Raw genomic sequence first — 53,482 nt, forward strand, 5'->3', positions numbered from 1 at the left:
GCGGCTCATCGGCCGCTCCCCCACCCCCATGTGGGACTCCGCCGCCACCCCGCCCGCGGCGATCCGCCCCGGGGACGCCGTGCGCTACCGCGCGGTACGCGAGTCCATCGCGGTCACGGGAGGCACAGAGACCGCCGGGTCCACCGCGCTCGCCGGGCCGAGCCTGCCCGCCCTGCGCGTGGAGGACGCCGGCCTGCTCAGCCTGGTGCAGGACCGGGGCCGGGGCGGCCACGGCGATATGGGCGTGACTGGCTCCGGAGCGGCGGACCGGGCCAGCGCCTACGCCGCCAACGAGGCCGTGGGCAACGCCCCCGGCGCCGCCCTGATAGAGAACATCGGTGGGCTTGAGGTCGCGGCGCTCATCGACGCCACCGTGGCCGTCACCGGGGCACTCGCCCCGGTCCGCATCAACGGGCGCGAGGTGCCCCTCGGCGGGGCGCGCCTGCTTCCTGCGGGCGGCACTCTGAGCATCGGCACCGCCCGGGCGGGGCAGCGCTCCTACCTGGCGGTGCGCGGCGGCGTTGCGGCGGGGCGGGTGCTCGGCTCCAGCTCCACCGATGTGCTCTCCGGGCTGGGCCCGGAACCCCTCCGGGCCGGGGACACCCTCCGCGTCCACCCGCCCCACGGGCTCGGCGCGGCCCGCGCAGCCGGGGCCAACCCCCTGCGGGTGTCCGCGGACGCCGTGACGGTGCTGCGGTGCGTGGCGGGCCCGCGCGACGCCTGGTTCCGCGAGGGCGTCGCCGCGCTCACCGGCCGTGAGTGGACGGTGACCCCGCGCTCCAACCGCGTGGGGCTGCGCCTGGACGGCGCCCCGCTGGAGCGGGAGCGGGACGGCGAGCTGCCCAGCGAGGGCGTGGTCGCGGGCTGCGTCCAGGTTCCCCCGCAGGGCACCCCCGTGGTGTTCCTGCGCGATCACCCGGTCACCGGCGGCTACCCCGTGATCGCCACCGTGATCCCGGAGGACCTCGACGTGGCCGCCCAGCTCCCCGCCGGATCGCGGGTGCGCTTTGAGGAATACCAGTGAGAGGAGAAACACCCATGAGCGAGATCACCCCCTTGTCCACCGTCCTGATCGCCAACCGCGGCGAGATCGCCGTGCGCATCGCCCGGGTGGCCGCCGACCTCGGCATGAGGTCCATCGCCGTGTACTCCGACGCCGACGCCGAGGCTCCCCACGCGCGCGCTGCGGACGAGGCCTACCGCCTGCCCGGGACCTCCCCGGCGGAGACGTACCTGAACGCCCCGGCGATCCTCGACGTGGCCGTGCGCGCGGGCGCGGACTGCATCCACCCCGGGTACGGCTTCCTCTCGGAGAACTCGGACTTTGCCCGGGACGTCCTCGCCGCCGGGCTGACCTGGATCGGCCCGGCCCCGGAGACCATCGACTCCCTGGGAGATAAGGTGGCCGCGCGGCGGATCGCGGAGTCCGTGGGCGCGCCCCTGGCCCCCGGAACCTCGGACCCCGTGGAGGGCTGGGAGCAGGCCCGCGACTTCGCCGAGCAGCACGGCCTGCCCATCGCCATCAAGGCGGCCTTCGGCGGCGGCGGGCGCGGGCTGAAGGTGGTATCCAGGGCCGAGGACATCGAGGACGCCTTCGCCTCCGCCGGGCGCGAGGCCCGCGAGGCCTTCGGCCGCCCCGAGTGCTTCGTGGAGAAGTTCCTCACCAAGCCCCGCCACGTGGAGGCCCAGGTGCTGGCGGACCGCCACGGCAACGTCTCGGTGCTGAGCACCCGCGACTGCTCCACGCAGCGGCGCTTTCAGAAGCTCGTGGAGGAGGCACCCGCGCCCTTCCTTGGCGATGCCCAGCGCCGCGCCATCGTCGAGGGCGCCCGCGAGGTCTGCCGCAAGGCGGGCTACGTGGGCGCGGGTACCGTGGAGTTCATCGTCTCCGAGGACGGCACCGTCTCCTTCTTGGAGGTCAACACCCGGGTGCAGGTGGAGCACCCGGTGACGGAGGCCGTGACCGGCATCGACATCATCGCGGAGCAGTTCCGCATCGCGGAGGGCCGCCCCCTGTCCTTCGAGGGTGATCCCGCCTCCCACGGCCACGCCTTCGAGTTCCGCATCAACGCCGAGGACGTGGCCCACGGCTTTGTCCCCTGCCCCGGCACCATCACCGCCTTCGAGCCGCCGCTGGGCCCGGGCATCCGGGTGGACGCCGGGGTGCGCGCGGGGTGGACCATCCCGGGGGTGTACGACTCCCTGCTGGCCAAGCTCATCGTCTGGGGCCCCACCCGCGAGGTGGCGCTGCGGCGCGCGCGCCGCGCCCTGCGCGAGTTCCGCATCGAGGGGGTGCGCACGGTGCTGCCGTTCCATCGCGACATCGTGGAGCACCCGGCGCTCGTGGGCGATAGCCTAAGCGTCTACACCGACTGGGTGGACAAGGAATACTCCCCGGCCCTGGGCGATACCCCGGAGGCCATCGAGGAGGCCTACGCCGAGCGCACCACCGTGAGCATCGAGATCGACGGCCGCCTGCACACCGTGGGCCTTCCGGCCTCCCTGTTTGCCGCCCCGGCCCCCGCCAACGCGGCTCCGAACGCCCCAAAGCCGGAACCGGGCGACGATGAGGGCGCGGTGCCCTGCCCCTACACCGGAACGCTGGTGGCGTGGAAGGTGGAGGAGGGCGATAAGGTCTCCGAGGGGCAGGCCATCGCCACCGTGGAGGCGATGAAGATGGAATCCAACGTCGCCGCGCCGCGCTCCGGTACGATCCACCTCATGACCTCCCCGGGGGACGCCGTGGAACGCGGCGCCGCCCTGGCCCAGATCGAGTAGGCGAGGAAGAACCATGAGAGCAGCGCAGGCGGCGGAGCGTCTGCGCCGCGCCATCGCCGCCGGGGACTTCCGCCCCGGCGATCGGCTCCGCGAGGTGGAGGCCGCGCGGCGGCTGGGGGTCTCCCGCAACACGCTGCGTGAGGCCTTTGCCATGCTCGCCGCCGAGGGGCTGGTGGCGCGCGAGCCGCACCGGGGCGTGTTCCTCGCCTCCCCCACCGCGGAGGACGTGCGCTCCCTGTACGCCGCGCGGATGGTGCTCGAGCCCGCCGCCCTGCGCTGGGGCGGGGCGGCCGACGCCGAGGCCCTGCTTGCGGCCGTGCGCCGCGCCGAGGACGCCCACTCCCGGGGCGACCTCGCGGAGGTGGCCCGGGCCAACCAGGCGTTCCACCAGCAGATCGTGGCCGGGGCGGGCTCGGACGCGCTCGCGCACACCATGCAGCAGCTCCTGGCGCGCATGCGGCTGGTGTTCCTCTCCGCCGAGCGCCGCGATCCGCGCTTTCACGGCGGATTCATCGAGGACAACCGGCGGGTGGCCGAGGCGCTGCGGGCGGGCGACCCGGCGCGCGCGGCGGAGCTGCTGCACGCCTCCCTGGCGCGCACCCGCGACCTCGTGGCGGGGATGATGGAGCGCTAGCTCCCTACGCGGCAGCTATCCCCACAGGGCCACCAGCCCGGACAGGGAGTTCCAGCCCAGGTAGATGGTCAGCAGCCACACGACCGTGCCCAGCGCCTTGAGCCACAGCGGGTAGCGGTAGCCGCGCAGGAGGTCGCGGCGCCGCCACGCCACCCACAGCACCACCGCGAAGCCCACCGGGAGGATCAGCCCGTTGAAGGCCCCGGCGAAGATGAGCAGCGTCTGTGGGGCGGAGTCCAGCAGCGCGTAGGCCACGGCGCACGCCGCGATGAACGCCACGGTGGCCCACGAGCGCACCCGGGGAGAGGTGGCCTGGGTGGTCACAAAACTGATCGAGGTGTAGGAGGCGCCGATCACGGAGGTCAGCCCGGCGGACCACAGCACCACGCCAAAAAGCCGCAGCCCGATCTCCCCGGCGGCGTGGTGGAAGGCGTCGGCGGCGGTGTTGTCCTTGGCCAGGGTCACCCCGGTTGCCACCACGCCCAGCACGGCGAGGAAGAGCAGCACCCGCATCACGCCGGTGACGATGATCCCCAGGACGGAGCCCCGGGTGATGTGGCCCAGGTTCTCCGGGCCGGTAAAGCCGCTGTCGATCATGCGGTGCGCGCCCGCGAAGGTGATGTACCCGCCCACGGTGCCGCCCACCAGCGTGGTCATCACCAGGAAGTCCACCTCCGCGGGGGCCACGGTGTTCTTCAGCGCCTCCCCCACCGGCGGGGCCGAGGCCACGGCCACGTACAGCATGAGCAGGATCATCAGCGCGCCCAGCCCGGCCACGATGCGGTCGAGCGCCATGCCCGCGCGCTTGGAGAGGAACACCAGCACCGCCACCAGCGCGGAGACCACCCCGCCCACGGCGGGATCGACGCCCAGCATGGCGTTGGCCCCCAGGCCGGAGCCGGCGATGTTGCCGATGTTGAACACCAGCCCGCCCGCGAACACGCAGGCGGCCATGGCCCAGCCCAGGCCGGGCAGGACGGTGTTGCCCAGCTCGTTGGCGCGCAGCCCGGTAATGCCCAGGACGCGCCACACGTTCATCTGGATGGCCACGTCCACGAGGATGGACACCAGGATGGCAAAGGCAAAGGCCGCGCCCATCTGCACGGTGAACACGCTGGTTTGGGTGAGAAATCCCGGACCGATGGCGCTGGTGGCCATCAGGAACATGGCTCCCAGGATCGCGGTGCGCCCCGCGCTGGCGCGCGCCCGGGACTGGGCCGAGGCCTCGTTCATAACGCTTCCCTTTCTGCCTGTGGGAGCCACCCGAACGCGCGGATGTGACCCATCGCATTGATTATTTGTTCAACAATCTACACAACACGGGCGCCGCCTTGCACCCCAGCCCTCGGCCCTGATAAAACTTAACCGTCCAGACGGTACAGTTTTAGGAGATGCCATGACCCCGCTGCGGCGATGGGGCAGCCTGGCGGTGCTGGTGAGCGCCGTGCTGCTGCTCGTGATCGACTCCACGGTGCTCTACCTCGCGGTCCCCGCGCTTACCCGGGACCTCGCCCCCACCGCCACCCAGGTGCTGTGGATCGGGGACATCTACTCGCTTACCCTCGCGGGCCTCCTGGTCACCATGGGCAACCTCGCGGATCGGATCGGGCGCAAGCGCCTGCTTCTGCTGGGCACCGGGGCCTTCGGCGCCGCCTCCCTCATGGCCGCGCTGGCCCCAACCCGGAGGTCCTCATCGCCGCGCGCCTCCTGCTCGGCATCGCCGGGGCCACCATCATGCCCTCCACCCTGTCCCTCATCCGCAGCATCTTCACCGACCCCGCCGAGCGCACGCGCGCCATCGCGGCGTGGTCCGCGGCGGCGGCCAGCGGCATCGCGCTCGGCCCCCTCATCGGCGGGGCCCTGCTGGAGCACTTGTGGTGGGGCTCGGTGTTCCTCATCAACCTCCCCGTCACGCTGGCGGTCCTGATCCTCGGCGGCTGGCTGCTGCCGGAATCGCGCAACCCCCATCCGGGCCCCTTCGACCTCGCCTCGAGCGCCCTGTCCATGCTGGCGATCGTCCCCCTCGTCTACGCCCTCAAGCAGGCCACCGGCGGCGCGCTCACCCCGGGCGTAGCCCTGGCGGTGGCGGTGGGCGCGCTCAGCGGCTACCTCTTTATGCGCAGACAGCGGCGCTTCGCCTACCCCATGATCGAGATAGCGCTCTTTGCCAATCCCGCGTTCAGCGGCGCGGTGCTGGTGAACCTCATCTCCGTGTTCGCGCTCAGCGGGGCGCTCTTTTTCTTCTCCCAGTACCTCCAGTTGGCGCGCGGGCTCAGTCCGTTCCAGGCGGGCCTCGCGGAGCTGCCGGTAGCCCTGGCCTCCATGGCCGCCGCGGCCGTGGTGGGCGTCCTGCTCGCCCGCCTCGGGCGCGGGCGCGCCATCGCCGCCTCCCTCCTCGCCGGGGCCCTCGGCCTCGCCCTCATCGCGGCGGTGGAGGGCAACGAGAACCTGGCCTGGGTGGTGCTGGCCACCGTCCCCCTGGGGCTGGGCGTGGGCGTGGCGGAAACGCTCAGCGTGGACGCCGTGGTCTCGGCGGTGCCCCAGGACAAGGCGGGGGCCGCCTCCTCCATCTCGGAAACGGCCTACGAGCTGGGCGTGGCCCTGGGCATCGCCGTCCTGGGCTCGCTCATCACGGTGCTCTACCGGCTGCGCCTCGATCTGCCGGAGGGCACCGACCCCGGCGCGGCGGAGCGCTCGCGGGATTCCCTCGCCTCGGCCGCCGCCGCGCTCGACCCCGCGGGCGGGGCGTGGGCCACCGCCCGGGAGGCCTTCGTCTCCGCCATGCAGTCCACTACGCTCGTCGCGGCCGCCGTCATGCTGGGCGCGGCGGCGGTGGCCTATAGACTCATCCCCAACCACAGGGACGCCGCCCCGGCGGCGCACTAGCCGCACCGATTCCCGCCGAACAACACCACAGAGCACCAAAGAGCACCGCAGCCACCGTCGATAAGCGAAAGGCACCGCCATGGCCCGTTCCACCCGCAACCCGGAGGAAACCCGCCGCCTCATCCTCGACGCCGCCGCCCGCCTGGTGCGCGCCCACGGGCCGGGCGTTTCCCTCTCCGCCATCGCCCGGGAGGCCCGGGTGTCCAAGGGCGGGCTGCTCTACCACTTTCCCAGCAAGGACGAGCTGCTGCACGGCCTGGTCACGGACGTGGTGCAGCGCTTCCGGGCGCAGGTGGAGCGGGCAGACCTCGACGCCGGGGACCGCTGCCCAGGCCACCTCGGCCGCGCCTACATCCGCACCGTCTTCGCGGACGTCCACGACCCCGGCGCGGCGCGCGAGGAGCTGGCCCTCGCCGCCCATCTCATGTCCGAGCCGAGCCTGCGCGAGGTCACGCAGGACGACGCCGCGCGCTGGCGACGCGAGCTCCACGCGGACGGCCTGGACCCCGCCACGGCGCGCCTGATCATCGCGGCCACCGACGGCTCCATCTCCGGACCGCTGTGGGGCGCGATCCTCACCCCCGAGGACCTCCGGCTCCTGGAGGCGGACCTGCTGGCCCTGACCTACCCCGAGACGACCCCGTAGAGCGTCCAGGCCCCCAGCAGGGTCAGAAAGCCCCCCACCGCGTACCCCGCGATGCGGATGGTGGGCAGGGGGTTGGCGCGCGCCCAGGCGAACAGCCGCCCCACCGCCGAGCCCGGGCGGCGGCGCACCCAGGCCACCGCGAGGGCGCTGAGCACCGGCAGGCTCAGCGCCACGGCGGCGTAGGCGATCATGCCCAGGTAGCGCTGGGCGGCGCTGAAGTCCCCGGCGGAGACCACCCCGATGCCCAGGTAAAACGGCACGGAGGTGGCGGACTGCACCACCCCGAGCACCAGCCCCACCACCGGGGTGAGCGGCGCCGGGCCGCGCAGCGGGGCCAGCACCCGGCGCACCAGCCCCACCGTGGACTCCCCCGTGCTGCGGGCGGTGCCGACCAGGGAGGCGAGCCCAAAGACGAGGAGCACCAGGGCGTACCAGGGGGATTCCAGGGCGGCCCTGATCGCGTCGCCCAGGCCGTCGAAGATGAGCATGACCAGCAGGGCGTAGAGGAGCACGCCCAGCCAGTCGCCCAGGATGAGCAGCCCGGCCCGGCGGCCAAAGCCCCCGGCGCGCGGCAGCAGCACCCCCAGCGCCACGAGCACCCCGATGAGCAGGACGTTCACGGAATCTGCGAGGGCCATGGAGGCGGCGTGAAGGATCAAGGATGCTCCTGGGGTACGGGGAGGCCGGGCGACGATGGGTACCCACTCTAGCGCCCGGCCGCCCCGGCAGCCCGATCGCCTGGGCCACCCCGGCAGGACCCAGCGGGCCCAGCCACGCGGCGTGCAGCCGAAACGAAAACTTGCACAAGTAATGCATTTTTACATACCATGCGCAAGAAAACGATCCCCACGCAGAAAGAAACCCCATGTCGCGCTTTCTCTACCGGCTGGGCAGCCTCGCCTACCGGAAAAAATGGCCCTTCCTCGCCTTCTGGCTGGTGCTCCTCGTCGCCCTCGGCGGCCTGGCCGGGGCCTTTGCCAAGTCCCCCTCCACCTCCTTTTCCATCCCCGGCCTGCGCGCCGTGGAGACCCAGGAGCGCATGCAGGAGCTCTTCCCCGACGCCGGGGACTCCCTCAGCGCCGCCAGCGGCACCGTGGTGCTCCACGCCAAGGACGGCGCCACCCTCGACGATCCCCGGGTGGCCGCCCAGGTGGACGCCCTGCTGGGCGAGCTGAAGGAGACCGGGGAGCTGACCGAGACGGACGCCCTGGTCAACCCCGCGCTCGCCGCCGAGGGCATGCGCGCCCAGCTCGCCCCGCAGCTTGAGGCCCAGGGTCTGCCCGCCGAGCAGGTCGCGGAGAACATCGCCGCGCTCAGCCCGCTGAGCCAGGACCGCAGCACCGGCACCGCCACCCTCACCTTCGACGCCCCCACCGCCCAGGACATCGACGCCGAGGCGCTGGGGCGCGTGACCGACATCCTCGACGGCGCCAACAGCGACGCGCTGAGCGTGACCTACAGCGGCAACGCCTTCAACGGCGCCGGGGAGATGGACATGACCTCCGAGCTGATCGGCCTGGCCGTGGCCGCGGTGGTGCTGCTCGTGACCTTCGGCTCCGTGCTGGCCGCCGGCATGCCCATCCTCTCCGCCATCATCGGGGTGGGCATCGGCATCCTCGGGGTGCAGCTTGCCACCCTCATCACCGACGACGTCAACGACATGACCCCCACCCTGGCCTCCATGATCGGCCTGGCGGTGGGCATCGACTACGCCCTGTTCATCGCCTCGCGCTTCCGCAACGAGATGATCGCGCTCATCAAGGCCAAGGACGGCCGGGGCGAGGACCACGACCCCAAGGACCTCGCCCGGCGCATCCGAGACCTCTCCCCCGCCGAGCGCGCGCACGCGATGGGCATGGCCACCGGCACCGCCGGGTCCTCGGTGGTCTTTGCCGGGCTGACCGTGCTCATCGCCCTGGCGGCGCTGTCCATCATCAACATCCCCTTCCTCACCTGGATGGCCCTCGCCGCCTCGCTCACCGTGGCCATCGCCGTGCTCGTCTCCCTGTCCTTCCTCCCCGCGCTGCTGAGCCTGCTGGGCACCCGGGTCTTTGCCGGGCGCGTCCCCGGCCCCACCGTGCCGGACCCGGACGGCACCACACCCACCCTCGGGCGCCGGTGGGCGCGCCGGGTGGGCCGCCACCCCTGGCTCTCCCTGGTCGGCGGCGTGCTCGCGCTGGGCCTGCTGGCGCTGCCCATGCTGAACATGCGCCTGGCCATGCCCACCGACGGCTCCTCGGCCCCCGGCACCCCGCAGCGCGAGGCCTACGACACGATGGCGGAGTCCTTCGGCCCCGGCCGCAACGCCCCGATGATCGCCCTGGTGGAGGCGGGCGACCTCCCCGAGCAGGACCGCCTGCCCGCCTTCGCCCGCGCGGTGGAGGACTTCTCCGCCACCGAGGGCGTGGTCAACGCGCAGATCGCGGGCACGAGCCCGGACGGCACCGCCGCGCAGGTGCTCATCACCCCCGAGGGCGGGGCCACCGACGAGTCCACCTCCCGGACGCTGGTGTCCCTGCGCGAGCACGCCGACGCCTTCCACGAGGAGACCGGGGCGAGCTACGGCATCACCGGCTCCACCCCCATCTTCGACGACATGTCCGACCGCCTCTCCGAGGTGCTGCTGCCGTACGTCGCCATCGTGCTCGCCCTGGCGTTCCTCGTGCTGATGGTGGTGTTCCGCTCCGTGTGGGTGCCGCTCATCGCGGCCCTGGGCTTCGGCCTGTCCGTGGCCGCCACCTTCGGCGTGACGGTGGCCCTGTTCCAGGAGGGCTGGCTGGGCCTGGTGGGCGACCCCCAGCCGCTGCTGAGCTTCCTGCCCATCATGCTCATCGGGCTCGTCTTTGGCCTCGCCATGGACTACCAGGTGTTCCTGGTCACCCGCATGCGCGAGGACTACCACCACGGGCTCGGCGCCGCGCGGGCCACGGAGAGCGGGTTTGCCCACGGCGCCCGCGTGGTCACCGCCGCCGCCCTCATCATGATGTCCGTGTTTGCGGCGTTCATCCTGCAGGACGCCCCCTTCATCAAGACGATGGGCTTTGCCCTGGCCACCGCGGTGTTCTTCGACGCCTTCGTGGTGCGCATGATGATCATCCCCGCCACCATGTACCTGCTGGGCGACCGAGCCTGGGCGATCCCCGGATGGTTGGACCGCATCCTGCCTAATGTGGACGTGGAGGGCACCGCCCTCGCGGAGATGTCCGCCGCCAACCACCAGCAGCACCACGACAAGTAGAAGGCATCGTCATGACCAACCTGCGGGAAACCAAGAAGGCCGCCACCCGCGCGGCCCTCGCCGAGGCCGCCACCCACATCGCCCTGACCCAGGGCGTGGAGGGGCTGACCGTCGCCGCCGTGGCGGAGGCCGCCGGGGTTTCCCCCCGCACCTTCCACAACTACTTCTCCTCCCGCGAGGAGGCGCTGTTTTACTCCATCACGCGGCGCGTGGAGTCCCTCCTCGAGGAGGTGCACAACGTCCCCGAGGGGCTCTCCCTGCTGAGCACCCTGGAGGAGGTGGTGGTGCGCGGGCTGCACCGCACCACCTCACACTCCGCCTCGCTGTACGTGCTCACCCGCCTGGGCGAGGTGGCCGAGGCCCTGGGTAAGAAGGACATCAAGCAGTCCCTGGACGAGCAGCTCCAGGGGCTCGTGGAGCAGATGCACGCCTGCTACCCGGAGATGAGCGTGTTCGAGGTCAAGATCACCCTGGGGGCCGCCACCCAGGCCGCCTCCGTGGCCCTGCTGGACTTCTACCGGCAGCCACACCAGCCCCTCGCAGAGGGGGAGCGGCTGCTGCGCCGCGCCTTCGACGTGCTGCGCCGCCTCGCCTGAGGCGCGGGCGGGCCGCCACGTATCATCGCGGGCATGAGTAACCTCATCGCCCGCGCCCAGGGGCTCGCCGCCCTCCACCGGCTCCCCGGCCCGCTCGAGTTCAGCGGCCCCTCCGCCGAGGACCCCACCCCGGACGCCCCGGTGGAGGTGCTCGCGGGCACGCGGCGGCTGCGCGGCACCCGCGTGGCCGAGATTCAGGGCAACGCCTGGCGGTGGCTCACCCTACGGCACCCCTCCGCAGACGAGGCCGAGCCCGCGCGCGAGGACCTCGTGGCCCTGGCCGGGGAGCTCTTCGACGCCTCCCCCGCCGTGCTCGCCCCGCGCGCGCAGGGCGGGGCGATGGTGGTGGCCCTCCACCTGGACGCCGCCGACGTTGCGCTGCGCGGCTGCCTCATCGAGGGCCTGCGGCAGGGCCCCTCGGACCCCCGGGCCCAACTCCGCGACTTCGCCGCCGCGCGCGGCCTGCCCCTGCGCGGGGAGGGCGACCGGCTCGTCCTGGGCGAGCAGCCCGTGCTCTTCGACGGCGAGGCCGCCCTCCAGGTGCCCGACCACGGCTCCCCCACCCTCGCGGACGTGTTCTCGGACGCCGCCTACCTCTCCATCGAACACCAGATGTTCTTCGAGTCCCAGCACCCCGCGCAGCAGGTGGTCCTCGACCTCGCCTCCGGCACCGCCGAGGGCATGGCGGCGCGCGTGGTAGGCACCTTCGACCGCCACGCCTTCACCTGGGGGTGGGCGGACGCCCGCCTCCCGCAGCCGGCGCAGGCGGCCAGCCGCCCCCTGTACGCCTTCGGGCTGCGCCACGGCCTCCTCCCGCTGATCTCCCCGCGCCTGCCGCTGGATCGGGCCACCCGGTGGGACGCCGCCGTGATCGCCAAGCCGCTGCTGGGCGCCTGGACGCACGCGGTGGCGGGCGTGGCGCCCGGCGTCACGGCGCTCGTGCTGCTAGACGCCCCGCACCTGCGCCTGCCGCCGCTGCGCCCCGAGGTGCGCGAGGCGGTGACCTCGCGGGCGCTGCCCGACTTTGCCGATCCCCGGCGCGCCCTGGCCGCCTACGAGCGGGCGCGAGGGCGCACCTCATGACGGAGATCTCCACGCGCGAGCTCCTCGCCCGCAGGCTCATCGCGCAGGGACTGGCAAGCTCAGCCGCGCGGCCCCGCTACCGCAGCGCCCTGGGGGTGGCCCGCGCACTGCTGGCCGTGCAGGGTCAGACCTACCCGGCGGGGATTCGCGCGCTGGCGCTGCGCAGCGGGCGCACCGACGAGGAGGTCCTGGGCGAGGTCGCCACCCTGAGCCTGGTGCGCTCCTGGCCGCAGCGCGGCACCCTGCACTTCCTGCCCGCCGAGGACGTGCGCTGGCTCAGCCGCCTGCTCTACCCCCGGGTGGCGGGCGGGCAGCGAGGGCACCGGCCCCGCCTGGGGCTCAGCGAGGCCGACGTAGAGGCGGCGCGGCGCGCCCTCCACGGGGTACTGCGGGAGCGTGGACCCCGGGGGCTCCCCCGGAAGGAGGCCTACGAGGTCTTTCGCCGCGCGGGCGTGGACCCAGAGCAGGGGCGCGGCTCGCACCTGTTGCGCGCCCTCGGCGGGGAGGGCGAGGTGGTGCAGGGCCCCGGCGCGGCGCGGACGAGACCTTCCTCCACGTGGAACACCTGCCCGTGGCCCAGCGCGAGCTCTCCGGGGCCGAGGCCCTGGCCGAGCTGGGCGCCCGCTACGCCGCGGGGCACGGGCCGGTGAGCGTGCCCGATCTCATGGCGTGGTCCAAGCTCCCCAAGACCCAGGCCGCCGCGGCGCTCGCCTCGGCGGGCGGCCTGCTGCCGGTGCGCTGCGGGGGCCAGGATTACTGGATGGCCCCGTGGCAGGAGGGGGTGACCCCGGCGGAGATCGAGGCGGCCCTGAGCCTGCGCCTGGAGCTTCCGGCCTTTGACGAATACCTCCTGGGCTACTCCGCCAAGGACCTCGTGCTCCCCGAGGCTCTGCGCGGGGACGTGCTCACCCGCAACGGCCTGAGCTGGCCCTGGGTGATGGAGGGCGGGGTGGCGGTGGCCAGCCTGCGCGCTAGGTGAGCAGCGCGGCGATGGCCTCCTCGTCCACGTCCTCGTAGCGCGCGGGGCTAAAGGCGGCGTCGTGGGTCTTGTCCACCAGGATCGCGCGCACGCCCTCGGCAAAGTTCGGGTCCTCGCGCAGGGCCTTGGCCAGGCGGGCCTCGTTGTCGATCCCCTCCTCCAGCCCCACGGAGGCGTTGGCGGCAAAGAGCGCGGCGGCGGCCACCACCGAGGAGGGGTTGGCCTCCGCCAGGGCCTTCTCCACGACCGCGCGCAGGTCCGCGTGCTCGTCCAGGGCGGCGGCGACGCGCGACCAGCGGGGCTCGGCAAAGGCGCGCTCGATGCCGGGCGCCAGGGCCAGCAGCCGGTTCTCCGCCTCCGGGGCGGCGTCGCAGCCGCGCAGCGCCGCCTCCACGCCGCCGTCGATGATCTCCCGGCGCAGCGCGCCGAGCCGATCGGAGGGCACGTAGTGGGTGGCCAGGCCCGTCCAGAGCATCTCGGCCGGGTTGAGGCGCCAGGCGGTGATCCCCAGGAAGGCCCCGAGCGCCTGGCCGCTACCGGGCAGGTGCTGGAGCACCCAGCTCATGCCCACGTCCGTGATGTAGCCGATCACCATCTCCGGCATGGAGGCAAAGGCCCTTTCCGTGACCACGCGGTGCGAGCCGTGGGCGCTGATCCCCAGTCCGCCGCCCATGACCACGCCGTCGATGAGCGCCACGTAGGGCTTGGGGTAGGCCGCCAGCGCCTTGTTCATGGCGTACTCCCGCGCAAAGAACTCGTCCACCTCCCCGGCGCGGCCCTCGAGGATGCGCTCGCGGGCGTAGCGCACGTCGCCGCCCGCGCAAAAGCCCTTCTCCCCGGCGGACTCGACGAGCACCTGGGTAATGGCGGGATCGTCGCGCCAGCGGTCGAGGGCCTCGGCGATGGCGCGCACCATCTCCGGGTTGAGGCTGTTGAGCGCGCGGGGGCGGTTCAGCCGGATGATTCCGGTAGTGTTTTCCACGAGGGTGAGCACGGGCGGCGTCGTTGTCGTCATGCCCCCAGTGTTCCATATCACTAGGGCCCGCGCGGGAGCGCACGGAAAGGACGCGATGAAGCACCGGCTGGTGGCGGCAGACATGGACGGCACGTTCCTGGACGGCCGGGGCGAGATCCCCGAGGGATTCTGGGATCTCTACCCCCGCCTCGTACAGGCCGGGATCGTGTTCGTCCCCGCCTCGGGCCGCCAGCTGGCCACGCTTCAGGATCTCTTCGGCCCCCTCGGGCGGGACCTCAACCTCATCGCGGAGAACGGCACGGTGGTGTACTCCGGGGGCGAGGTGGTCTCCACCACCCCCATGCGCGCCCGCTCCGCGCACGCCATTATCGACGCCGCCCAGGCCGCGCCCGGCCGCATGGAGATGGTGATCTGCACCCCCACCATGGGCTACGTGAACAGCCCCGACATCCTGGACGAGGTATCCAAGTACTACCACCGCGTGAGCACCGTGGCGGACCTGCACGAGGCGGTGGACGACTGCGTGATCAAGGTGGCCCTCTACTCCGCCGAGGACGCGGAGACGGTGGCCGCCCCGCTGCTGCGCGCCGCCGCCCCCGAGGAACGCGCGGTGGTCTCGGGCAAGCACTGGGTGGACGTGATGAGCCCGGAGGCCAACAAGGGCCGCGCCCTGACCCAGCTCGCCCGCGCCCTGGGCGTGGAGCAGCGAAACACCGTGGCGTTTGGCGATTACCTCAACGACCTCGAGATGCTGCGCTCAGCGGGCACCTCCTACGCCATGAGCAACGCCCACCCGCTGCTCAAGGAGGCCGCGGACCACATCGCCCCGCCCAACACCGAGGCCGGGGTGCTCACGGTGCTGGAGTCCATGCTGTCCTAGCGCACCCGGTAGAGCGCCTGCCCGCGCTCCACCTCCCCGGCGGCCAGCAGCTCGCCCATCTCTCCCGCCATGGCCACCACGGGGCAGGTCAGGTCGTAGCCCTCGGCGGCGATCGCGGGGGCGTCGATGGTCACCACCGGCTCCCCGGCGCGCACCTCGTCCCCCTTGGCCTTGTGCACCTCAAAGCCCTTGCCGCCCAGCTCCACGGTGTCGATGCCCACGTGGACCAGGATGCCCGCCCCGGCCTTATCCATCACGATGAAGGCGTGCGGCAGCACCTGCTTGAGGGTGCCGCCCAGCGGGGCCACCACCTCGATGCGGCCCGTGGCCTGGGGCACCACGGCCACGCCCTTGCCCACCATGCCGGAGGCAAAGACCTCGTCGTTGACCTCGCCCAGCGGGATCACCGCGCCCGCCAGCGGGGCACCCACCTCGCGTGCCTCTACCGACCCGGTCACAGCAGGTCCTCGATGTCCTCGGCGATCATCTCCGCCTGCGGCCCCACCACCACCTGCACCACGGTGCCCGCGGCGACCACGCCGATGGCCCCGGCGGCGCGCAGCGCGGCCTCGTCCACGGCGGAGGCGTCCCCCACCACCGTGCGCAGGCGGGTGATGCAGCCCTCGATCTCCTCGATGTTCTCCGCGCCGCCCAGGCCTGCGATAATGCCCTCGGTGTTGATCTGTGCCATGCCGCACACTCCTTTCCTCACGTCCCTAAGTAACGGGTACCAGCATATACACTGACCTTGTTTCTTTATTCCTTCCCTTTTCTCACACGAAGGAGCGGCGATGTCTGCCAAGAAAAAAGGAAAGAGCATGCAGGTGCTGCAGCGGCTGGGGCGCTCGCTCATGCTGCCCATCGCCACACTGCCGGTGGCCGCGCTCATGCTGCGCGCCGGGCAACCCGACCTGCTGGGCCGCTGGCCGGAGATCACCGCGCTCAACTGGCTAGCACACCTGCTCGCCGGGGCGGGCAACGCGATCATGACCAACCTCCCCATCCTGTTCGCGGTGGGCATCGCCGTGGGCTTCGTCAAGAAGACCGACGGCTCCACCGCCCTGGCCGCCGTGGTGGGCTACCTCATGCTCACCGGCACCTTCGAGGCGATGTCCCCGCTGGTGCTGGAGGGCGTCACGGACGCCAACGGGGAGCAGGCCGTGGTGAACTACAACGTCTTTGGCGGCGTGCTCATCGGGATCATCGCCGCCCTGGAGTGGCAGCGCTTTCACCGCACCCGGCTGCCGGACTGGCTGGGCTTCTTCAGCGGCAAGCGCCTGGTGCCCATGATCGTGGGCTTAAGCGCCGTGCTCGTTGCCATCCCCCTGCTGCTGGTCTACCCCTACTTCGACGCCGCCCTGACCTGGGCGGGCGAGTCCGTGCAGCGCAACGACGTGGTGGGCGGCCTCCTCTACGGGCTGGCCAACCGCTCGCTGATCCCCCTGGGCCTGCACCACCTGCTCAACTTCGTGCCCTGGTTCGTGCTCGGCTCCTACACCAATCAGGCCGGGGACGTGGTGCACGGGGACATCGCCCGATTCCTGGCGGGCGACCCCTCGGCGGGCAGCTTCATGACCGGCTTCTTCCCCATCATGATGTTCGCGCTGCCCGCCGCCTGCCTGGCCTTTTACCACACCGCGCGGCCCGCGCAGAAGAAGATCGTGGGCGGGGCGATGCTCTCCCTGGCGCTCACGGCCTTCCTCACCGGCATCACGGAGCCCATCGAGTTCTCCTTCATGTTCGTGGCCATGCCGCTGTACGCGGTCCACGCGGTGCTCACGGGCACCGCGCTGGCGCTGATGAACTTCCTGGACGTGCGGATGGGCTTCGGCTTCTCCGCCGGGGCCACCGACCTGCTGCTCAACTGGGGCATCGGGACCCGCCCCTGGCTGATCCTGGCGGCGGGGCTGGCCTACGGGGCGCTGTACTACCTGCTGTTCCGGTTCATCATCGTCCGGTTTGACCTGATGACGCCGGGGCGCAACCCCGAGGAGGACCCCGCCCCGGAGGCCCCCTCGGACGCGGCGGCTACTTCTTCTTAGTCTTCTTGCCCTTCTTCCCGGCCTTATCGCCGCCCTTGGCCCCGGCCTCCAGCCGGGCCGCCACGTCCGGTACATAGCGGAAGTCCTCGCGGGGCGGGCGCTGATAGTCACGGTCCGAGGTGGGGCGATCCGGTATCTCCGGCAGGGGGCGCTCGATCTTCTCGTAGGGCACCGTGGAGAGCAGGTGCGAGATCACGTTGATCCGCGAGCGCTTCTTGTCCTCCGACTCCACCGTGTACCAGGGCGCGGCGGGGATGTCCGTGTGCACGAACATCTCGTCCTTGGCCCGGGAGTACTCCTCCCAGCGGGTGATGGACTGCAGGTCCATCGGGGAGAGCTTCCAGCGGCGCAGGGGGTCGTTGCGGCGGGACTGGAAGCGCGCGATCTGCTCCTCGTCGGAGACGGAGAACCAGTACTTGCGCAGCATGATGCCGTCCTCCACGAGCAGCCGCTCGAAGATGGGCGCCTGGTGGAGGAAGCGCCGGTACTCCTGCGAGGTGCAAAAGCCCATGACCCGCTCCACCCCGGCGCGGTTGTACCAGGAGCGGTCGAAGATCACGATCTCCCCGGCGGTGGGCAGCTTTTCCACGTAGCGCTGGAAGTACCACTGGCCCTGCTCCCGGGAGTTCGGGGCGGGCAGCGCCTCGATCCGGCAGGTGCGCGGGTTGAGGTACTGGGTGATGCGCTTGATCGCGGAGCCCTTGCCCGCGGCGTCGCGCCCCTCCATCACGATCACCAGGCGGGCGCCGGTCTCCACCACCCACTGCTGCATGTCCACCAACTCCGCCTGAAGGCGCTTGAGTTCCTTCTCGTAGGCCTTCTTGTTCAGCTTGGGCGGGTTGGTGCTGTGCGGTTCCTCATGGCTCATGAGCAACCAGTCTACCGGGGGCTAGTCCACGGCAAACTCGGCCATGCGGTCCCACTCGGTCTTGCCCGGGATGGTGGTGTTGATGATCTTGGGCGTCTCCAGCAGCAGCTCGGGGAACAGCTCGCAGGCGTCCTTGAAGTGCTGGGAGTTCACATGGGCCTCGGCGGCGTCGTCCTGGAAGGCCTCCAGGAGCACGTACACGCCGGGGTCGTCCGTGCTGCGGTACCAGTCGAAGAAGATGTTGCCCTCCTCCGCGCGGGTGGCCTGGGTAAACTCCTCGACCTTCTCGCGGAAGTTCTCCACGTACTCGGGCTTGGGTCGGTACACCACGTTGATCAAAATCATGGCCGCCAGTGTACCGGCCCTACTCGAACCTCGCGTCCCCGCCGCCTGATGAAAGACGCCGCGCGGCAGCCACGAGGGCGCTTATCCCTCGAGTTCCTCGGCGGCCTCCAGCCAGGCGGCCTCGGCCTCCTCGTGCCGCTCGCGCAGGTCCCGCGCCCGGGCGTCCAGCTCCGCCAGGCGCTGGGTGTCCGGCGGGGTGGCCGCCGCCACCTCGGCCATCTCCGCCTCGCAGGCGGCGATCTTCTTCTCCAGGGCGGCCATCTCCTTGTCCAGCCTGTTCATCTTCTTGGAGAGCTGGCGGTACTCCTGGCTGCTCGGGCGCTCGGCCGCCGGGGCGGGGGTCTTGTCCCCGAGGTCCAGCGTGGCCGCCCCGGCCCCGGCGGCCTCCTCGGCGCGGCGGCGCAGGTACTGCTCTATGCCCCCGAGAAGGTTGGTCAGCCTCCCGTCGCCAAAGAGCGCCCAGGTGCTATCCGCGATGCGCTCGATGAGGTAGCGGTCGTGCGAGATCACCACGAGCGTGCCGGGCCAGCCGTCGAGCAGGGACTCCAGCTCCTGCAACGTGTCGATGTCGAGGTCGTTGGTGGGCTCGTCGAGTAGCAGCACGTTGGGCTCCGCCATGAGCACGCGTGTTAGTTGCAGGCGGCGGCGCTCCCCGCCGGAGAGGTCGCCCACGGGGGTGCGCTGCCGCTTGGCGGAAAAGCCCAGGCGCTCGGCGAGCTGGGAGGCGGAGAGCTCCTTGGTGCCCAGGGTGACGTAGGTGGCCACGTCCTCCACGGCGTCGAGCAGCCTGCGGGTGGGGTCGAGGTCGTCAAGCTCCTGGCGCAGCCAGCCCAGGCGCACCGTGCGGCCCTCCGCGCGGCGCCCCGCGGCCAGCGGGTGCTCGCCCGCCAGGGTGCGCAGGAGGGTGGTCTTGCCGGAGCCGTTGACCCCCACCAGGCCGATGCGCTCGCCGGGCGCGAGCCGCCAGGTCAGGCCGTCCACCAGGACGCGGCCGTCGGGGGTCTCCACGCGGGCGTCCTCCAGGTCGATCACCCGGTTGCCCAGGCGGCGCTTGGAAAAGGCCATGAGTTCCACGGAGTCGCGCGGGGCGGGCACGTCCGCGATGAGCGCCTCGGCGGCCTCGATGCGGTAGCGGGGCTTGGAGGTGCGGGCGGGCGCGCCCCGGCGCAGCCAGGCCAGCTCCTTGCGCGCGAGGTTGCGGCGGCGGGCCTCGGCGGCGTCGGCCTGGCGGGCGCGCTCGGCGCGGGCGAAGGTCCAGTCGTTGTACCCGCCCTCGTACACGTCCACCCGGCCGTCGTGCACCTCCCAGGTGCGGGTGGCCACCGTGTCGAGGAACCAGCGGTCGTGGGTGACCACCACCAGGGCGATCTTGCGGCCCAGCAGGTGGGAGGCCAGCCACTGCACCCCCTCCACGTCGAGGTGGTTGGTGGGCTCGTCGAGCACCACGAGGTCCAGCTCGCGCACCAGGGCGGCGGCGAGGTTGACGCGGCGGCGCTCCCCGCCGGAGAGTCTGCCCACCGGGGTGTCCAGCCCCAGGGCCGCCACCCCCAGGCCGCCGAGCACTGAGCGCACCTTGGCGTTGGAGGCCCACTCGAAGGTCTCCAGGCCCAGCGGGCCGAGCACCACCTGGGCCACGGTGGCCTCGGGGTCGAGGTCGGCGCGCTGCGTGACCACGGCCATGCGCAGGTCGTGGACGTGGGAGACGCGCCCGGAGTCCGGGGCGGCCAGGCCGGTGAGGACCTCGAGCAGGCTGGTCTTGCCGCCGCCGTTGAGTCCCACCACGCCGATGCGGTCGCCGCTTTGCACCCCCAGGGAGACGCCGTCGAGCAGGGTTTTCAGGCCGTAGGAGAGGGAAACGGCCTCCATGTTGATGAGGTTTGCCATAACGCTGGTCAATTCTATGCCACGCGCACCCCGCCCACACTATTGATAATGGTTTTCATTATCTGCTAGGCTTCGCCGCATGAAACGCACCGCGGCGTTCGCCGCCCTCCTCAGCACCGGCCTTACCCTCTGCGCCTGCACCAACCCCACCTCCCACACCGCCCGCACTGCCCACACCGGCCCCGCCGAACTCGCAGAACTCACCGAGCTCGCAGGGGTCTCCTCCCTCCACCCGCGCCTGACCTACACCCACGACGGCGGCATCACCACCCTCGACGCCGTCACCGGCGAGCCCCTGGCCACCACCGCGCGCGAGGGATTCCTACGCCTCAACCCCACCGGCGACGGTCGCACCCTGCTCGTCACCGCCGGGGACGAGTTCCTGCTCTACGACGCCGCCGCGCGTCGCGTGGATCACGGCGACCACTCCCACGCCTACTCCGGCGATCCGGTGCTCACCTCCACCGCCTTCGACGCCCCGCGCGCCGGGCACGTGGTGGCCCACGGCGGCACCACCGCGCTCTTCTCCGACGGGGAGGGCAGCGCCACGCTGCTGCCCACCGACTCCTTCACACAGGCCTCCCCCGCCCCGGCCCGCCGCGTGGCCACCGGCTCCGCCCACCACGGCGTGGCCGTGCCCCTCGGCGCGGGCCTGCTCGCCACCGCGGGCACCGAGGAGGAGCGCTCCACCGTGCGGCTCCTCGACGCCCAGGGGCACGCCTCGGCGGAGACCACCGACTGCCCCGGCGTGCATGGGGAGGCCGTGGCCGGGGAGCGCGTGGTGTTCGGCTGCGAGAACGGGCCGGTGGTCTTTGACGGCACCGGCTTTGCCAAGGTGCCCGTGGACACCGCCTACCAGCGCTCCGGCAACCTCGCCGGGCACCCGGACTCCCCCTACGTGCTGGGCGATCACAAGACCGACCCCCACGCCGAGCACGAGCGCCCCACCGCCGTGGCGATCATCGATGCCCGCGACGCCTCGCTGCGCACCGTGGACCTGGGCGCCTCCTACTGGTTCCGCTCCCTGGGCCGCGACGAGTCCGGGCGCGGGATCGTGCTGACCACCGACGGCGCGCTGAAGATCATCGACATGGAGCGCGGCGAGGTGCTGCGCAGCATACCGGTGATCGAGCCCTGGGAGGAAAAGGAGGACTGGCAGGAGCCCGGCCCGATCCTCAAGGTGGCGGGCTCCACCGCCTACGTCAGCGACGCCACAAGTGGGCTCGTTGTGGTGGACCTCGAGGCGGGCGAGGCGGTGGCGCGGCACGAGGTGGAGCACGCTCCGGTGGAGATGGAGGTGACTGGGGTGTAGGCCGGGGCGGCCGCGCGGCTATCCTCAGATATACAACGCCACCACGCCCCGCAGAGGAAGGGAGGACGTCCGTGCGGCCACCGAAGACAGCCCTGATCCGGATCGGTGGGGAGATACGCGCCGCCCGCGCACGCAACGGTCTCAGCCAGGCGGCGCTGGCGGAAAAAGCAGGGATTCCTCACGACGTCCTCTCGCGCGTCGAACGCGGGGAGGGGCAGGCGCCGATGAGCACGCTTGCCGCGCTTGCCCGGGTGGTTGGGCCCATCGCAAGCTTCGTCGAGGAGCCCTCGACTCCTCCCGACCTCGCCCAGGCGCACCTCTGGACGGATGCATAGCCGCCCCGTCGGCTATCCCACCGCCCGCGCCCCCGGCATCGGGCCGTGGGCCACCACCGCGCGGCTGGCCAGGTTCTGGCCCACCAACTCCTCCGCCACCGCGGCCGCCGATTCCTCGTCCCGGCACAGGAAGGCCAGGGTGGGCCCCGAGCCCGAGACCACGCAGCGCACCGCCCCCAGCTCCACCGCCGCGCCGTGCGCCACGCGCAGGCCCGGCATGAGGCTCAGGGCCGCCGCCTCCAGGTCGTTGTGCATGTGCACCCCCACCGCCAGGGGGTCGCCGGTGGCCAGGGCCGCGTTGATCGCGTCCACGTCCATGCGCGGGCGCCGCTCGGGGCGGGCGTAGCGCAGCTCGTCGAGCGCCTTGAACACCTCGGGGGTGGACAGCCCCCGGGGGGACAGCGCAAAGACCCAGTGGTAGCGCCCCTTGCTCAGCACCGGGGTGAGGTCCTCGCCGCGCCCGCGCCCCCAGGCGGTGCCGCCCATGAGCGTGAAGGGCACGTCCGAGCCCAGCTCGGCGGCGATCTCGTGCAGCTCCCACTCCGCCAGGGCCGGGTGCTCGGGGTACTCGGCGGCGAGGATCTCGGCGGTGGCGCGCAGCGCGGCGGCGGCGTCCGCCGAGCCCCCGGCCATGCCCCCGGCCGTGGGGATGCCCTTGTGCAGGTGCAGGTAGAAGGCCGGGGCCCAGCCCAGCCCGTGCCACCGCCGGTAACGGCCTACCGCCGCCTCCACGGCGCGCACCGCGAGGTTCGTGGAGTCCGTAGGCACCTTGTGGGCGTCCAGGCCCGTGACCCGCACGCCCCGCACGTGGGGGCCGCGCGCGACCCGGCGGGAGGGCACGGCCTCCACCGCGAGGTCGTCGTGCAGGCTCACCGCCTGGAACACCGTGGAGAGGTCGTGGAAGCCGTCCGCGCGGGCCTCCCCCACCCCGAGGAACACGTTGACCTTGCCGTGGGCGCGGGCGCGCACCACCCGCCGCGTCACTGCGCGCCTCCCAGGCGCACGAAGTCCGCCACGCTCAGGCGCTCGCCGCGCGTCTGGGGGTCGATCCCGGCGGCCCGCAGCCGCTCCTCCGCCGCCGCCCCGGAGCCGTACACCCCGGACAGCGCGGCGCGCAGGGTCTTGCGGCGCTGGGCAAAGGCGGCGTCCACGAGGGGGAACACGGCGCGGCGGGTCTCCTCCGTGAGCGGCCAGGGGGCCCGGTCCGGCGGGTAGCAGTCGATGCGCACCAGGCCGGAGTCGATGCGCGGGGCGGGCCAAAAGACGTTCTTGCCGATGGCCCCCGCGCGGCGCACCTGCCCGTACAAGCTCGCCTTGACCGAGGGCACCCCGTACACGCGGGAGCCGGGGTCCGCCGCGAGGCGGTCGGCCACCTCCGCCTGCACCATCACCAGCACCCGGCGCAGCGTGGGGAAGGTGGCCAGCAGGTGCAGCAGCACGGGCACGGAGACGTTGTAGGGGAGGTTGGCCACCAGGGCGGTGGGCGGCTGAGGCACGTCCCCCGTGCCCAGGCGCAGGGCGTCGCGGTTGACCACGGTGAGGCGGTCCGCGTAGTCCCCCGCGAACTCCCGCGCGGTGCTCGGCAGGCGGCGGGCCAGGCGGTCGTCGATCTCCACGGCGGTGACCTGCTCGGCGGTGTCGAGCAGCGCCAGGGTGAGCGAGCCGAGGCCCGGGCCCACCTCGATCACCCGATCCTGCGGGCTCAGCTCCGCGGCCGCGACGATGCGGCGCACGGTGTTGGGGTCGTGCACAAAGTTCTGCCCCAGCTTCTTGGTGGGGTTGACCCCAAGCTCCTCTGCAAGGCGACGGATCTCCACGGGCCCGAGCAGGCGGGCGGGCTGGCTTCCCATGCCCTAGCGGATGCCGAGCTTGGCGGTACAGGCGGGCCAGGCGCCCCAGCCCTGGGCGGCCTGCACCCTCTCCGCCACGGCGATCTGCTGCTCGCGGGTGGCCATGTGGGCCTCCGGGGCGTACTCGGTGCCGCCGAAGCCCGCCCAGGTGGAGGGGGTGAACTGCAGGCCGCCGGAGAAGCCGTTGCCGGTGTTGATGGACCAATCGCCCCCGGCCTCGCACTGGGCCAGGGAGTCCCACACCCCGCCCTGGGGCACCGCGGGAGCGGAGGCGCCGCCCTCCTCGGAGGACGTCTCGCCGCTCCCGGCGGCGCGGGAGGAGACGGTGACCGAGCGGGGGCCGGACTTGGTGCCGCGCGCGATCACGCGGGCGCGGGCCGGGGTCTTTTCCTCCTCGTGGACGACCTTGTTTTCCTTCTCCTCGCCGTTGACGCGGAGGATCTGCCGGATCACCTCGCGGACCCCGGCGGACCCCTCCTCCACCACGGACTCCTCGCCCTCCGGCAGGTCAGCGTCGTCCACGTACTCCACCGGGGGCTCGATCTCCTCGGTGCCCTTCTCCTCGACCTTCTCCACGCGGTCGATCACGATGCTGAGGTTCTTGCTCAGCGGGGTGTCCAGGCCGGGGCGCACCACGTCGTCCTCGCCCAGCTCGATCCCGCGCTGCTTCAGGGCGTCGCGCACGGTCTTGGCGGCCAGGGAGGTGTAGCTCACGTCCTTGCCGTCGTGGATGGCCACGATCTTGGGCGAGGTGATCTCCAGCTTCATGCCGTCGGTGATGCGGCTGGACCCCTCGGCGGTCACCTCGGAGCCCGGCTCGATCTCCGGGTGTTCGCTGAGCAGGTCCTCCACGGTCAGCGCCGTGGAGCGGATGCCCTGCTCCTCGCCGTCGATGACCAGGGCCACGGGCTTGGCGGTGCGCACGGTGATGGTCCCGGAGTCCGTCACTTTCTCGGAGGGGGCCGGGTACACCAGATCCCCAGTGCTCACCTCCACCCCGGCCTCCTCCAGGGCCCCGGCGATGTCCCTGGACATGGTGGTCAGCTCGGTGCGCTCCCCGTTGAGGTCCAGCACCACGGACTTCTGCCCCTGGGCCACCACCACGCCGCCCACCACCATGGTGGCCAGCACGCCGCCCGTGGCCACGCGCAGGGGCATGGAGTGGCTGCTGTTGATCCGGCGGATCGTTGAGGTGTGCTTGGGTGCCATTACAGAGTTCTCCAGGGAAGCGGGATCATGTCAACCCACATAACAGTACGGTAACGCGCCCCGCCGTGTCCAGCCTCGCGGCCCGCCGCCGCGCGCGAATCCCAGCAGGTCAGGCACAGGAATCACGGTGGTCACACCAGTCACGCCAGCCCGTAGACGGCGTCGAAGGTGCGCGAGACCTCCAGCGCCAGCTCCTCCGGTTCCTGCCCGCGCACCCGAGCCACGCACCGGGCCGTGTGCCCCACCAAAAACGGCTCGTTCCGCGCGCCCCGGTAGGGCTCCGGGGTCATGTAGGGGGCGTCCGTCTCCACCAGAAGCTGCCCCGGGGGCACCAGGGCCGCCGCCTGGCGCAGCTCCTCGTTGCGCTTGAAGGTGACGTTGCCCGCGAAGCTCAGCACCCACCCCCGCTCGATGGCCTCCCGCGCCGTGGCAACCGGGGAGGAGAAGCAGTGCAGGATCACCGCCGGCGGGGCGGGAACCTCGTCCAGGATGCGCAGCAGGTGCTCGTCGCCCTCCCGGTTGTGGATCATCAGGGCCTTGCCCGAGCGCGCCGCCAGGTCCGCGTGCCAGCGCAGGGCCTCCTCCTGGACCTCCAGGGGGGCGGTAGACTCGGGGTCGTGCCGCAACCAGTAGGTGTCGACCCCCGTCTCACCGATCGCCACGCAGCGCGGATCGGCGGCCATCTCCGCCAGCCGCGCCCGGGCGGCCTCGTCTAGCTCCGCGGCGCGGGTGGGGTGAATCGCGCAGGCCGCGTACACGCGCTGATGGTGCCGCGCCGCCGCGAGCGCCTGCTCCGCCTCCTCCAGGCCGTCGCCCACCGTGCAGATCCGCTCCACGCCCGCGTCCACCGCGCGCGCCACCACGGCGTCGATCTCCTCGGGGGTGCGCGCCCCGCAGGAGGCCAGGTGGGTGTGCGCGTCCACGAGGTGCGGGAGGAAGTCGGCGGGTTCGGGCGTGGGCCTGGGTTTCTTCTTAGCCATGCCCCCGTATTACCAGAATCGCTGCACGCCGTAGGTGCCCTTGCCCTTCTCGTAGCTCCACCCGGCGCCCATATACTCGGCCTCCCGGTTCAGCATGTTGTTGCGGTGCCCCGGGGAGTCTATCCACGCCCGCACCAGCCGATCCGGCTGCGCCTCAGCCCCGATCCAGGCGACGTTCTCCGCGTAATACCCGGACTGGTGTTCCAGTTTGCCCTTTCGACGCATCGCGTCGGCCCAGGCCTGCGCCCCCTCCACCAGGTCATCATCGCACTTCAGCGACGCCAGCCCGTTCTCCTGCCGGTACTCGTTGGTAAGGCGGACAATGGTTGCCACGTGATAATCCGCGCAATTATAGGCAAAGGCCGCCGCAGAGGAAGAAACAACGATGCCCGCCGCTATGGCAGAACTGGCCACGATTACCCCCATAACGGGACGAAAAGAAAACACGACCGCCGCACCTTTCCGGTTTTTATTTTTATTTTCCTTACGCCACTCATAATACCGCCGGAAACCACCCCCGAAGAGGTATATCTAATGGTCCGCAGGCCCCCGGGACGCGCCGCATAGGGATACCGTATAAAACCCCAAATGACCCATTGGCGGCCCCGCCCCGGGACCCCCACCGCGCCAGCGGAAACACAACCGCCGCCCCCACCCCCGGATACGAAAGTATCTTTTTATAACGTTGCGCACAGCGCGCCCCCGCAGAAAACAAAGGACCTTTTATCCCCCGCCGCGCCTGACCCGACGCCCCACGGGCCGGGCTCCCCCGCTACTGCACCGGCGCCCAGGCGGGGCCGGTCTCCGCCAGCTCGGGGTCCAGCTTGTTGATCAGCGGCGTGGGCTTGGCCAGCGCCGTGCCCGGCACCACGTCCACGCGCTCCCACCGCGCCTGCTGGGCGGCGTAGTCCCCGGAGATGATCGGGTACCGCTGGCCCTCCTCCGGCAAGCCGGTGCCCACCAGCTCCACGGGGGCGTCGTCCGTCACCTCGCTCACCTCGGGCTGGGCGGCCCAGATCCCCTCGCGCCCCAGGGTCTCGTGCACGCGCTGGGCCGTGGCGGGCAGGTACGGGGTGAGCATGACGTTGCAGTCGCTGACCACCTGCAGGGCCGTCCACAGCACGGTGGCCAGGCGCTCGCGCTGGGCCTCGTCCTTGGCCAGCTTCCACGGCTCCTGGGCCGCGATGTAGGCGTTGGCCTCCCCCACCACGTGCATCGCGGCGGTAATGCCCGCCTTGAACTTGGACTGCTCCAGGCACTCGCCCACCGCGTCCAGGGACTCCCGGGCGAGGGTGAGGATCTCCTCGTCCTCGGGACGCAGGGCACCGGGGACGGGCACCTCCCCGAAGTTCTTGTGCGCCATGGACACCGTGCGGTTGACCAGGTTGCCCCAGCCGTTGGCCAGCTCGTTGTTGATGCGCCGCACGAACTCGTCCCAGGTGAAGTCCGTGTCCGTGTTCTCCGGGCCCGCCACGGCGATGAAGTAGCGCAGGGGGTCCGGGCCGAACTCCTCGAGGAAGTCTTTGACGTAGATCACCACCCCCTTGGAGGAGGAGAACTTGGAGCCGGACATGGTGAGGAACTCCGAGGAGACCACCTCGGTGGGCAGGTTCAGCTCGCCGTAGGCGTGCAGGTCGCCGCCCTTGGCGCCCTTGCCCGCGTACCCCAGCAGCTCGGCGGGCCAGATCTGGGAGTGGAACGTGATGTTGTCCTTGCCCATGAAGTAATAGGCCTCGGCCTCGGGGTTGCGCCAGAACTTCTGCCAGGCGTCCGGGTCTCCCGAGCGCCAGGCCCACTCGATGGAGGCGGAGAGGTAGCCCACCACCGCGTCGAACCACACGTAGAGCTTCTTGGCGTTGTTGTCCTGCCAGCCCTCCACCGGCACCGGGATGCCCCAGTCGATGTCCCGGGTCATGGCGCGGGGATGGAGGTCGCGCAGCAGGTTCAGGGAGAACTTGAGCACGTTGGGCCGCCAGGATTCCCGGGTGCTCAGCCACTCCTCCAGGGCCTGCGCGAGGGAGGGCAGATCCAGCAGGAAGTGCTCCGTCTCCACGAACTCCGGGGTCTCCCCGTCGATCTTGGACACCGGCTTGATAAGGTCCACCGGGTCGAGCTGGTTGCCGCAGTTATCGCACTGGTCGCCGCGCGCGCCGTCGGCACCGCAGATGGGGCAGGTGCCCTCGATGTAGCGGTCCGGCAGGGTGCGCCCGGTGCGCGGCGAGACCGCGCCCATGGTGGTCTGCTTAATCATGTAGCCGTTCTCGTAGAGGCCCTTGAACAGCTCCTGCACCACCGCGTAGTGGTTGCGGGTGGTGGTGCGGGTAAAGAGGTCGTAGGACAGCCCCAGGCCCGCAAGGTCCTGCACGATCTGCCGGTTGTAGCGATCCGCCAGCTCCTTGACGGACACCCCCTCCTTGTCTGCCTGCACCAGCAGCGGGGTTCCGTGCTCGTCCGTGCCGGAGACCATGAGCACCTCGGCGCCGCGCATTCGCTGATAGCGGGCAAAGACGTCCGAGGGAACGCCGAACCCCGCCACATGGCCGATGTGGCGGGGACCGTTGGCGTAAGGCCAGGCAACAGAAACGAGCACGGTTTTGGTCATGCGCTCTAGCCTAATTTATCTGTCTGCCGCGTGCCCACCCCCGGCCCGCTCGTGCCGCTTGGCCCGGCGCGCCAGGCGACGCGCGCGCTGCTGCTCGCGCTGCAGGTACTCGCGGTGAATGCGCCGCTCGCGGGCCAGGCTGCGGGCAAAGCGCTGCTGCTCGCGGTAGTCCAGGTAGATCACGTCGTTGCGCAGGTCCTTGACCAGCGCGAACATCAGGGCGATCACGATGACCAGGAAGGGCGCGGCGGCCACGATGGTGACGTTCTGGAGGTTGCTCAGCACGTCGTCCCCGCCGGAGACCAGCAGCGTGAGCCCGATGAGCGCGGTCAGCAGGCCCCAGGACGCGGAGACCAGCGGGTGGGCGTCCGTGCGGCCGTACTGGGACATGGAGCCCATGACGGTGGAGGCGGAGTCCGCCGAGGTGATGAAGAAGGTGCCCAGCAAGAGCACCGCCACGATGCCCATGACCTGGCCGCCGGGCAGGTTGTGCAGGAGGTTAAAGAGCTGGTTCTCCGCCGAGCCGTCGCCCCACACGGACTGCCCCTCGCGCTCCATGGTGATCGCCGTGCCGCCGAAGATGGCGAACCACACGGTGGACACGCCCGCCGGGATGAGCAGCACGCCCACGCAGAACTCGCGGATGGAGCGCCCGCGCGAGATGCGCGCGAGGAACATGCCCACGAAGGGCGACCAGGAGATCCACCAGGCCCAGTAGAAGATGGTCCAGCTCGAGAGCCACTCGCCGTCGGAGTTGGTGGCGGTGCGCGAGGCCATGGAGAAGAACTCCGAGAGGTAGCCGCCGATGGAGCCCGGGATGAGGTTGAGCACGGCCACGGTAGGGCCGAGCACAAAGACCACGATGGCCAGGATGGCCGCCAGGACCATGTTGGCGTTGGAGAGATACTGAATGCCCTTGCCCACGCCCGAGACGGCGGAGAGCAGGAAGGCCAGGGTGAGCACCGAGACGATGCCGATGATGGTCCACATCCCGGGGGACTCCACGATGCCCGCCGCGGACAGGCCCGCGCCGATCTGGATGGCGCCCACGCCCAGGGAGCAGGCGGTGCCGAACACGGTGGCGAAGATCGCCAGGGTGTCGATGAGCTGCCCCAGCCACCCCTTGGCGCGCCGCTCCCCGATCAGCGGGGTAAACGCGGAGGAGATGAGCTGCCTGCGCCCGATCCTGAAGGTGGAGTACGCGATGGCCAGGCCCACGATGGCGTAGATCGCCCAGGGGTGCAGCGTCCAGTGGAACATCGCGGAGGCCATGGCGGAGTTGACGTCCTCCTCCGCGTGCCCGGGCACCCCCTGCCGGTAGAAGGTCAGCGGCTCCGACGCCCCGTAGAACATCAGGCCGATGCCCATGCCGGCGGCGAACATCATGGCGATCCAGGACACGGAGCTAAACTCCGGCTCCTCGTTGACCCGGCCCAGCCGGATGGAGCCGAACTTGCTCAGCGCGATCACCGCGACGAAGGCCACGAACACAGTGCCAAAAAGGACAAAGGCCCAGCCAAAGTTGGTCACCACGAAGTTCAGGGCGCTCTGCGCGAAGGAGGCGAAGGACTCGGAGCCCACGAGTCCCCAGACCACCATGGCCAGGGCCACGGCGCCGGCGGCGGAGACCACCGGCCAGTTCACCCCCTTGCCCTCATCCTCGGATTCCAGGGTGATATCCGCTTCGGTATATTGATCCAATCCGGCGCTAATGGCGGATTGCCCTTGGAGCATGGCCGCCAACTGCTCGGTGGCAGAGGCCTGCTCCCCCTCTCTCTCATACTCATGCGGATGTGTCATACACTCCACCATTAAGCAGCCCCCGCGATATATCAAACCTACCGCGGCGATAGGAGCGCCGGAATAAACGCCGCCGCCAGGATCGTTACCCTCCCGTAATCACACATAAGCCCAGCGCACGGCGCACACCGCGGGCAAAAAGGTCACGGAAAGGTCACATCTTGCTGAGAGTTTGTGTGAGGAGCCTGACTTAGCCGCGCGCGGCCAGGGCGGCGTCGTACAGCTCCCTGGTGCGCACCCCGCTGGCGGCGGCGATCTCCTTGCACACAGCCTTAAGCCGCTCCCCCTCCGCCACCCGCGCCAGGACCTCCGGCACCAGCGAGGCCGCGTCCCGCTCCTCCTTCGCCGCCGCGTCGAGCACCACGGTCACCTCGCCGCGCACGCCCTCGGCCGCCCAGCGGGCCACCTCCCCCAGGGGTCCCCGGCGCACCTCCTCGTAGGTCTTGGTCAGCTCCCGGCACACCGCCACCCGGCGCCGCTCCCCCAGCACCTCGGCGGCCAGGGCCAGGGTCTCCGCCACCCGGTGCGGGGATTCGAAGAAGCACACCGCGCGCTGTTCCCCCCGCAGCGACTCCAACCAGGTGCGCCGGGCGCCGTCGCGGCGGGGGGCGAAGCCGTCGAAGATGAACCGCCCCACCTCCAGGCCGGACAGCGCCAGGGCGGTGGGCACCGCCGAGGGGCCGGGGGCGCAGCTCACCGGAACGCCCGCCTCGAGCGCCGCGTTGACCAGGCGCAGCCCCGGGTCGGAGACCACGGGCATCCCGGCGTCGGTGACCACCGCCACCGTGCCGGAGCGCGCGGCCGCCAGCAGCGCCTCCACGCGCTGCTCCTCGTTGTGGTCGAAGTTGGAGACCACCCGGCCGGTGATCTCCACGCCGAGGGCCTGGGCCAGCGCCCGGGTGCGGCGGGTATCCTCCGCGGCGATCACGTCCGCCTCCGCGAGCAGGCGGCACAGCCGGGGGGTGGCGTCTCCGACGTTGCCCAGGGGCGTGGCGGCGAGCACCACCCCGGTGGGCAGCGGGGCGCTCAGGGCGGCGTCGAGATGCGAGGAGTTCATGGGTACAGCATGGCACATTTACCCGCAGCACCCCGAGGCCCCTAAAATCTGACGGGTGAGCACGCCGAGCACCCTCCCCCGCTTTCGCAGGCCCGATCCCCCCGCCCCGCTGCGCTCCCCCTGGGGCCGCCCCGAGGCCTACTCTTTCGCCGTGATCGGCGTGCTGGCCCTGCTCACGCGCTTCATCGGGCTCGGCTCCACCGCCGCCAAGGGCACGCCCGTGTTCGACGAGAAGCACTACGTGCCCCAGGCGTGGGACATGGTGCGCAGCACCATCAACCCGCTGATCGGGGGGATCGAGAACAATCCGGCCTACGGGCTGGTGGTCCACCCCCCGCTGGGCAAGCAGATCATCGCCCTGGGCGAGCGGCTGTTCGGCTACACGCCCCTGGGGTGGCGGTTCATGGCGGCGCTCTTCGGCTGCCTCGTGGTGCTGGCCCTCATGGGATTCGTGCGCTCGCTGAGCAACTCCTGGCAGATCGCCGCCTTCGCGGGCCTGCTGGCCACCTTCGACGGCGTGCTCCTGGTGACCTCCCGCTACGGAATGCTGGACATCTTCCAGGTGCTCTTCGTCCTGCTCGCCGCCTGGGCCCTGGTGGCCGACCGCCAGCAGATCCACCGACGCCTCCACCGCGCCTGGGCCGAGGGGAACCTGGGCAACTCCCCCTACGGCCCCCGCCTGGGGTACCGCTGGTGGCGCTTTGCCGCCGGGGTGTGCCTGGGCCTGGCGCTGGGGGTGAAGTGGTCCGGGCTGTACTACATCGCGTTCTTTGGGCTGCTCAGCGTGTTTGGCGACCTCGCCCTGCGCCGCCGCTACGGGGCCACCCGCCCCGTGCTCGGGGCGCTGCTGCGCGACACCCTCCCCGCCCTGACCTCCCTCGTGCTCCTGCCCGCCGCGCTGTACCTGTGGTCGTGGCGGGCCTGGTTCTCCTCGGAGACCTCGGTGTACCGCCATGCGGCGGCCGACGGCACCATCGCCTCCTCGGACCACTCCTGGCTCAGCGCGCTGCCCGATACCGCCGCGAGCTGGCTGTACTACCACCTCTCCGTCCTGGACTTTCACGCCCAGCTCACCTCCTCGGGCGGCCACCACCACCCCTGGGACTCCAAGCCCTGGGCCTGGCTCGTCTCCGGACGGCCCATCCTGTACTACTCGTCCACCGGCATCGAGTGCGGGGCGGGCACCTGCCGCCGCATGGTGTACCTCTTTGGCACCCCCGCGATCTGGTGGCTCACCATCCCCGTGCTGCTCTGGGCGCTGTGGAGTCTGTTCGTGCGCCGCGATCGCCGCTTCCTCGTGCCGCTGGTGGCCTTCAGCGCGGGCTTTATCCCCTGGCTGGCCTCCTTTGACCGGCAGATGTACTTCTTCTACGCCTCCCCGCTCGTGCCGTTTAGCATCGCCATGATCGCGCTGACCCTGGGCCAGCTCTGCGGGCGCGGCGGGCAGGTCAACCGGGGAATACTGCGCGACCTCGCGGGGGGCACGCTGCACCGGGGCACCCTGACCGTGGCCGCGTACCTGGCGGCGGTGGTGGCCATGTTCCTGTACTTCTCCCCGCTGTTCTACGGCTACGCCATCCCCGACGGCTACTTCGACTCCATGATGTGGATGCCGAGCTGGCGCTAGGGGCGCGCCCTCAGTCCCGCCGGACGGCGGCCCTAGTCGGCGGCCTAGTTCAACAGCGCCCTAGCTCAGCAGCCCGGCGCGCCAGCGCGACCACCCGCCGCTGCTCACCCACGCCCAGGCGGCGGCCCCCGTGGTCAGCGCCAGCACCGCCAGCTCCATCGCCTGCCCCCGGCTGGTGCCGCCGAGCAGGAAGTCCCTCATGCCAAAGCCCAGGCTGAACATCGTCCACGCGCCCAGCAGCGGCAGCAGCCCCAGCAGCAGGCGCGGCAGCCACGCCCCCAGAAGCAGGGCGGCGGCCAGCGCGAGACGCACCGCGGCCCCCTGCGCCAGCAGGCGCGCCAGGGCGGGGTCGGCGGCGGGGCTGAGCACCCGGCCGCCGTCCACCGTCTCCAGCAGCCCGCCGGTATCGGCCAGCATCCGCACCGCCACCACCGCGTGCAGCACCGCCAGCAGCGCGAGGCTCAGGCGCGCGACGGTCAGGGAGGCCAGGCGGGCACCGGAGTGGCGCCGCCACTCCGGCTCCACCTCGGTGAGGATGGCCCTGGTCAGCTCCTCCCCCGGCTCCCGGCCCGCGGGGGCGGGCAGAGGCTGGAGGCGCGCCGCCCGGCGATAGAACGCCTGGCACTGCTCGCACTGGTCCAGGTGGGTCTCCACCACGTCGTCGTCCAGGCGGCCCGCCTCGCCGTCGAGCCGGGCGGAAAGCTCCGCCTGGATCACCTCGTGCGCGATCATCGGGTGAGCACCCCGTCCACGCTGGCGCGCCCGGAGCCGAACACCACGATCATCAGCAGGGATACCAGCATCACCACGGGGTATTCCAGGGTCTCCACGCTGGGGGTGAGGTGCACGAAGTAGATGGCGGCCACCATGAGCAGGGCCAGGGCCCCGGCCACCACGGTGGTGAGCAGGCCGATCACCAGCAGCGCGCCCCCGGCGAGCTGCGCGATGCCCGCGATCCACGCGGACAGGGCGGGCTGCGGGACCCCCCAGGCGCTGAATTGCCCGGTGGTCTCCGTGATGCCGTCCACCATGAGGATCTTCCACCCGTGGGCCACAAAGATCAGCCCCAGCACCGCCCGGAAAATCAGCAGCGCACCATCCCGTATCACCGGCCTGTCCATGGCCTCTAGGCTACCTTGCCTGCCGGGCCAACTGCGCGTCCACGTTGCCCTCGCGCCCGGCGAACCAGCCCACTACTCCCATCAGCACGCTGCTGAGCAGCAGCACCCACAGGATCGGCCCCCAGCTCCCCAGCGCCTGGTGGGCCGCGCCCACCAGCAGCGGCCCACCGGCGGCCAGGAGGTAGCCGACGGACTGGACGAAGGCCGAGAGCCTGGCCGTGACCTCCGGGGCGCTGGTGCGCGCCGGCATGAGCGCGAGCGCCATGAGGAAGCAGAAGCCGCCGATGCCCAGCAGCGCGGACCACAGGTAGGGCGCGCTCATCGGGGCGTAGATCAGCCCCAGGTATCCGGCCGCCGTCGAGGCGGCGAAGCCCACGATCACCCAGTGCGCGTGCGCACTGCGGGCCGCGATGCGCGGGACGATCAGCCCGCCGACGATCCCGAGGCCGCCCACCAGCGCCAGGCCCACCGAGGCCACCCGGGGGCTGGCCCCCGCCTCCGCCAGGACGGTGGGTAGCCAGCCCATCTGGATGTAGGCGTTCATGGACTGCAGGCCGAAGAAGGCGGTGATGGCCACCGCCAGCGGCGAGCGCCACAGGCTGCCCCGGATGGGGTCCGGGGTGCGGGAGGGCGCGGCCTGCGTGCGCGCGGAAAGGATCAGCCGCCCCCACACCGGGAGCTGCAGCGCCGCCACCCCCGCCCAGATCCACAGCACCCCGCGCCAGGAGTCCGTGAGCATGGGAGACAGCGGGCCGAGGAACATGCCCACGCTGAGCACGGTGGTGTAGATCGTCATCAGCCGCACCGCCGCGAGCCCGCCCGCGCCCTTGATCCACGCGGGCAGCAGCACGTTGACCAGCGCGATGCCCATCACCACCAGGCCGGTAAGCGCTATGAACCCCCACATGCTGCCCATCACCGGCCGCAGCGCCTGGCCCAGGACCTCCAGCGCCATCGCCAGCAGCAGGGTTCCCGTGAGCCCCAGGCGGCGCGAGAGCGGCACCGCCGCCACCCCAAAGAGGGCGAAGCAGATGCCGGGCAGCGCGGTGAGCAGCCCGGACAGGGTGCCGGGGGCGTCGTACGCGGCGGAGATCCGATCCAGGACGGACCCCACGGCCACGATGGCCGGGCGCAGGTTCAGGGCGGCCAGGCCGACCGCCAGGGCGAGGATGAGGGCGTGGCGTCGTGGGGTGTGCTGCTGTGGGCGTGCGGTCAAGGTACCTCCATATACTTGTAGGGATCTTCTTCCCCGCACTCTAGACCTCCCCTCCCGCACGCCCCCACTGAGGGGAACCCGACAACGCCGCGAGGAGTCTAATAGCACCATGAGCACCGACGGCACCATCCTCTGCGAGGACGGCCTGCGCCGCCCGCCCTGGGCCACCGCCTCCGCCCTCCTGCGCGAGTACTACGACACCGAATGGGGCATGCCCGTGCGCGACGACCGCGGCATGTACGAGCGCCTCACCCTGGAGTCCTTCCAGTCCGGCCTGTCCTGGGCCACCATCCTGGCCAAGCGCCCCGCCTTCCGCCGCGCGTTCTGCGGCTTCGACCCCGAGGCGGTGGCCCGGTACGGGCCCGCCGAGGTGGAGGGGCTGCTTGCCGACGCCTCCATCGTGCGCAACCGCCGCAAGATCGAGGCCGCCATCGCCAACGCCCGCGCCACCTTAGACCTGGTTCCCGTGGGCGGGCTCGCGGAGCTGGTGTGGTCCTTCCGGCCCGAGACCACCCCGGCACCGCGCACGATGGAGGAGGTGCCCACCCGCTCCCCCGAGTCCGCGGCGCTGGCGGCGGCGCTGAAGAAGGCGGGGTTCCGCTTCGTGGGGCCCACCACCATGTACGCCCTCATGGAGGCGGTGGGGGTGGTGGACACGCACCTGGTGGGGTCGTGGCGGCGCGGCAGCTCGGGGGTGTGGGGGTAGGGTTCGGCGCTTGGCGGGGCGTCAACCCTACATTGACAGAAGTGTCAACGTAGGGTTGACTATGGGCGTGGACAGCATACGCCAAGCACAACAAGCCATCGAGGCCGCCCAGCAGCAGCTCCACCGCGCCGTCCACGCCGCCCGCGCCCGGGGCTCCTCCTGGGCCGAGATCGGCGCGGCCCTCGGAGTCTCCCGGCAGGCCGCCTTCAAGAGATTCGGCGCTCCCATCGACCCCAGAACAGGAAAACCCATGCGCACCCGCCCCGTGACAATCCTCATCGACCTCACCGAACGGCTCTTCGCCCACATCGACGCCCAGCGATGGGACGAGGCCGCCGCCCTGCTCCACCCCGACGCCCGCAAGGAACTCACCCCCGAGGTGTTCCTTCAGGCATGGACCTCCACCATCGGGGACTACGGCGACTTTGACGGCTGCCGCGACACCCTCGTCACCGCCGCCAGCCGCACCAACGCGCGAGAACCCCTCCACGGGAGCGTGGTGGGCACCGCCGTGGGGGTGACCACCCTGCACTTCGAGGCCGGGGAATGCCTCGGACGGGTGTCCTTTACCCCCGACGACCTCATCGACGGCGTCTACCTCCTGCCCACCGACGCAAAGGAGAGCCACTTCTAACCATGTCCCCCCTACGTCCGCGCCCTCCTCGCCTTCAAGGTCCTCTTCGCCCTCGGCGGGCGGATCCTCTCCGACTTAGCCAGCGGAATCATCCCCGCCTCCGCCGGGGCGATCATGGTGTATCTCCTTGCGCCCCGGAAGGAAAAAGAACGGTAGCCTGGCCCGCAGGGGCAACCGGCCCTGGAAAGCGAGGTGATTGAGCGTGACCGACTCCTCCAACAAGGAAGAGAAGAAGGACCACCGCAGCGCCATTACCGGGCGCTACGTCAAGGAGGCCACCGCCGAGCGTCACCCCAAGACCACGGTGTCCGAGACCCGCTCCGAGAACAAGTAGCGGACGCGGTTAACCCGGCGCGAGTGCGCGCCGGGTTTTTGCTATTCGCCGGGCTCGGAGGCGGAGAAGGTATAGGAATACGTCCACTCGTTGTGCACGGTGAGTTCGTAGGAAATCCCCCGCTCGTGCGCCTCATCCACAAGCTGATTGATCTCCTTGCGGTTAAAGTGGCCCTGCACCGCGATCAACAGCACGATCAATGCGAACACCCACGCGGCGAAGGCCCCGGCGATCATGGCGGTGCGCATCCTGCTTCTCCCCCTTCTCTTGCGGTTTAAGGCCAACTGCGCGCTGTCCCAGCGTGGGACGACGACCACCGGCCGCATTCTTCCTCCAACGATACCCATCACATCGTTAGGGTCACCGCTCCTGGCGGTCCCCCAGCAGCGTGAATAACAAGGCCGCACAGAAAAAGGCGATGGTGTACTGGCTTATGCGCGACGGCTCCGTCTCCGCGAGGGCCATGGAAAAGGAGAAACACACGAGCGCCACCGCCCCGCACGTCACCGCCACGAGTTCGGGAAACCCCAGCCCCGCAGAGCTAAAGAGAATCTTTTTCCTTGCCGCGCGCACGATCACGCAGGAGATAATGGTGATGGCGGGAACCACGGCAAAGGAAATGAGATTGCCCCACACGAACCCGGCCGCGAGCACCCCAGCGCTCACCGCGAGCATGAGGCAGGAAAGAACAAAGAATACCCTTCTCCATACGCGCGACCTCATGGCCGCGATTATGGCATAGGAAGCGCACAGGCGCCTCCCACATCACAACGGCTGCGCGGATTCCTCCAATACCGCGATGAGCGGCGCGGCGTCGTCCCGCATGAACAGCTCGGTGAGCGCCTGGTGCCACTCCAGTTGCTTGTTCCCGGACACGGTGAAGGGCATGTACCCGTGGGCCACCAGTTCCAGGCTGGCGGTCATCACCGCCGTGCGCTTGTTCCCGTCCCAGAAGAACTGCGCCCGGGCCATGAACGGCACCCGCAGGAGGGCGCGCCGCGCGGCCTCGGTGGGGGCGTTGCCCTCCCACCAGGCCCATACCTCGTCCAGTTCCTCCCGGGAGGGCGCCTGGTAGTCCCCCTCCGGGGTGCGGACGATCCCGCCGCGCCCGCCCAGGGAGGTTCGAGAGCGGGACACCGTCCCGTTGATCCGCTCCGCGATCTCCCGGGTCACGGGGGTGCGTTTTTTCGCCTCCCGGACCACCAGGCCCCACGCCTCCGCGATGGCCCGCACCTCGTCCAGATCGTGCAGCGGGTGGCCTCCCACCGTCATCCCGGACATGATGGTCTGCACCTCGGGAAAGGTGAAGTTCAGGCCCTCCAGGCGCGCGGTGGACCAGGTGGCAAAGGGGTGGTTCTTCAGCAGCGCGTGATATGCGGCGTCAAAGCCCACGCGGGGCAGATCCGGGAGAGGGCAAGGATGAGAAAAACCACCGAACATAGCCATCACCTTATCCCCTCTCGCCGCGTTCTCACTTCGCCTTCATCCCCGCATGGATATAGCAAAACCCGCCTGCGCGATCTTCCGCGCAAGCGGGTTTTATGGTGGAGCTAAGGGGAATCGAACCCCTGACCTTTGCATTGCGAACGCAACGCTCTACCAACTGAGCTATAGCCCCAATGCCTGAGTACTTTACCCCCTCCCCCACGGATTCGACGAACCAGCAGGTCAACTACACCGCGGCGCGCCTCTCGTAGGCCCCGCGCGCGTCCGCCACGCGCTCCCGGGTGGCCGCCGCGCGCGTCTCGAGGTGATAAAAGTCCGGGCTCTCGTCGTCCATCTCCACCACCACGGCGCCGGGGCGCAAAAGCTGGCGGGGGATGTGCAGCGCCTCGTCGTCACGGTGGCGCACGCCCATGCGGGCGCGGCGCAGTTGCCTGATCCGGCGACGGCGCAGCGCCTCCTCCTGGCGCACCTGGGAGCGCAGGGCGAGCAGGTAGATGAGCAGCAGGAGCGCGCAGGCGCCCGGCGCGGCCCACACCCAGCCGCCGAAGATCACGGCGAGGACGAGGGCCAGGGCGGTGATCCCGCCCAGCCCCATGAGGGTGCGCTGGCGGCGCTGGTAGCGGTCGGCGGAGTTGGCGGCGTCGGTCTCCGGGTCCCAGCCCCCGCGCCCGCGGCGGCTGGCGGCGAACTCCAGCTCCTCCTCGCTGAGTTCCTCCTCCGCCTCGTCCTCGTCCGGGTCCTCGGCCCGCTCGCCGGGCTCCCCCTCGGCCTCCGGCTTCGCGGGGGCGTAGAGCAGGTCCTCCGGGGTGGTGTGCGTCTCGTCCACCTCGTAGGTGTCCCCCTGCTCCTCGGGGGCCACGGCCTCCTCTTGAGGTTCTTCCGCCCCGTCGGCCTCCGCGCTCTCGGAGCCCTCGGCGGCCTCCAGCTCGTGCACCACGTCCCCCTCCAGATACACCTCGGGCACGTCCTCCTCCTCGGGGGTGGCGCGCTCGCTCACCGCCACCTCCTCGGGGGCCACCACCTCGTAGTCCTCGGCGGGTTTTTCCTCGGTGTAGTGGATGTCCTCGGCCTTGATCCTGGGCTTGCGGCGCATGGTGCCGGTGGGCGTGGTGCCGCCCTCGTAGACCACGCGGGTCTCCTCCAGGGCCTCCCCGGTCTTGCGGATGGGCTTGTTATCCCTTTGCAAAAGCGGGATCAGCACAAAGAGCCAGAGCACGATGATGAGGAGTATCAGCAGGCCACCGGTCACGAGATTGCACCTTCCAGGGTAGGGGAAAACGTTTGTAGGATAACCGGCGCCTCCCCCGGCAAAGCCGAGGCGCGCCGATCAGCGGATCAGCCCGGCGCGCCGCAGCCTGCCCAGGCAGGTGCCCGGCGGGTCCCCGGCCACCAGCGCCACAAAGTGATGGTCGCGCCAGGCGCCGTCGATGTGCAAGTTGGCGCGCAGGTAGCCCTCCTCGCGGTAGCCGTTGCGCCCCAGCACGGTCCCCGAGGCGGGGTTGCTGGGCAGGTAGGTGGCGGTGACCCGGTGCAGCCCCAGGGTGGCCAGGGCGTAGTCGGTGCCCAGGGCGCAGGCGGCGGTGGCCACTCCCCTGCCGGTGCGCGCGGCGTCCACCCAGTAGCCGATCCAGCACTCGGAGGCGGTGCCGCGCTGGATGCCGCCCAGGGTAAGCTGCCCGGCGAACTCACCGTCCACCTCGATGGCCAGGGGCACGGTGGTGCCCTCCTTGGCGCAGCGGCGCAGGTGCTTGTAGTAGCGCCGCCACTGCGCCGGGGTGTGGTTCTCCTCCCAGCCGCCGCGCAGCGTGGGCTCCACGGGGCGCAGAAAGGGCTCGTTGAGGATGCGGATCTGGCACCACGCGGCGCCGTCGCCGCGCCGCAGGGGGCGCAGGCGCACGGTGGCGCCGTCGAGGAGCACCGCCCTCATGAGCCCTGGGCGAGGAACAGGACCTCCACGATGTCCCCGGGGCGGATCTCCGCCGCGGCGTCGGGAATGCGGATCATGGCGTTAGCGGCGGACAGCCCCGCCAGCAGGTGCGCTGGCGCGCCGGTGGCTCCCCCGAGGCCCTCCACCAGGTAGTCGTGCGTCTCGGCGTCGCGCATGAGGCGGGCGCGCACGAAGCCGCGCCGCCCCGGGATGGAGGTGACGTGGTTGAGCGCGCGGGCGCGCACCACGCGGCGCTGGGAGTTGCGCTTGCCCAGGCACAGCCGCACCAGGGGGCGCACGAAGACCTCGAAGGTCACCAGGGCCGAGACCGGGTTGGAGGGCAGCAGGAACACCGGCACGCGATCCTCGCCCAGCAGACCGAATCCCTGCACGGAGCCGGGGTGCATGGCCACGCGGGTGGTGTCGATGTCCCCCAGCTCCTCGAGCACCGCGCGCACCCGCTGCGAGCCGGTGCCGCCCACGGCCCCGGAGATGACCAGGATCTCGCTGCGCATCATCTGCCCCTCGATGATCTCGCGCAGGCGGCGGCTCTCGCCCTCCGCGATGCCCACCCGGTGCACGTCCGCGCCGGCCTCCTTGGCGGCGGCGGACAGGGAGTAGGAGTTGACGTCGTAGACCTGCCCCAGGCCCGGGTCGCGGTGGATGTCCACCAGCTCCGCGCCCACGGAGATCAGGGAGATGCGCGGGCGCGGGTACACCAGCACCTTGGAGCGCCCCACCGCCGCGAGCAGGCCGATCTGCGCCGGGCCCAGCACCGCGCCGGAGGAGACCGCCACGTCGCCCTTGTTCACGTCGTCGCCCACGCGGCGCACGAAGTCCCCGGAGCGCACCGCCCTGTTGGCGGAGACGCGCTTGCGCCCGCGATCGCTCCAGTCCAGGGGCAGCACGGCGTCGGCCAGGGTGGGCAGCGGGGCGCCCGTGTGCACGCGCACCGCCTGCTTGGGCTGCAGGCGCAGCGGCTGCTGGGACCCGGCGGCCACCTCCCCCACCACGGGCAGGGACTTCTCCACAGGCACCAGCGGCCCCACGGAGGAGCTCAGGCCCCGCTCGCCGCCCACGTCCACGGCGCGCACGGCGTAGCCGTCGATGGCCGCCTGGGCAAAGCCGGGCAGCGGATCGCTGGCCTGCACCTCCTCGGCGCACATGAGGCCGAGCGCGTCCGCAATGGAAATGCGCACGGGCTCGGGCGTCACGGCAGCGTCCGCCACCAGGGCTAGCTGCTCGTCCACGGACCGCACTCGCAGCCTCCTTATCCTCGATTGCTCCCCAAATACCCTAGCCCTCGTGGCGGGCCAGGATCTCCGCGATGGCCTTCTTCAGCCCCGGGCCGTACACGGGGTGGCTCAGCCCAAAGTCCACGCAGGCGGGGATGTAGCCGCCGGGGTTGCCCAGGTCGTGCCGGGTGCCCTCGTGGATCACCACGTGCACGGGGTGCCCCTCGGTGATGAGCAGCTCGATGGCGTCGGTGAGCTGCAGCTCCCCGCCCTTGCCGGGGGTGATGCGCTGCAGGGCGTCGAAGATCGCGCGGTCCAGCAGGTAGCGGCCGGTGGCCACGAAGTTGGAGGGCGCCTGGGCGGGGTCCGGCTTTTCCACCATGCCCACCACGCGCTTGACGTCCTCGCGCCCGGTGTCCTCCACGTCAAACACACCGTAGTTGTACACCTCCTCGTGCGGCACCACGAAGGCGCACAGCACGGAGCCGCCGTACTCGGCGCGCACGGCGGCCATCTTTTCCATCACGCCCACCGGAAGCACCAGGTCATCCGGGAGCATCACGGCCACCACGTCCTCGTCCGCGTCCAGCACGGTCTCCGCCAGTCCCACGGCGTGGCCCAGCCCGAGGGGGCGCTCCTGGGTCACCGGGACGGCGTCGATAATGCCGCTGGCGTGGCGCACCTTGCGCAGCTGCTCGTCCTTGCCGCGCGCGTGCAGGGTCTCCTCCAGGTCCGGGGCGGGGGCAAAGTGCGCCAGCACGCCCTCCTTGCGCGGGGCGGTGATCACCGCCAGCCGCGAGGCCCCCAGGGACGCGGCCTCGTCCGCGATCAGCTCGATGCCGGGGGTGTCCACCACCGGCAGCAGCTCCTTGGGAACCGTCTTGGTGGCGGGAAGGAAGCGGGTGCCCAGCCCGGCGGCGGGAACAACGACCGTTTTGACCGCGTGCGGGTGTTCCGAAGTGGGTGCATTCATAAACCCTCACCCTACCCATGTATGCGCCTCCCGCCATGCAGCGCCACGGTAACCTGGGGCAGGTGAGCAAAGAAGAGCTGCGCCGCGCCCTGACCCGCGCCCGGCGCGCCCGCCCCGCCAAGCGGGAGGAGGACGCCGCCCTGGCCGCGCAGTGCCTCCGGCTGCTGGGCCGCTGCTCCCCCGGTCCGGTGGCCGCCTACCATCCCCTGCCCTCCGAGCCCGGCCACGGTGCCCTGCTCCCAGCCCTGCGCGGCACGGGCAGGGACATCTACCTGCCGATCAGCCTCCCCGGCGGCCGCCTCGCCTGGGCGCTCGACGGCCCCTCCCGCCCCGGCCATCTGGGCATCCCCGAGCCCGCGGGCCCGCGGCGCGGCACCGAGGCCCTCGCCTCCTGCGCCCTCGTCCTGGTGCCCACCCTGGGGATCAGCCCGGAGGGATACCGGCTGGGCAAGGGCGGCGGCTACTACGACCGCGCCCTGGCAGACCTGGCGGCCCTGACGGCACTAGCCCCGCCGCGCCCGCCCATCGCGGCCCTGGCCTACCCCGAGGAGATCATCCCGGTGCCCGTGGAGCCCCACGATCAGGCGGTGGACTACATCGTGGAACCGGGAGGGTGGCGCGCCAAGTCCAAGGGGGTATGATCTCCCGACTCCTCGCCACCCTGCGCACCCCCGGCTGGCGGCGGGTGGTGCTCCTGCGCCGCGCCGCCGCCGGCCTGATCCTGGCCCTGGCGGCGGCCCTCGCGCTGCGCCCCCAGGGCACGCCCGCGCTGTTCTTCCGCGCGGACGTGCCCACCGGCCGGGAGATCGCCGCCGGGGACGTGGAGGTGCGCCGGTCCGCCGACGCCCCCGCCTCGGTGTTGCGTGACCCGCAGGACGCCATAGGCAAGGTGCTCATCGCCCCCGCCGTCCCCGGGGAGCCGGTAACACCCACCCGGCTTCTCAGCCCGGCGGCGCTCGACGGCCAGGTGGCGGTGCCCGTGCCGCTTTCCGCCCCGGAGCACGTCCTGCACCACGGCGATGTGGTATCCGTGGTGGCCCAGGGCGAGCAGATCATCGCCACCGGGGCTAAGGTCTTATTGCCTCCCGACCCGGAGAACACCTCGGCACTGCTCGCCCTGCCGGAGGAGGCCGCGGCCCGCGTGGCCACGGCCGCCCTGTCCACCCCGCTCACGGTGCTTCTCACCACGGTGAGATACAGTTCACCCCACACCGTCCCCTAAAATATCCCAGGAGGTTCCCTTGCTTAAGGGCTTTAAGGACTTCATTCTGCGCGGCAACGTCATCGAGCTGGCGGTCGCCGTGGTCATCGGCTCCGCCTTCACGGCCATCGTGACCGCCTTCACCGACAACATCATCAACCCGCTCATCGCGGCCCTGGGCACCAGCCCGGAGGTGGACGGCCTGGCCATCGAGCTGCGCGCCGGGGACGCCGCCACCCGCGTGGACTTCGGAGCCGTGATCACCTCGGGCCTGAACTTCCTCATCATCGCCGCCGTGGTGTACTTCATCCTGGTGGCCCCGATGAACAAGCTCAACGAGATGCAGGCGCGCCGCCACGGCGTGGAAGAGGACGAGGAGGAGAAGGTCTCCATCGAGGCGGGCCTGCTCTCCGAGATCCGCGACCTGCTGAAGGACCAGGAAAGCCAGACCGGGGGCGGCGCTCACCGCGCCGAGTGAGGCGGGCGCTGCCGCCGAAAGAACTCCTCGCTGCGGGCCTCGAAGAAGGCCCGGTGCGGGGTATCGGCGCGGCGATCGATGTGACGCGCCGGGCTCGGGCGCACCGCGCGGCGCTTGGGCCTCACGGCAGCTCGTCAATCACGTGGTGCACCAGGGGGGCCAGGGTGGCCATGCCGTCGCGGATGGCGGGGCGGGAGCCCGCCAGGTTCACGATCACGGTGGAGCCGGATACCCCGGCGATGCCCCGCGAGGTGGCCGCGTCCACCGCGCCGCACCCCAGCCCCGAGGAGCGCAGGGCCTGCGCGATGCCGGGCACGAGCTGATCCAGCACCGCCCGGGTGGCCTCGGGCGTCTTGTCCCGGGGCCCCACCCCGGTTCCGCCCACGGTGAGCACCAGGTCCACCCCGCCCACCACGGCCGTCTCGATGGCCTGGCGGATGCGGGACTTCTTGGCCTTGACCGCCACAATCCCGCCCACCGTGAACTCCGCCTCCGCGAGCAGCTCGGCCACCAGCGCGCCGGTCTCCTTGTCCTCGGCGTCGTTGACCAGCACCACCAGGGCGTTGTGGCGCGCCCGGGGCTGATCCTCCCGCTCCGAGGCCAAAAGATACCCGGGGTCCGGTTCGAGATCGGGCAGGGGGAAGGACGCGGCGGCCAGGCTATGTTCCATATCAAACAACTTAGTCCTCCGTGAGCGTGACCTCTACCGGGTGGGGCTCGCCCTCCCCCTGCGAGGTCACCTCCAGCGTCACGGTCTCCCCGAAGTCGTGCGAGCGCACGGCGGCGATGAGGGCGTCGGAGGAGTCGATGAGGCGGTCGTTGAGCTTGGTCACCACGTCGCCCTCCTTAAGCCCGGCGCGCTGCGCGGGGCTATCCGGGGACACCCCGCCGATCACCGCGCCCTTGACCTGCGGGCGGTTGGGGTAGTTGAGGTCGTCGCGCAGCACGTTGACCCCCAGCATCGGCTGGACGGCCTCGCCGTCCTGCACGAGCTGATCGGCCACACGCTTGGCAAAGGTGGAGGGGATGGCAAAGCCCAGGCCGATGGAGCCCGACTGCCCGGTGCTGCTCAGGGAGGCGATGCCCGAGTTCATGCCGATGAGGTTGCCGTTCATGTCCACCAGGGGGCCGCCGGAGTTGCCCGGGTTGATGGCGGCGTCGGTCTGGATGGCGTCGATGAGCGAGGACTCCCCGCCCGTGTCCGAGGCCCGCACCGGGCGGTTTAGGGCGGAGACGATGCCCGTGGTCACGGTGGAGGCCAGCCCCAGCGGGGAGCCGATGGCGATGACCGACTGCCCAACCTGCACCTGGTCGGAGTCCCCGAAGGAGATGACCGGCAGGTCCTTGACGTCGCGGATCTTGATCACGGCGATGTCCGTGGCGGCGTCCGCGCCCACCAGGTCCGCCGGGTGGACGCTGCCGTCGTTCAGCGTCACCTGAAGCTGCGCGTTGGGCTTGCCCGCCACGTGGGCGTTGGTGAGCACCAGGCCGTCGGAGGAGATGATGGAGCCGGAGCCCTCCTCCCCGCCCATGGCGCTGGCCACCTGGATGGACACCACGGAGGGCAGCACGGACTGTGCCACCTGCTCAGTAGAGCCCTCCGGGGCCTCGCGGTGGGCGGTCTGCTGCACGTTCGGCTGCTGCAGGGAGTTGACCACCGGGGAGTCTCCCCGCTGCTGGTCGAGCACCACGCCGGTGATCGCCCCCGCCGCCACGGCGGAGGCGGTCATAAGCGCCACCGTGGGAAGTACCCCGAAGGCGAGCCTCTTCCTCTGCGGCGCGGGCTCCGGCTCGCGCCAGCCCCAGTTCTGCTCGGCGGTCTCGGTGATCTGCGTGTTCTCCGTGCGTGCCATGTTCTCGTTCATGGCACCCGATTATGCACCCCGGCGCTGGCCCTTCACTGCCACGGGGGTATCAGCTCCATGAGAGATTCTGCACGTTTGCTGTGCGCTTAGTGCATAAAAAAATAACGCCCCGCGTCGCGGGGCGTACAGGTGGAGCGTCCTAGAACTGCTCCACGTCCACCAGGCCAAGCTGGGCGGCCTTGACCAGGCGGCGCGGGATGCGCACGGTCTGGCCGTCAATGGTCACGTCCTGGAGGGCAACGTTGTCGGCCTTCCACTGCGAGCGGCGCGAGTGGGTATTCGCGCGGGACTTGCGGAACTTAGGTACTGCCATTTTCCTCTTCCCTCCTTACCTTAAGCCTGGGTCTTCTTCTTGCGGCGAGCCATGCCACCGAAGCGGCGCTGGAACTTCTCCACGCGGCCGGCGGTGTCCATGACGCGCTGGGCGCCGGTCCAGAACGGGTGGGACTCGCTGGTCACGTCCACCACGATGAGGGGGTACTCGTTGCCGTCCTCCCACTCCACGGTGCGGCTGCTGGTGGCGGTGGAACGGGTCAGGAACTTCTGGCCGGTGCCAGCGTCCTGGAACACCACCGGGTGGTAATCCGGGTGGATATCCTTCTTCATATTTCTCGATTCCTAAGGTTGTACACTAGGTCGGTTCCCCAGGGGGATCGTGCCTAGGTTGGCTCGGTCAAATCCTTTAGCACCCTACTATATGGGGCTTGCGTTGCGAAAATCCCCGCCTGCGCAGGATCACCGCCGCTGCCAGCGCCTGCAGCCCGCCCAGGAGCAGCACCCACGCGGCGTCGAAGCCGTGCGCCGCCACCAGCGGCGGCGTAAGACTGTTGACCATGTGCATGCCGCCGTGGGTGGCCACCCCGCCCCACACGGACCCCGTGGTCAGGCGCAGCGCACCCGCCAGCAGCCCCATCCCCAGGGGCAGCGCCAGGTAGACCACCCGATCCCCCAGCCCCTCCTGCCCGCCGGAGGAGACGAGGTGCACCACGGTAAACGCCGCCGTGGTCCAGGCCAGGGTGAGGCGGAGGCGATCCCGGGTGACGTCGGCCAGCCAGCCCCGGTAGATCAGCTCCTCCGGCAGCGCCTGGAGAATATAGGAACGCACGAAGGCAAAACACACGCTGCCCGCCAGCACCCACCCGGTGGGGTACTGACCCAGGAACTCCGTGGTGGCCTCGCCGCACAGGTAGCCGATCCCGGCGTAAAGAAGGTGCGCCAGCAGGGTCAGCGGCACGACGATCGCGGTGCCCAGCCAGAAGGCCCCCGGCCGCGCCAGGAGCGCCCGCCACGATCTCCCCTCCACCCAGCGCACCCACGCCGCCGTGCACGCGACGATCAGCAGGCAGCTCACCAGGTACCACCCCGCCACCGCCACGGGGTTGTCCTCGCCCCACGGGCGCGCAGCGTTGCCCGCGAGGAGAATCCCGAAGGCCACCGCCGCCCACAGCATAAGGCCCCACCAGTTCACCGGAATACGCGGAAAAGTTCTCATGCCCTTAAGCCAACCGCCGCCGCGGCCCCCGCGCCAGGCCCCGTGGTCACCCATAATCATGACCCCGGTCATGGGCGACCCCCGGTAGCGTGAGGACCATGCCCGCCGTCTCCCGCTTTTACCTGCGCCTGCTCTTCGGCCTGGCGCTTGTCCTCTATATATTGGCCTTCCTTGGCTCGCCGCGCGCGCCGCTCGGGGCAGCCCTGGGCCTGTGTCTGTGCGCCCTGTGGGCGCTGTGGTCGCGCGGGGTCGCCCCGCTCCTCACCGGCCTCGCGTTCTCCCTGACGGCGCTGGCCTGCTACCTCACCGCCAACTGGGTCTCTAGCTCCCTCGTCCTCTTCCTCGCCATCCTCGTGCTCGTGCTCGGCATCCACCGGGCGGCGGGGCTCGCCTTCCTCGCGCTGGTCACGGCGCTGACCGGCGGCATCCATCTCCAGGCGGGCGAGCCTACCCGAGCGCTCACGGAGTCCCTCACCATCGGCGCGCTGCTGGGCGTGGGTTACGCCTTCGCCGCACAGATCCAGCAGCTCCAGCGCCAGTCCGCCATCGAGCGCGATCTCCTCCTCTCCCGCGAGCGCGAGCGCACGGCCCGCAGCCTCCACGACGGCCTGGGGCACCGCCTCACCGCCATCATCCTCGGCATCGACGCCGCGCTGCGGCTGCCCGCCGAGGAGGCCCACCGGGAGCTGACCAGGGCGCGCGGCACCGCCCGCGAGGCCCTCGACGAGATGCGCGCCACGGTGCGGGCCATGACGCCCCTCGAGCTGCGCGACGGCGACCTCCTGCGCGCCCTGAACTCCGTGGCGGAGTCCTTCTCCTCCACCGCCCTGCGCGTGCGGGTGGTCGGCGGTGGCCAGCCGCCGGAGCCCCTGGCGCTGCTGGCCCTGCGCTTTACCCAGGAGGCCCTGACCAACGTGGTGCGCCACAGCGACGCCGGCGCCGTGCTCATCGAGGTAGAGGCCAGCCCGGCAGGGCTGCGAATCCGGGCCCAGGACGACGGCTCCCCCGCCGAGTTCTCCCCCGGCTACGGGATCTCCTCGCTGGACCGCCGCGCCCGCGAGCTGGGCGGGCGCGTCACGGCGTCGGCGGAGAAGGGCTTTAGCCTGCTCATGGAGGTGCCATGCGCGTCATCCTGATCGACGATCACCGGGTGGTCCTCGACGGACTGCGCATGGTGCTCGAGACCTTCGCGGACGTGGAGGTGGTGGCCACCGCCACCGACGGCTCCCTGGTCGGCGCCCTGATCCGCGCGCACCGGCCGGACATCGTGGTCACCGACGCCGCCATGCCCGGGTGCGGCGGGCTTGAGGTGCTGCGCGCGGCCCACCCCGTGCCGGTGCTGGTGCTTACCACCTTCGACCAGCCGGGGTTGGTCTCCTCCCTCATCGAGGCCGGCGCCGCCGGGTACATCCTCAAGGGGGTCTCCCCGGAGGAGCTGGTCGCCGCGATGCGCGCGGCGCTGGGCGGCGGCCTGGTGCTCGATCCCCGGGTGGCCTGCTACGCCCGCAGCGAGCTGGCGCTGCTGACCCGCACGGAGCGCGCCGTGGCGCGGCTGGTGGCCCGGGGGCTGAGCAACAGGGAGATCGCGGGGGAACTCGTGCTGGCGGAGGGCACCGTGAAGAATCACGTCTCCGCCCTGCTGCGCAAGCTGCACGCCCGCGACCGCACCAACCTGGCCCTCCGGCTGGCCCGGCAATTAGGAGATTTGGGCCCGGGGCGCTAGGATTGCCTCTTGCTGTTGTCGAAAAACATTCGTCTTCGCCCCCGTCTGCTGACTTTTAGTGCTTTGACGTGGGCGGCTAGGAGAAAGTTACACCCATGTCGGCTATTTGCCAGGTCACGGGACGCAAGCCGCAGTTCGGCAAGTCCGTCTCGCACTCGCACCGCCGTACGTCGCGCCGTTGGAACCCCAACATCCAGCGCCGTCGGTTCTACCTGCCCTCCGAGGGCCGTACCATCACCCTGAACGTTTCCACGAAGGGCCTGAAGGTCATCGATCGCGATGGCATTGAGGCCGTGGTCGCCAAGATTCGAGCTCGTGGGGAGAAGATCTAACAGATGGCACGTAATGACATTCGTCCGATCATCAAGCTGAAGTCGACGGCTGGCACCGGTTACACCTACGTCACCCGGAAGAACAAGCGCAACAACCCGGATCGCATCACGCTGAAGAAGTACGATCCGGTAGCCCGCAAGCACGTCGAGTTCCGCGAGGAGCGATAATTCATGGCTAAGAAGTCCAAGATTGCCAAGAATGAGCAGCGCAAGGAAATTGTCGCCCGTTACGCGGAGCGTCGCGCCGAGCTCAAGGCCATTATCAAGAACCCGAACTCTTCCGACGAGGAGCGCCTGGACGCGCAGTTCGAGCTGAACCGCCAGCCGCGCGACGCCTCCCCCGTTCGTGTTCGCAACCGTGACTCCCACGACGGCCGTCCCCGCGGTTACCTCCGCAAGTTCGGCCTTTCCCGCGTGCGCATGCGCGAGATGGCTCACCGTGGTGAGCTGCCGGGTGTCCGTAAGTCCAGCTGGTAGGAGTTGCAGAAAATGAAGCGTAACAACGCCAAGCGCGCTCGCGTGGAGCAGAGCCGCCGCCCCAAGAAGAATCCGCTGAAGGCAGCGGGCATTGAAACGGTGGACTACAAGGACATCAACACCCTTCGTCAGTTCATCTCCGATCGCCACAAGATTCGCTCGCGTCGCGTGACGGGCCTGACCCCGAAGCAGCAGCGCGAGGTCGCCACCGCCGTGAAGAACGCGCGCGAGATGGCTCTCCTGCCGTTCACCAGTCGCTAACTGGGAAGAATCACAACAGCGGGTTAACCCGCCCACTCTCCGAGTGGGCGGGTTACTGCCGTTTATGCTGGTATGCATGCACCCCTCGCTGACCGACCTCGCCCGGCAGGCCCCCGCCTGCGCCACCCTCGCCCAGGCCCGCGGCATCATCGCGGAGTCCGAGGAGCTCGCCCGCAACGCGCTTAACCACGGGGAGACCGCCGTGGCGGTGGCCCGCTGGTACTCCGGCATCGTCACCAGCCTGCTGGCCTCCCCCGCCCTGGCGGACCTCACCCCGGTCACCCCGGTGGGGGCGCTCGCGCGCGGCGAGGCCCTGCCCTCCACCCCGCTGCTGTGGGTCTGCGAGGGGCCCAGCGAGCAGTCCGCGCTCTGGGAGCAGGCGCGGGACCTTACCGCCCCGCCCGCCCCGCCCTCGCTCGATCGGGCCCTGGAGCAGCGCCCGCCCACCATGCGCACCATCGACGGCCTGCCGGACCTGGACTCCCCCGTGCACATCCAGGATCACCTCATCGCGCCCGCCGCCACGCTGCTCCAGTGCGAGATCACCGAGGAGGAGCGCGAGGCCCTGCTCCAGGCGTGGACCACCGGCATGGAGCTGGAGGCGCAGCGCTGGCGGGATCGCGTACCATCCGCATTGAGGGCCCGCGAGCTGCCCGCCTTACAGCGCAGCGCGTTCGGCGCCGCGGCGCGATCGGTATCCCTGGTGATCCGCTCCGTGGCCGCACGCAATAACATCAGCATGGACAACCGCTAAAGGAGGCAGCGCAATGGCAGGAGCCGTGGGACGCCCACGCAAGAATAGTCCGCGACGCCGCGGCAACACCGCGCGCGAGGAGATCCTGGACGCCGCCTCGGAGCTGTTTACCGTGCAGGGCTTTGCCACCACCTCCACGCACCAGATCGCCGACGCCGTGGGGATTCGCCAGGCCTCCCTGTACTACCACTTCCCCTCCAAGGCGGAGATCTTCCTCACCCTGCTCAAGTCCACGGTGGAGCCCTCCTCGGACCTGGCGGAGTACCTCAAGGCCACGGAGGCCTCCGCGCCCCAGCGCCTGTGGTCCCTGGTGGCGGCGGAGTCCCGCCTGCTGCTGTCGAGCCGGTGGAACGTGGGGCGGCTCTACCAGCTCCCCATCGCCTCCTCGGAGGAGTTCGCGGAGTACCACGCCCAGCGCGAGGAGCTGCGCACCACCTTCGAGGGCCTCGCCGCGGACATCGTGGGGGCGGGGGACCCCCGCTGCATGCTGCCCTTCCACATCGCCATGTCCGTGATCGAGATGCGCGATAACACCGGCACCGCCCCCCACCAGGGCGAGGGGCTGCCCCCCACCGCCGTCATGCTTGCCGACGCCGCCCTCGACGTCCTCCACACCCCCCTGCCCGAGGAGCGCGTTCCGCGCACCCTCGAGCTGCTTAGTGCGCGAAGTGCCGCGCGCCCGTGAGGTACATCGTCACCCCGGCCTTCTTGGCCGCCTCGATGACCTCCTCGTCCCGGATGGAACCGCCGGGCTGCACCACGGCCTTGACCCCGGCCTGAGCCAGCACCTCGAAGCCGTCTGCGAAGGGGAAGAAGGCGTCCGAGGCCGCCACGGCGCCCTCGGTGCGGTTGCCCTCCCCCAGCATGTTGGCGCGCTCCACGGCCAGCTTTGCGGAGTCCACGCGGTTGACCTGCCCCATGCCCACGCCCACGGTGGCGCCGTCCTTGGCGATGAGGATCGCGTTGGACTTCACCGCGCGCACGGTGCGCCAGGCAAAGCGCAGCTCCCGCAGCAGCTCCTCGGAGCCCTCCCCGGCCACCAGGGTCCAGGCGGCGGGGTCGTCCCCGGGCGCGTCCAGGGCGTCGCGGCTTTGCACCAGCAGCCCGCCGGAGATCTGCTTGATCTCCTTGCCCGCCTCCGGAGCGGCAGCCTCCAGGATGCGCAGGTTCTTCTTGCCCTTGAGCAGCTCGAGAGCCGCCTCCTCGTAGGAGGGGGCGATGACCACCTCGGTGAAGATCGGCTTGATCTGCTCGGCCATCGCCAGGGTGACCTCGCGGTTGGCGGCGATGACCCCGCCGTAGGCGGACAGCGGATCACAGGCATGCGCCCCGGCATGGGCGGCGGCGATGTCCTTCGCCACCGCGATGCCGCACGGGTTGGCGTGCTTGATGATCGCCACGCACGGGTCCTCGTGGTCCCAGGCGGCGCGCCAGGCGGCGTCGGCGTCCTGGTAGTTGTTGTAGCTCATCTCCTTGCCGTGGTGCTGCGTGGCGCCCGCCAGCCCGCCGCCGGAGGTGTACAGCGCGGCCTGCTGGTGCGGGTTCTCGCCGTAGCGCAGCTCGTGGGCCAGGCGGTACGAGCCGCCCACCCACTGTCCCTCGGAGATCCAGGTGGCCACCGCGATGTCGTACTCGGCGGTGTGGCGGAATGCCTCGGCGGCGAGCGCGCGGCGCTCCTCCAGGGTGAAGCCCCCCTCCGCGGCGGCGCGGGCCACCTCGCCGTAGGAATCCGGGTTGACCACCACGGCCACGGAGGGATGGTTCTTCGCCGCCGCGCGCACCATGGAGGGCCCGCCGATGTCGATCTGCTCCACGCAGGCGTCAAAGTCCGCGCCGGAGGCCACCGTCTGGCTGAACGGGTAGAGGTTGACCACCACGAGCTGGAAGGGGGCCACGCCCAGATCGTCGAGCTGCGCCAGGTGCTCCGGCTTGCGGGTGTCCGCCAGGATCCCGGCGTGAACGCGCGGGTGCAGGGTCTTGACCCTGCCCTCCAGGCACTCGGGGAAGCCCGTGAGATCCTCCACGCGGGTCACCGGCACCCCGGCCTCGGCCACGTGCGCGGCGGTGGAGCCGGTGGAGACGATCTCCACCCCGGCCTCGTGCAGGGCGGTGGCCAGCTCCACGAGCCCGGTCTTGTCATAGACGCTCAGCAAGGCACGCTTGATGCCCTTGCGGCTTTCACTCATCTGAGATTCTCCTGTTGCTGTGCGGTTAGCACCCGCACAATGAGTTGACGTTCCACTTTCTTGATGCGCTCGTGCAGCGCGGCCTCGTCGTCCCCCGGCTCCACCGGCACGGCCTCCTGCGCGATGATCGGGCCGGTGTCCACACCCTCGTCCACGTAGTGAACGGTGGAGCCGGTGACCTTGACCCCGTAGGCCAGGGCGTCGCGCACGGCGTGCGCGCCCGGGAAGGCGGGCAGCAGCGCGGGGTGGGTGTTGATGGTGCGCCCGCCGAAGCGCTCCAGGAAGGCGGGGCCCAGGATCTTCATGAACCCGGCGGAGACCACCATGTCCGGGGAACCCACGGCGCGAGCGAGCGTGACATTCCAGGCGTGGCGGTCCTCCTGCATGGGCACCACCTCGGTGGGCACGCCCGCCTTCTCCGCGCGCTCAAGGGCGGGGCAGGGCTGATCCGCGATGACCTTCTCCACCCGGTACCCGCCCTGATGATCCAGGATCGCCTGCAGCAGCGTCCCGC

General features: G+C 70.9%; 60 protein-coding genes, 1 tRNA gene and 2 pseudogenes (2 of these 63 only partly in view). 29 read left to right on the plus strand and 34 right to left on the minus strand.

Going from position 1 to position 53,482, the window contains the following annotated elements:
• The 3 genes in view from B140_RS0109210 to B140_RS0109220 are tightly spaced (at most 14 nt apart) and all read left to right on the plus strand, a layout consistent with a single transcriptional unit that may run on beyond the window.
• Window positions 1-1,024, plus strand: partial view of a 5-oxoprolinase subunit B/C family protein gene (locus tag B140_RS0109210; RefSeq protein WP_018119071.1) — the 3' portion only. It extends 518 nt beyond the left edge of the window; only the last 1,024 of its 1,542 coding nucleotides appear in the window; the start codon falls outside the window, past its left edge; it ends in the stop codon at window positions 1,022-1,024.
• Between the two features lie 14 nt (window positions 1,025-1,038).
• Window positions 1,039-2,778, plus strand: a complete 1,740-nt coding sequence (locus tag B140_RS0109215; protein ID WP_018119072.1) for an acetyl/propionyl/methylcrotonyl-CoA carboxylase subunit alpha — start codon at window positions 1,039-1,041, stop codon at window positions 2,776-2,778.
• A gap of 13 nt (window positions 2,779-2,791) precedes the next feature.
• Window positions 2,792-3,412, plus strand: a complete 621-nt coding sequence (locus tag B140_RS0109220; RefSeq protein WP_018119073.1) for a GntR family transcriptional regulator — start codon at window positions 2,792-2,794, stop codon at window positions 3,410-3,412.
• A gap of 15 nt (window positions 3,413-3,427) precedes the next feature.
• On the opposite strand, the gene B140_RS0109225 is transcribed toward B140_RS0109220, so the two are convergent.
• Window positions 3,428-4,645, minus strand: a complete 1,218-nt coding sequence (locus B140_RS0109225; protein WP_018119074.1) for an NRAMP family divalent metal transporter — start codon at window positions 4,643-4,645, stop codon at window positions 3,428-3,430.
• A 163-nt stretch (window positions 4,646-4,808) separates the two neighbouring features.
• On the opposite strand from B140_RS0109225, the pseudogene B140_RS14570 reads away from it, so the two are divergent.
• The 3 genes and pseudogenes from B140_RS14570 to B140_RS0109235 all read left to right on the plus strand — a co-directional run.
• Window positions 4,809-5,027, plus strand: a pseudogene (locus B140_RS14570) (MFS transporter); the annotation flags it as partial.
• A 119-nt stretch (window positions 5,028-5,146) separates the two neighbouring features.
• Window positions 5,147-6,298: an MFS transporter gene (locus B140_RS12430; RefSeq protein ID WP_018119075.1), complete on the plus strand. Its 1,152-nt coding sequence runs from the start codon at window positions 5,147-5,149 to the stop codon at window positions 6,296-6,298.
• A gap of 79 nt (window positions 6,299-6,377) precedes the next feature.
• Window positions 6,378-6,944: a TetR/AcrR family transcriptional regulator gene (locus B140_RS0109235; protein ID WP_018119076.1), complete on the plus strand. Its 567-nt coding sequence runs from the start codon at window positions 6,378-6,380 to the stop codon at window positions 6,942-6,944.
• Here B140_RS0109235 and B140_RS0109240 read toward each other — a convergent pair.
• The gene (locus B140_RS0109240) at window positions 6,923-7,603 is read right to left on the minus strand and encodes a hypothetical protein (RefSeq protein WP_018119077.1); all 681 of its coding nucleotides are present in this window, start codon (window positions 7,601-7,603) and stop codon (window positions 6,923-6,925) included. The genes B140_RS0109235 and B140_RS0109240 overlap by 22 nt on opposite strands.
• A 206-nt stretch (window positions 7,604-7,809) precedes the next feature.
• Between B140_RS0109240 and B140_RS0109245 the strand changes: the two genes are divergently transcribed.
• The 4 genes and pseudogenes from B140_RS0109245 (at window position 7,810) to B140_RS12435 (ending at window position 12,840) form a co-directional block, all read left to right on the plus strand.
• A complete protein-coding gene (locus B140_RS0109245) occupies window positions 7,810-10,182 on the plus strand; it encodes an MMPL family transporter (RefSeq protein WP_018119078.1) in 2,373 nt (790 codons plus the stop codon).
• An 11-nt stretch (window positions 10,183-10,193) separates the two neighbouring features.
• Window positions 10,194-10,778 (plus strand): TetR family transcriptional regulator, encoded by a 585-nt coding sequence (locus B140_RS0109250; RefSeq protein ID WP_018119079.1) that lies wholly within the window; start codon window positions 10,194-10,196, stop codon window positions 10,776-10,778.
• 33 nt (window positions 10,779-10,811) lie between these two features.
• Window positions 10,812-11,861: a DUF6882 domain-containing protein gene (locus B140_RS0109255; protein ID WP_018119080.1), complete on the plus strand. Its 1,050-nt coding sequence runs from the start codon at window positions 10,812-10,814 to the stop codon at window positions 11,859-11,861.
• Window positions 11,858-12,840, plus strand: a pseudogene (locus B140_RS12435) (DNA glycosylase AlkZ-like family protein). Before B140_RS0109255 ends, B140_RS12435 begins: the two are co-directional and overlap by 4 nt.
• Here the strand turns inward: B140_RS12435 and B140_RS0109265 are convergent.
• Window positions 12,833-13,855, minus strand: coding sequence for an enoyl-CoA hydratase/isomerase family protein (locus tag B140_RS0109265; RefSeq protein ID WP_040426381.1), 1,023 nt, complete (start codon window positions 13,853-13,855; stop codon window positions 12,833-12,835). The pseudogene B140_RS12435 and the gene B140_RS0109265 overlap by 8 nt on opposite strands.
• Before the next feature lie 55 nt (window positions 13,856-13,910).
• On the opposite strand from B140_RS0109265, the gene B140_RS0109270 reads away from it, so the two are divergent.
• Window positions 13,911-14,696 (plus strand): Cof-type HAD-IIB family hydrolase, encoded by a 786-nt coding sequence (locus B140_RS0109270; RefSeq protein WP_018119083.1) that lies wholly within the window; start codon window positions 13,911-13,913, stop codon window positions 14,694-14,696.
• Here the strand turns inward: B140_RS0109270 and B140_RS0109275 are convergent.
• Window positions 14,693-15,154, minus strand: coding sequence for a PTS sugar transporter subunit IIA (locus B140_RS0109275; protein ID WP_018119084.1), 462 nt, complete (start codon window positions 15,152-15,154; stop codon window positions 14,693-14,695). The two genes, B140_RS0109270 and B140_RS0109275, sit on opposite strands and share 4 nt — an antisense overlap.
• Window positions 15,151-15,387: a PTS sugar transporter subunit IIB gene (locus tag B140_RS0109280; RefSeq protein WP_018119085.1), complete on the minus strand. Its 237-nt coding sequence runs from the start codon at window positions 15,385-15,387 to the stop codon at window positions 15,151-15,153. The genes B140_RS0109275 and B140_RS0109280 overlap by 4 nt, the downstream gene beginning before the upstream one ends.
• 100 nt (window positions 15,388-15,487) lie before the next feature.
• Between B140_RS0109280 and B140_RS0109285 the strand changes: the two genes are divergently transcribed.
• Window positions 15,488-16,738: a PTS transporter subunit EIIC gene (locus B140_RS0109285; RefSeq protein WP_211208160.1), complete on the plus strand. Its 1,251-nt coding sequence runs from the start codon at window positions 15,488-15,490 to the stop codon at window positions 16,736-16,738.
• Here B140_RS0109285 and ppk2 read toward each other — a convergent pair.
• The 3 genes from ppk2 to B140_RS0109300 form a co-directional block, all read right to left on the minus strand.
• Window positions 16,725-17,606 (minus strand): polyphosphate kinase 2, encoded by an 882-nt coding sequence (ppk2, locus tag B140_RS0109290; RefSeq protein WP_018119087.1) that lies wholly within the window; start codon window positions 17,604-17,606, stop codon window positions 16,725-16,727. The two genes, B140_RS0109285 and ppk2, sit on opposite strands and share 14 nt — an antisense overlap.
• 21 nt (window positions 17,607-17,627) lie before the next feature.
• The gene (locus tag B140_RS0109295) at window positions 17,628-17,951 is read right to left on the minus strand and encodes a putative quinol monooxygenase (protein ID WP_018119088.1); all 324 of its coding nucleotides are present in this window, start codon (window positions 17,949-17,951) and stop codon (window positions 17,628-17,630) included.
• 81 nt (window positions 17,952-18,032) lie between these two features.
• The gene (locus tag B140_RS0109300; protein ID WP_018119089.1) at window positions 18,033-19,835 is read right to left on the minus strand and encodes an ABC-F family ATP-binding cassette domain-containing protein; all 1,803 of its coding nucleotides are present in this window, start codon (window positions 19,833-19,835) and stop codon (window positions 18,033-18,035) included.
• A gap of 79 nt (window positions 19,836-19,914) precedes the next feature.
• Here B140_RS0109300 and B140_RS0109305 point away from each other — a divergent pair, with 79 nt between their 5' ends.
• Both B140_RS0109305 and B140_RS12440 read left to right on the plus strand, forming a co-directional pair.
• Window positions 19,915-21,147 carry a hypothetical protein gene (locus B140_RS0109305; protein WP_018119090.1) on the plus strand — a complete coding sequence of 411 codons (1,233 nt, stop codon included), beginning with the start codon at window positions 19,915-19,917 and terminating at the stop codon, window positions 21,145-21,147.
• Between the two features lie 71 nt (window positions 21,148-21,218).
• Window positions 21,219-21,482, plus strand: coding sequence for a helix-turn-helix domain-containing protein (locus B140_RS12440; RefSeq protein WP_018119091.1), 264 nt, complete (start codon window positions 21,219-21,221; stop codon window positions 21,480-21,482).
• Between the two features lie 12 nt (window positions 21,483-21,494).
• On the opposite strand, the gene B140_RS0109315 is transcribed toward B140_RS12440, so the two are convergent.
• The 8 genes from B140_RS0109315 to rsmI all read right to left on the minus strand — a co-directional run bounded on the left by B140_RS0109315 (window position 21,495) and on the right by rsmI (window position 30,980).
• Complete coding sequence (locus B140_RS0109315; protein ID WP_018119092.1) at window positions 21,495-22,466, minus strand: 4-(cytidine 5'-diphospho)-2-C-methyl-D-erythritol kinase; 972 nt, start codon at window positions 22,464-22,466, stop codon at window positions 21,495-21,497.
• Window positions 22,463-23,332, minus strand: a complete 870-nt coding sequence (gene rsmA / locus B140_RS0109320; protein WP_018119093.1) for a 16S rRNA (adenine(1518)-N(6)/adenine(1519)-N(6))-dimethyltransferase RsmA — start codon at window positions 23,330-23,332, stop codon at window positions 22,463-22,465. The genes B140_RS0109315 and rsmA overlap by 4 nt, the downstream gene beginning before the upstream one ends.
• 3 nt (window positions 23,333-23,335) lie before the next feature.
• Window positions 23,336-24,541, minus strand: a complete 1,206-nt coding sequence (locus B140_RS0109325) for a resuscitation-promoting factor (protein WP_018119094.1) — start codon at window positions 24,539-24,541, stop codon at window positions 23,336-23,338.
• Window positions 24,542-24,681: 140 nt separating this feature from the next.
• On the minus strand, window positions 24,682-25,521 hold the full coding sequence (locus tag B140_RS0109330) for a TatD family hydrolase (protein WP_018119095.1): 840 nt from the start codon (window positions 25,519-25,521) through the stop codon (window positions 24,682-24,684).
• A 9-nt stretch (window positions 25,522-25,530) separates the two neighbouring features.
• Window positions 25,531-25,854, minus strand: a complete 324-nt coding sequence (locus B140_RS0109335) for a CAP domain-containing protein (RefSeq protein ID WP_018119096.1) — start codon at window positions 25,852-25,854, stop codon at window positions 25,531-25,533.
• A 439-nt stretch (window positions 25,855-26,293) separates the two neighbouring features.
• Window positions 26,294-28,123: a methionine--tRNA ligase gene (gene metG / locus B140_RS0109340; RefSeq protein ID WP_026166190.1), complete on the minus strand. Its 1,830-nt coding sequence runs from the start codon at window positions 28,121-28,123 to the stop codon at window positions 26,294-26,296.
• Window positions 28,124-28,138: 15 nt separating this feature from the next.
• The gene (locus tag B140_RS0109345; RefSeq protein WP_083912295.1) at window positions 28,139-29,923 is read right to left on the minus strand and encodes a BCCT family transporter; all 1,785 of its coding nucleotides are present in this window, start codon (window positions 29,921-29,923) and stop codon (window positions 28,139-28,141) included.
• 190 nt (window positions 29,924-30,113) lie between these two features.
• The gene (gene rsmI / locus B140_RS0109350) at window positions 30,114-30,980 is read right to left on the minus strand and encodes a 16S rRNA (cytidine(1402)-2'-O)-methyltransferase (RefSeq protein WP_018119099.1); all 867 of its coding nucleotides are present in this window, start codon (window positions 30,978-30,980) and stop codon (window positions 30,114-30,116) included.
• A 55-nt stretch (window positions 30,981-31,035) separates the two neighbouring features.
• Between rsmI and B140_RS0109355 the strand changes: the two genes are divergently transcribed.
• On the plus strand, window positions 31,036-32,607 hold the full coding sequence (locus B140_RS0109355) for a dolichyl-phosphate-mannose--protein mannosyltransferase (protein ID WP_018119100.1): 1,572 nt from the start codon (window positions 31,036-31,038) through the stop codon (window positions 32,605-32,607).
• Between the two features lie 60 nt (window positions 32,608-32,667).
• On the opposite strand, the gene B140_RS0109360 is transcribed toward B140_RS0109355, so the two are convergent.
• The 3 genes from B140_RS0109360 to B140_RS0109370 are packed head-to-tail and all read right to left on the minus strand — an operon-like array spanning window position 32,668 to window position 34,944.
• Window positions 32,668-33,339 carry a zf-HC2 domain-containing protein gene (locus tag B140_RS0109360; protein ID WP_018119101.1) on the minus strand — a complete coding sequence of 224 codons (672 nt, stop codon included), beginning with the start codon at window positions 33,337-33,339 and terminating at the stop codon, window positions 32,668-32,670.
• Window positions 33,336-33,728: a DoxX family protein gene (locus B140_RS0109365; RefSeq protein WP_018119102.1), complete on the minus strand. Its 393-nt coding sequence runs from the start codon at window positions 33,726-33,728 to the stop codon at window positions 33,336-33,338. Before B140_RS0109365 ends, B140_RS0109360 begins: the two co-directional genes overlap by 4 nt.
• Before the next feature lie 10 nt (window positions 33,729-33,738).
• Window positions 33,739-34,944 (minus strand): MFS transporter, encoded by a 1,206-nt coding sequence (locus B140_RS0109370; protein ID WP_018119103.1) that lies wholly within the window; start codon window positions 34,942-34,944, stop codon window positions 33,739-33,741.
• A gap of 109 nt (window positions 34,945-35,053) precedes the next feature.
• On the opposite strand from B140_RS0109370, the gene B140_RS0109375 reads away from it, so the two are divergent.
• The 3 genes from B140_RS0109375 (at window position 35,054) to B140_RS14575 (ending at window position 36,618) form a co-directional block, all read left to right on the plus strand.
• Window positions 35,054-35,650, plus strand: a complete 597-nt coding sequence (locus tag B140_RS0109375; RefSeq protein WP_018119104.1) for a DNA-3-methyladenine glycosylase I — start codon at window positions 35,054-35,056, stop codon at window positions 35,648-35,650.
• 67 nt (window positions 35,651-35,717) lie between these two features.
• Complete coding sequence (locus tag B140_RS0109380) at window positions 35,718-36,284, plus strand: hypothetical protein (RefSeq protein ID WP_026166194.1); 567 nt, start codon at window positions 35,718-35,720, stop codon at window positions 36,282-36,284.
• Window positions 36,285-36,486: 202 nt separating this feature from the next.
• Window positions 36,487-36,618, plus strand: a complete 132-nt coding sequence (locus B140_RS14575) for a hypothetical protein (protein ID WP_018119107.1) — start codon at window positions 36,487-36,489, stop codon at window positions 36,616-36,618.
• Window positions 36,619-36,659: 41 nt separating this feature from the next.
• Here the strand turns inward: B140_RS14575 and B140_RS0109395 are convergent, their stop codons facing one another.
• From B140_RS0109395 to B140_RS0109430, 8 genes are all read right to left on the minus strand, one after another.
• On the minus strand, window positions 36,660-36,866 hold the full coding sequence (locus B140_RS0109395; RefSeq protein WP_018119108.1) for a hypothetical protein: 207 nt from the start codon (window positions 36,864-36,866) through the stop codon (window positions 36,660-36,662).
• Window positions 36,867-36,978: 112 nt separating this feature from the next.
• Window positions 36,979-37,341 (minus strand): hypothetical protein, encoded by a 363-nt coding sequence (locus B140_RS0109400; RefSeq protein WP_156801732.1) that lies wholly within the window; start codon window positions 37,339-37,341, stop codon window positions 36,979-36,981.
• A gap of 42 nt (window positions 37,342-37,383) precedes the next feature.
• The gene (locus tag B140_RS0109405; protein ID WP_156801733.1) at window positions 37,384-38,058 is read right to left on the minus strand and encodes a Fic family protein; all 675 of its coding nucleotides are present in this window, start codon (window positions 38,056-38,058) and stop codon (window positions 37,384-37,386) included.
• Between the two features lie 102 nt (window positions 38,059-38,160).
• Window positions 38,161-38,236 (minus strand) — tRNA-Ala (locus tag B140_RS0109410).
• Window positions 38,237-38,290: 54 nt separating this feature from the next.
• A complete protein-coding gene (gene sepX, locus B140_RS0109415) occupies window positions 38,291-39,313 on the minus strand; it encodes a divisome protein SepX/GlpR (protein ID WP_018119111.1) in 1,023 nt (340 codons plus the stop codon).
• A gap of 78 nt (window positions 39,314-39,391) precedes the next feature.
• Window positions 39,392-39,991, minus strand: coding sequence for a GNAT family N-acetyltransferase (locus B140_RS0109420; protein ID WP_018119112.1), 600 nt, complete (start codon window positions 39,989-39,991; stop codon window positions 39,392-39,394).
• Window positions 39,988-41,250 carry a molybdotransferase-like divisome protein Glp gene (gene glp, locus B140_RS0109425; protein WP_018119113.1) on the minus strand — a complete coding sequence of 421 codons (1,263 nt, stop codon included), beginning with the start codon at window positions 41,248-41,250 and terminating at the stop codon, window positions 39,988-39,990. Before glp ends, B140_RS0109420 begins: the two co-directional genes overlap by 4 nt.
• Window positions 41,251-41,287: 37 nt before the next feature.
• A complete protein-coding gene (locus B140_RS0109430; protein WP_018119114.1) occupies window positions 41,288-42,199 on the minus strand; it encodes a UTP--glucose-1-phosphate uridylyltransferase in 912 nt (303 codons plus the stop codon).
• 62 nt (window positions 42,200-42,261) lie between these two features.
• Between B140_RS0109430 and B140_RS12445 the strand changes: the two genes are divergently transcribed.
• From B140_RS12445 to mscL, 3 genes are read left to right on the plus strand one after another with little or no spacing between them, the layout of a single operon-like run.
• Window positions 42,262-42,840, plus strand: a complete 579-nt coding sequence (locus B140_RS12445; RefSeq protein ID WP_169332535.1) for a 5-formyltetrahydrofolate cyclo-ligase — start codon at window positions 42,262-42,264, stop codon at window positions 42,838-42,840.
• Window positions 42,837-43,421 (plus strand): SAF domain-containing protein, encoded by a 585-nt coding sequence (locus B140_RS12450; RefSeq protein WP_018119116.1) that lies wholly within the window; start codon window positions 42,837-42,839, stop codon window positions 43,419-43,421. Before B140_RS12445 ends, B140_RS12450 begins: the two co-directional genes overlap by 4 nt.
• Before the next feature lie 19 nt (window positions 43,422-43,440).
• On the plus strand, window positions 43,441-43,878 hold the full coding sequence (mscL, locus tag B140_RS0109445; RefSeq protein ID WP_018119117.1) for a large-conductance mechanosensitive channel protein MscL: 438 nt from the start codon (window positions 43,441-43,443) through the stop codon (window positions 43,876-43,878).
• A 121-nt stretch (window positions 43,879-43,999) separates the two neighbouring features.
• Here mscL and B140_RS0109450 read toward each other — a convergent pair whose 3' ends face one another.
• The 5 genes from B140_RS0109450 to B140_RS0109470 form a co-directional block, all read right to left on the minus strand.
• A complete protein-coding gene (locus B140_RS0109450; RefSeq protein ID WP_026166195.1) occupies window positions 44,000-44,548 on the minus strand; it encodes a MogA/MoaB family molybdenum cofactor biosynthesis protein in 549 nt (182 codons plus the stop codon).
• A gap of 10 nt (window positions 44,549-44,558) precedes the next feature.
• A complete protein-coding gene (locus tag B140_RS0109455; RefSeq protein WP_018119119.1) occupies window positions 44,559-45,743 on the minus strand; it encodes a S1C family serine protease in 1,185 nt (394 codons plus the stop codon).
• 139 nt (window positions 45,744-45,882) lie between these two features.
• Window positions 45,883-46,056 (minus strand): 50S ribosomal protein L32, encoded by a 174-nt coding sequence (gene rpmF / locus B140_RS0109460; RefSeq protein ID WP_018119120.1) that lies wholly within the window; start codon window positions 46,054-46,056, stop codon window positions 45,883-45,885.
• 20 nt (window positions 46,057-46,076) lie between these two features.
• Complete coding sequence (locus B140_RS0109465) at window positions 46,077-46,349, minus strand: type B 50S ribosomal protein L31 (protein WP_018119121.1); 273 nt, start codon at window positions 46,347-46,349, stop codon at window positions 46,077-46,079.
• Between the two features lie 76 nt (window positions 46,350-46,425).
• Entirely contained in the window at window positions 46,426-47,235 is an 810-nt protein-coding gene (locus tag B140_RS0109470; RefSeq protein ID WP_156801735.1) for a CPBP family intramembrane glutamic endopeptidase, read from the minus strand.
• Window positions 47,236-47,333: 98 nt separating this feature from the next.
• Here B140_RS0109470 and B140_RS13015 point away from each other — a divergent pair, with 98 nt between their 5' ends.
• The 8 genes from B140_RS13015 (at window position 47,334) to B140_RS0109510 (ending at window position 51,467) form a co-directional block, all read left to right on the plus strand.
• On the plus strand, window positions 47,334-48,371 hold the full coding sequence (locus tag B140_RS13015; protein WP_018119123.1) for a sensor histidine kinase: 1,038 nt from the start codon (window positions 47,334-47,336) through the stop codon (window positions 48,369-48,371).
• Window positions 48,356-48,958 carry a response regulator gene (locus B140_RS0109480; RefSeq protein WP_018119124.1) on the plus strand — a complete coding sequence of 201 codons (603 nt, stop codon included), beginning with the start codon at window positions 48,356-48,358 and terminating at the stop codon, window positions 48,956-48,958. Before B140_RS13015 ends, B140_RS0109480 begins: the two co-directional genes overlap by 16 nt.
• 95 nt (window positions 48,959-49,053) lie before the next feature.
• Window positions 49,054-49,290, plus strand: coding sequence for a 50S ribosomal protein L28 (rpmB, locus tag B140_RS0109485; RefSeq protein ID WP_018119125.1), 237 nt, complete (start codon window positions 49,054-49,056; stop codon window positions 49,288-49,290).
• A 3-nt stretch (window positions 49,291-49,293) separates the two neighbouring features.
• Window positions 49,294-49,458, plus strand: coding sequence for a 50S ribosomal protein L33 (gene rpmG, locus B140_RS0109490; RefSeq protein ID WP_012359793.1), 165 nt, complete (start codon window positions 49,294-49,296; stop codon window positions 49,456-49,458).
• Between the two features lie 3 nt (window positions 49,459-49,461).
• Complete coding sequence (rpsN, locus tag B140_RS0109495) at window positions 49,462-49,767, plus strand: 30S ribosomal protein S14 (protein WP_018119126.1); 306 nt, start codon at window positions 49,462-49,464, stop codon at window positions 49,765-49,767.
• Between the two features lie 12 nt (window positions 49,768-49,779).
• Window positions 49,780-50,028, plus strand: coding sequence for a 30S ribosomal protein S18 (rpsR, locus tag B140_RS0109500; protein WP_018119127.1), 249 nt, complete (start codon window positions 49,780-49,782; stop codon window positions 50,026-50,028).
• Window positions 50,029-50,104: 76 nt separating this feature from the next.
• Window positions 50,105-50,782, plus strand: a complete 678-nt coding sequence (locus B140_RS0109505; RefSeq protein WP_026166196.1) for a hypothetical protein — start codon at window positions 50,105-50,107, stop codon at window positions 50,780-50,782.
• A gap of 13 nt (window positions 50,783-50,795) precedes the next feature.
• Entirely contained in the window at window positions 50,796-51,467 is a 672-nt protein-coding gene (locus B140_RS0109510) for a TetR/AcrR family transcriptional regulator (protein WP_018119129.1), read from the plus strand.
• Here the strand turns inward: B140_RS0109510 and purH are convergent.
• Window positions 51,439-52,968: a bifunctional phosphoribosylaminoimidazolecarboxamide formyltransferase/IMP cyclohydrolase gene (purH, locus tag B140_RS0109515; RefSeq protein ID WP_018119130.1), complete on the minus strand. Its 1,530-nt coding sequence runs from the start codon at window positions 52,966-52,968 to the stop codon at window positions 51,439-51,441. The two genes, B140_RS0109510 and purH, sit on opposite strands and share 29 nt — an antisense overlap.
• Window positions 52,965-53,482, minus strand: the 3' portion of a protein-coding gene (gene purN, locus B140_RS0109520) for a phosphoribosylglycinamide formyltransferase (protein WP_026166197.1). It continues 34 nt past the right edge of the window; the window shows 518 of its 552 coding nt (coding positions 35-552); its start codon lies off the right edge, out of view — the gene reads right to left on this strand; it ends in the stop codon at window positions 52,965-52,967. Before purN ends, purH begins: the two co-directional genes overlap by 4 nt.

Origin of the sequence: Corynebacterium mastitidis DSM 44356 (genome assembly GCF_000375365.1) — a bacterium.
In the GTDB taxonomy this organism is placed as follows: Bacteria; Actinomycetota; Actinomycetes; order Mycobacteriales; family Mycobacteriaceae; genus Corynebacterium; species Corynebacterium mastitidis.

What these genes read in the sequence shown, in the direction of transcription:
- B140_RS0109215 (WP_018119072.1), top strand. Translation starts at nt 1,039, where the DNA reads ATGAGCGAGATCACCCCCTTGTCCACCGTCCTGATCGCCAACCGCGGC.
- B140_RS0109220 (WP_018119073.1), top strand. Translation starts at nt 2,792, where the DNA reads ATGAGAGCAGCGCAGGCGGCGGAGCGTCTGCGCCGCGCCATCGCCGCC.
- B140_RS0109225 (WP_018119074.1), bottom strand. Translation starts at nt 4,645, where the DNA reads ATGAACGAGGCCTCGGCCCAGTCCCGGGCGCGCGCCAGCGCGGGGCGC.
- B140_RS12430 (WP_018119075.1), top strand. Translation starts at nt 5,147, where the DNA reads ATGCCCTCCACCCTGTCCCTCATCCGCAGCATCTTCACCGACCCCGCC.
- B140_RS0109235 (WP_018119076.1), top strand. Translation starts at nt 6,378, where the DNA reads ATGGCCCGTTCCACCCGCAACCCGGAGGAAACCCGCCGCCTCATCCTC.
- B140_RS0109245 (WP_018119078.1), top strand. Translation starts at nt 7,810, where the DNA reads ATGTCGCGCTTTCTCTACCGGCTGGGCAGCCTCGCCTACCGGAAAAAA.
- B140_RS0109250 (WP_018119079.1), top strand. Translation starts at nt 10,194, where the DNA reads ATGACCAACCTGCGGGAAACCAAGAAGGCCGCCACCCGCGCGGCCCTC.
- B140_RS0109255 (WP_018119080.1), top strand. Translation starts at nt 10,812, where the DNA reads ATGAGTAACCTCATCGCCCGCGCCCAGGGGCTCGCCGCCCTCCACCGG.
- B140_RS0109265 (WP_040426381.1), bottom strand. Translation starts at nt 13,855, where the DNA reads ATGACGACAACGACGCCGCCCGTGCTCACCCTCGTGGAAAACACTACC.
- B140_RS0109270 (WP_018119083.1), top strand. Translation starts at nt 13,911, where the DNA reads ATGAAGCACCGGCTGGTGGCGGCAGACATGGACGGCACGTTCCTGGAC.
- B140_RS0109280 (WP_018119085.1), bottom strand. Translation starts at nt 15,387, where the DNA reads ATGGCACAGATCAACACCGAGGGCATTATCGCAGGCCTGGGCGGCGCG.
- B140_RS0109285 (WP_211208160.1), top strand. Translation starts at nt 15,488, where the DNA reads ATGTCTGCCAAGAAAAAAGGAAAGAGCATGCAGGTGCTGCAGCGGCTG.
- ppk2 (WP_018119087.1), bottom strand. Translation starts at nt 17,606, where the DNA reads ATGAGCCATGAGGAACCGCACAGCACCAACCCGCCCAAGCTGAACAAG.
- B140_RS0109295 (WP_018119088.1), bottom strand. Translation starts at nt 17,951, where the DNA reads ATGATTTTGATCAACGTGGTGTACCGACCCAAGCCCGAGTACGTGGAG.
- B140_RS0109300 (WP_018119089.1), bottom strand. Translation starts at nt 19,835, where the DNA reads ATGGCAAACCTCATCAACATGGAGGCCGTTTCCCTCTCCTACGGCCTG.
- B140_RS0109305 (WP_018119090.1), top strand. Translation starts at nt 19,915, where the DNA reads ATGAAACGCACCGCGGCGTTCGCCGCCCTCCTCAGCACCGGCCTTACC.
- rsmA (WP_018119093.1), bottom strand. Translation starts at nt 23,332, where the DNA reads ATGGGAAGCCAGCCCGCCCGCCTGCTCGGGCCCGTGGAGATCCGTCGC.
- B140_RS0109325 (WP_018119094.1), bottom strand. Translation starts at nt 24,541, where the DNA reads ATGGCACCCAAGCACACCTCAACGATCCGCCGGATCAACAGCAGCCAC.
- B140_RS0109330 (WP_018119095.1), bottom strand. Translation starts at nt 25,521, where the DNA reads ATGGCTAAGAAGAAACCCAGGCCCACGCCCGAACCCGCCGACTTCCTC.
- metG (WP_026166190.1), bottom strand. Translation starts at nt 28,123, where the DNA reads ATGACCAAAACCGTGCTCGTTTCTGTTGCCTGGCCTTACGCCAACGGT.
- B140_RS0109345 (WP_083912295.1), bottom strand. Translation starts at nt 29,923, where the DNA reads ATGACACATCCGCATGAGTATGAGAGAGAGGGGGAGCAGGCCTCTGCC.
- rsmI (WP_018119099.1), bottom strand. Translation starts at nt 30,980, where the DNA reads ATGAACTCCTCGCATCTCGACGCCGCCCTGAGCGCCCCGCTGCCCACC.
- B140_RS0109360 (WP_018119101.1), bottom strand. Translation starts at nt 33,339, where the DNA reads ATGATCGCGCACGAGGTGATCCAGGCGGAGCTTTCCGCCCGGCTCGAC.
- B140_RS0109365 (WP_018119102.1), bottom strand. Translation starts at nt 33,728, where the DNA reads ATGGACAGGCCGGTGATACGGGATGGTGCGCTGCTGATTTTCCGGGCG.
- B140_RS0109375 (WP_018119104.1), top strand. Translation starts at nt 35,054, where the DNA reads ATGAGCACCGACGGCACCATCCTCTGCGAGGACGGCCTGCGCCGCCCG.
- B140_RS0109395 (WP_018119108.1), bottom strand. Translation starts at nt 36,866, where the DNA reads ATGCGCACCGCCATGATCGCCGGGGCCTTCGCCGCGTGGGTGTTCGCA.
- B140_RS0109400 (WP_156801732.1), bottom strand. Translation starts at nt 37,341, where the DNA reads ATGAGGTCGCGCGTATGGAGAAGGGTATTCTTTGTTCTTTCCTGCCTC.
- B140_RS0109405 (WP_156801733.1), bottom strand. Translation starts at nt 38,058, where the DNA reads ATGTTCGGTGGTTTTTCTCATCCTTGCCCTCTCCCGGATCTGCCCCGC.
- B140_RS0109420 (WP_018119112.1), bottom strand. Translation starts at nt 39,991, where the DNA reads ATGAGGGCGGTGCTCCTCGACGGCGCCACCGTGCGCCTGCGCCCCCTG.
- B140_RS0109430 (WP_018119114.1), bottom strand. Translation starts at nt 42,199, where the DNA reads ATGAATGCACCCACTTCGGAACACCCGCACGCGGTCAAAACGGTCGTT.
- B140_RS12450 (WP_018119116.1), top strand. Translation starts at nt 42,837, where the DNA reads ATGATCTCCCGACTCCTCGCCACCCTGCGCACCCCCGGCTGGCGGCGG.
- B140_RS0109450 (WP_026166195.1), bottom strand. Translation starts at nt 44,548, where the DNA reads ATGGAACATAGCCTGGCCGCCGCGTCCTTCCCCCTGCCCGATCTCGAA.
- B140_RS0109455 (WP_018119119.1), bottom strand. Translation starts at nt 45,743, where the DNA reads ATGAACGAGAACATGGCACGCACGGAGAACACGCAGATCACCGAGACC.
- rpmF (WP_018119120.1), bottom strand. Translation starts at nt 46,056, where the DNA reads ATGGCAGTACCTAAGTTCCGCAAGTCCCGCGCGAATACCCACTCGCGC.
- B140_RS0109465 (WP_018119121.1), bottom strand. Translation starts at nt 46,349, where the DNA reads ATGAAGAAGGATATCCACCCGGATTACCACCCGGTGGTGTTCCAGGAC.
- B140_RS0109470 (WP_156801735.1), bottom strand. Translation starts at nt 47,235, where the DNA reads ATGAGAACTTTTCCGCGTATTCCGGTGAACTGGTGGGGCCTTATGCTG.
- B140_RS13015 (WP_018119123.1), top strand. Translation starts at nt 47,334, where the DNA reads ATGCCCGCCGTCTCCCGCTTTTACCTGCGCCTGCTCTTCGGCCTGGCG.
- B140_RS0109480 (WP_018119124.1), top strand. Translation starts at nt 48,356, where the DNA reads ATGCGCGTCATCCTGATCGACGATCACCGGGTGGTCCTCGACGGACTG.
- rpmB (WP_018119125.1), top strand. Translation starts at nt 49,054, where the DNA reads ATGTCGGCTATTTGCCAGGTCACGGGACGCAAGCCGCAGTTCGGCAAG.
- rpmG (WP_012359793.1), top strand. Translation starts at nt 49,294, where the DNA reads ATGGCACGTAATGACATTCGTCCGATCATCAAGCTGAAGTCGACGGCT.
- rpsN (WP_018119126.1), top strand. Translation starts at nt 49,462, where the DNA reads ATGGCTAAGAAGTCCAAGATTGCCAAGAATGAGCAGCGCAAGGAAATT.
- rpsR (WP_018119127.1), top strand. Translation starts at nt 49,780, where the DNA reads ATGAAGCGTAACAACGCCAAGCGCGCTCGCGTGGAGCAGAGCCGCCGC.
- B140_RS0109505 (WP_026166196.1), top strand. Translation starts at nt 50,105, where the DNA reads ATGCACCCCTCGCTGACCGACCTCGCCCGGCAGGCCCCCGCCTGCGCC.
- B140_RS0109510 (WP_018119129.1), top strand. Translation starts at nt 50,796, where the DNA reads ATGGCAGGAGCCGTGGGACGCCCACGCAAGAATAGTCCGCGACGCCGC.
- purH (WP_018119130.1), bottom strand. Translation starts at nt 52,968, where the DNA reads ATGAGTGAAAGCCGCAAGGGCATCAAGCGTGCCTTGCTGAGCGTCTAT.